This window comes from Agromyces mediolanus (assembly GCF_023715325.1).
Classification (GTDB): domain Bacteria; phylum Actinomycetota; class Actinomycetes; order Actinomycetales; family Microbacteriaceae; genus Agromyces; species Agromyces mediolanus_A.
The window spans coordinates 1-57215 of the sequence record NZ_JAMBNX010000005.1; the positions used below are offsets into that span (position 1 = coordinate 1).

Here is a 57215-nt window from a genome sequence, read left to right on the forward strand (position 1 = left end):
CGCCCCCCGCCCGCGCGCCCCCGCCCGCATCTCGAGGGGGTCACTTCCCGACACCGCGACCGTCGGAATGCGGGCCCGGTGTCGGAAAGCGACCCCCTCGGGAGGGATTCCGCGCAGAGGAGCGGCCGGGCGGCTGCGGCCGTCACAGTTGCGGGGTCTCCGGTCCGGCTGGCTATGGTGGACCCAGCCCGCACGCAACGGCGCGTCGCTCGGCGACCCGCACCGGCCCCGGCCCTTGCGCTTCCCGTCCGCCAAGTCCCGAAGGAGTTCCGCGTGCCCGCGACCCCGAATCTGATCGACGACGTCTACGACGAGATCCTGTCCCGGAACCCCGGGGAGCCGGAGTTCCACCAGGCCGTCCGCGAGGTCTTCGGCTCCCTCGACCGGGTGCTCGAGCGGAACCCGCAGTACGTGCAGGCGTCGATCCTCGAGCGGATCTGCGAGCCCGAGCGTCAGATCATCTTCCGGGTGCCGTGGGTCGACGACGCGAACCGGGTGCGCATCAATCGCGGCTTCCGGGTGCAGTTCAACTCGGCGCTCGGCCCGTACAAGGGCGGACTGCGCTTCCACCCGACCGTCGGCCTCGGCACGGTCAAGTTCCTCGGCTTCGAGCAGATCTTCAAGAATGCGCTGACCGGCATGCCGATCGGCGGCGGCAAAGGCGGCAGCGACTTCGACCCCAAGGGCAAGTCCGAGGGCGAGATCATGCGCTTCTGCCAGTCGTTCATGACGGAGCTCTCACGCCACGTCGGCGAGTACCGCGATGTGCCGGCGGGCGACATCGGCGTCGGCGGCCGTGAGATCGGCTACCTGTTCGGCCAGTACAAGCGGATGACGAACCAGTACGAGTCCGGCGTGCTCACCGGCAAGGGCCTCACCTGGGGCGGCTCGCTCGTGCGCACCGAGGCGACCGGCTACGGCGCCGTGTACTTCACGCAGCACATGCTCGCGACCCGCAGCCGCTCCTTCGACGGCGCTCGCGCGCTCGTCTCGGGATCCGGCAACGTCGCCATCTACGCGATCGAGAAGGTCGTCGAGCTCGGCGGCGTCGTGGTCGGCGCCTCCGACTCGTCCGGCGCGATCCACGATCCCGACGGCATCGACCTGGACCTCCTCCGGGACGTGAAGGAGCGCCGCCGCGAGCGCATCGCCGTCTACGCCGAGGAGCGCGGTGGGCGCGCCCGGTTCCTGCCCGGGGCATCCGTCTGGGACATCGAGAGCGACGAGCCGATCCAGGTCGCTCTGCCCTGCGCGACCCAGAACGAGCTCGACGAGTCGCAGGCGGCGAAGCTCGTCGCGAACGGCCTCGTCGCGGTCGCCGAGGGCGCGAACATGCCCGCGACGCCGGGCGCCGTGCGCGTGTTCCGCGAGGCGGGCGTGCTGTTCGGGCCCGGCAAGGCCGCGAACGCCGGCGGGGTCGCGACGAGCGCGCTCGAGATGCAGCAGAACGCTTCGCGTGACTCGTGGAGCTTCGAGCACACCGAGCAGCGGCTCGCCGAGATCATGGCGGCGATCCACGAGCGCACCGCGGCGACCGCCGAGGAGTACGGCGCGCCGGGCGACTATGTGGTCGGCGCGAACATCGCCGGCTTCACCCGCGTGGCCGACGCCATGCTCTCGCTCGGCGTCATCTAGGTCGGGCCGCCGGGCCGGCTCGGGCCTCCCGGCTCGGGCCACCCGGGCCCGGTCGTCCTGCTCCGGCGGAGGAGATTCGCGCCGCGGGAGGATGCCTCGAGCCGATTCATCCTCCCGTCGCGACAATCTCCTCCGCCGCGGACGGTGCGGCCCGTGCTGGCCGATGGTGCCCGTCGCTGCCCGCGCCGCGGCCTGCGGCGGCTACCTGAGCCGGGCTCGGCGGCTGCCGCCGAAGACACCTCGACGGGGCGGGATGGCGGTGTCCGAGGCATCCGCGATGGGGCTCGCCTCCGTCGGGACCTGCAGCGCCTCCGCGGGGATGATCGGCACGGCCTCGGTGCGCACCGCCGGGATCGCCGACGTCGGCACGACCGCGATGGCGGCCGTCGGGGGCTCCTCGAAGTGCACGGCCGCGGCCCAGCGCCGGTCGGGATGCCGCACCAGCCGCATGCCGCGCGACACCACCAACCAGCCGAGCCCGATGAGCGCGGCGATGCCGGCGGCGATCGCGGCGACGCCGAGACCCCATCGCGGGCCCCAGCTGTTCGCCACGGCGCCGACGATCGGGGCGCCGATGGGCGTTCCGCCCGAGAGGATCGCGAAGTACAGGGCGAGCACACGCCCGCGCAGCACCGGCTCGGTCGTCGTCTGCACGTAACCGTTCGCGGTCGTGAGCAGCGTCACGGCGGCGAAGCCGATCAGCACGGTCGACGCGGCGAACCAGCCGAACTCGGGCATGATCGCCGACACGAGCGCGGCGACGCCGAAGCCCGCGGACGCGATGATGATGATGCGCATGCGGGCGCGCTCGCGCCGCGCCGCGAGCAGGGCGCCGGCGAGGGAGCCGATCGCGAGGATCGAGTTCAGCAGGCCGTACTCGCCGGCGCCGCGACCGAACTCGACCGCCATCGTCGAGGAGAAGATCGGGAAGTTCATGCCGAACGCGCCGACGAGGAACACGATGATGAACACGACGACGAGGTCGGGGCGGCTCCACACGTAGCGGAAGCCCGCGATGAAGGCGCCGCGCTCGCGCGGGGCTCGAGGCATCCGCTTGAGCTTGCGCCCGCGCAGCATCGCGAGGGCCGCGAGCACCGCGACGAAGCTGGCCGCGTTGATCACGAACACCCAGCCGGAGCCCACGATGACGATGAGCAGGCCCGCGACGGCGGGGCCGATGAGGCGGGCGGTGTTGAACGAGGCCGAGTTCAGCGCGACGGCGTTCGACATGTCGGAGCTCGCGACGAGGTCGGTGACGAACGTCTGCCTGGCCGGGTTATCGACGGCGTTCACGATGCCGAGGAGGCCGGCGAAGATGTAGAGGTGCCATAGCTCGGCGTGGCCGAAGATGAGCAGCATGCCGAGCGCGAGGCCGAGCAGCATCATGGAGGTCTGCGTCACCACGAGGATCTTGCGCCGGTCGAAGCGGTCGGCGATGAGGCCGGTGACGGGCACCAGCAGGAGCTGCGGGGCGAACTGCAGCGCCATCGTGATGCCGACGGCGAGGGCGTCGTTGTCGCTGAGCTCGGTGAGGACGACCCAGTTCTGGGCGGTGGCCTGCATCCACGCGCCGATGTTCGACACGAGGGCCCCGATGAACCAGATGCGGTAGTTGACGTGGGCGAGGGAACGGAACATGGCACTCACTGGTCGATGAGCCTCCCGAGGATCGTCGTGGCGCGGGCGAGCGTCTCTCGCTCGTCGGGGCTGAGGGCGGCGTAGCGCTTCGCGATCCACGCGTCGCGCCGCTTGCGGGTCTCGAGCACCACGCGCGAGCCCGCCTCGGTCGCCGTGACGAGCACCTTGCGGCCGTCGTCGGGGGCGCTGGAGCGCACCGCGTAGCCGGCGTCGACGAGGCAGTTCACCGTGCGGTTCATCGACGGGGCGGTCACGCGCTCGAGCTCGGCGAGCCGGCCGATGGTGAGCGGCCCCTCGCTGTGGATCCAGCCGAGGGTCGAGAACTGGGAGCCGCTGATCTCGGTGTCGCTGCGCTCCTGGCGGAGCCGCCGCGACAGCCGCATGATCGCGACGCGCAGCTCGGTCGACTGCTCGGCGAGGGTACGACGGCGGGATGCCTCGGGGCGGCGTGCGTCGGTCGAGGCGGTGCTGGTCGCGGCATCCGTCATGATCGTTAGCCTAACAAATTAGTGTGGCTAAGTAAATTGGGCGAGCCGCCCGAGCCGCCCGAGCCGCCCGAGCCGCCCGAGCCGTGCGCGGCCGGAGCCCGCCTGCCATGATGAGCGCATGGCGACCTTCACCGACTCGCACGGCGTCCGGATCCACTACGAGTCGTGGCGGGTGCCCGACGCGCACGCCGTGATCCAGCTCGCGCACGGCGTCGGCGAGCACATCGGCCGCTACGGCGAGCTCGTCGCGGCCCTGAACGCGGCCGGGTACTCGGTCTGGGCCGACGACCACCGGGGCCACGGCAAGACCGGGTTCGAGCAGCACGTCGGCGACCTCACCCGGATGGGCAAGCTCGGCCCGGGCGGGCTCGTCGCGACGATCGCCGCGGTCGAGCAGTTCACCGAGGTGATCCGCGAGACCGAGGGCTACGAGCTGCCGCTCGTCTACCTCGGCCACTCCTGGGGTTCGCTCATGGGGCAGATCATCGTGAACCGACACGCCGACCGCTACGACGGGGTGGTGCTCACGGGCACCGCCTACCGCACGATCCGGCACATGAACGGCGGCGACCTGAACAAGCGGCACGCGCACCTCGGGACGACGACCGTGGAGTGGCTCTCGCGCGATCGGGCGGTCGCGGAGGCGTTCATGGCCGACCCGTACACGACCGACGTCTCGCTGCAGAAGCTCTTCGGACTGCTCGACGCCGCCCGCCTGCTCGGTCGCCCCGCGCGGAACCTGCCCAAGGAGCTGCCGCTGCTCATCATGGTCGGCGACGACGACCCGCTCGGCGGGGAGGAGAGTGCGCGCCGGCTCGCCGAGGCGTACGTGCGCCGCTCGGGGCTCGTCGACGTGGAGCTCATCGTCTACGCGGGCGCCCGGCACGAGATCTTCAACGAGACGAACCGCGAAGAGGTGCGGTCCGACCTCGTCGCCTGGCTCGACGAGCGCTTCGCCGTCGACTGATCCGGCGCGTTCCCTCTCCGCTCTCCTCGACTTGCCCGACTTTCATGAAAGTCGGGCAAGTCGGAATGGGGCGGATCAGGTGGCGGCGCGGTCCGGCGGGACGTCGAAGCCGAGCAGGCGCATCCGGGGATGGTTCGGATGCCTCGCGCTCGACTCCATGAACCACGGGTAGACGATCGTCGTGACGTTGCAGTTGCCGAGCACGGGCAGCAGGTCGCGGTAGCCGTCGGGATCCATTCCGGCGAGCTCGCAGAACAGCAGCCGGATGAGCGTCGCGTGCGCCACGATCAGCACCCGCCCGTCGGGGAACTCCTGCACGAGCTCGTCGAGCGCGGGCAGCGCCCGGGCGATGCCGTCCCGGCCGGACTCGCCGCCCGGGAACGGGTTCGATGCGGGCGCGCGACAGAACGCCGCCCATTCGGCCGGGAACCGTTCGGCGAGCTCGTCGGGCGCGAGTCCCTCGGCGACGCCGAAGTCGACCTCGACGAGCCGAGGTTCGATGCGCAGCTCGAGGCCGGTCGTCTCGACGGAGGGGGCGGCGGAACGCTGCGCCCGGCTGAGCGGCGAGGCGACGATCGCGTCGAGGCGGGCATCGACCGCCCAGGCGCCGAGCGCCGCGGCCTGGCCGAGCCCGTGCCGGGTGAGCGCGACGTCGGAGTTGCCCGCGTAGCGGTGCTCGGCGTGCCAGACGGTCTCGCCGTGGCGAGCGAGGAAGAACGTCGTCATGGTCTCAGCGTAGAGCCGAGACCGAATGAACCGGTCTCCGGATGCCGCGGCGACCGTAGGCTTGGGGCATGCACGGTGAGTACAAGGTTCCCGGGGGCAAGCTCGTCGTCGTCGACTTCGATGTCGTCGACGGACTGATCCGCAATCCGCGGGTCGCCGGAGACTTCTTCCTCGAACCCGACGAGGCGCTCGGCGACCTCGACCGGGCGCTCGACGGCCTGCCCGCGGCATCCGATGCGAAGACGATCGCGAAGGCGGTCGCCGACGGCCTCCGCCCCGACGCGGTGCTGCTCGGCTTCTCGCCCGAGGCGATCGCCGTGGTGGTGCGCCGCGCCCTCACCGAGGCGCGCAGTTGGACCGACTACGAGTGGGAGCTCGTGCACGACCCCGCCGTGCCGCCGCGCCTGCACCTCGCGCTCGACGAGGTGCTCGCGACCCGCGTCGGCGACGGCCGCCGCAAGCCGACGCTGCGCTTCTGGGAGTGGGACGAGTCCGCGGTCGTGATCGGCTCGTTCCAGTCGGTGAAGAACGAGGTCGACCCGGAAGGTGCGGCCAAGCACGGCTTCGAGGTCGTGCGGCGCATCTCCGGCGGCGGCGCGATGATGATGGAGAAGGGCAACGTCGTCACCTACTCGCTGTACGTGCCGGCCGAGCTCGTGCAGGGCATGAGCTTCGCCGACTCCTACGCGTTCCTCGACGACTGGGTGCTGCAGGGCCTGCGCTCGCTCGGCATCGAGGCCACCTACCAGCCGCTCAACGACATCGCGAGCCCCGCCGGCAAGATCGGCGGGGCCGCGCAGAAGCGGCTCGGCAACGGCGGGGTGCTGCACCACGTGACGATGTCGTACGACCTCGACAACGAGAAGATGCTCGAGGTGCTGCGCATCGGTCGCGAGAAGATCAGCGACAAGGGCATCGCCTCGGCGGCGAAGCGCGTCGACCCGCTGCGCTCGCAGACCGGACTCAGCCGCGCCGAGATCATCGAGCGGCTGAAGCAGACGTTCGTCTCGCTGTACGGCGCGCAGCCCGGCACGGTCGCGCCCGACGAGCTCGCCGAGGCCGAGGAGCTCGTCGCCGCGAAGTTCGCCACCCCGGAGTGGCTGAACCGGGTGCCGTAGGCCGGGGCTGTCCACAGGCGGGCGGATGCCGCGAGGAACGCTCAGCGGCGAACGCTACAATCGCCCGGATGGAGTGGTGGGCCTGGGCGCTGATCGCCGTCGCCGTGGTGGCGGTGGCCGCGTTCCTCGTGCGCCGCGGGTGGATCGACCTGTCCGACAAGACGAAGCGCGGCAAGCCCTCGGGGCACGCGGTGCTCATGATCGGCGACGAAGTGTTCGCGCCGCGCAAGTACGAGGCGCAGCTCGAGATGGACAAGCAGAACCGGCTGCCGACGCCCGCGCCCACCCCCGACGGTGACAAGGGCATCGCCTTCGCCGACGAACAGGGCGATCCCGGTGCCGAGCCCGACCCCTCCGACCGGTTCCGCGGCAGCATCCGCCTCGACGTGTAGCGGCCGCCGCGGCCTCGTTCGCTGAGCTCGTCGAAGCGGCCCCTCGACGGGCTCGGGGAACCATTGGTGCGCTGAGCTTGTCGAAGCGCTTCGACGAGCTCAGCGAACCAGACCGTTCAGCGGGCCAGACCGCGCAGCCCCTCCGCCCAGGCGGCGGCCCGATCGAGTTCGCCGTCGAGGAGCGGGCCCGCGGTCGGGCCGACCCGGAACGACGCCGGCTCGCCGATCGTGCGGAAGCCGAGCCCATCGAGCCGTCGGCGCACCCGGTGCGAGGGGGCGCCGACGGCGCCGGGAGCCTGCCGCACGTCGAACGTCGCCGCGAAGGGCGCGGAATCGGCGCGCACCGCCGCGAGCCCGCCGAGCCACTCGCGGACGCCCGCGCGGGCCGTGGCCGAGGCATCCGCGCCCTGCGCCCGAGCCGCTCGCCGCGAGAGCCGGCTCGGCAGGGCGAAGCCGTGCGTCGGCGAGCCGACGATGACGAGCTCCGCGTCGCCGATGGCCGGACGGTCGTCGGCGAGCTCGAGGCGCACCGCGTCGGTCGAGCCGAGCGCTCGGGCGATCGCGGCCGCCACCGCGGCGGTGTTGCCGAACATGGATTCGTAGACGACGAGCGTGCGCATCCTGGCCTCCCGCGGGCAGCGTAGCGGGTACCGGGGTCGGCCGTGCTGGCAGACTGGGGGCGTGGCCGCCGCCGAACCGAATCGCGTCATCCACGCCGACAACCTCGACGTGCTGCCGACGCTGCCCGACGGCCGCTTCACGCTGATCTACCTCGATCCGCCGTTCAACACCGGCCGGCCGCAGGAGCGCCGTGCGACGAGCCACGTGCGCATCGTCGAGCCGGACGAGGCATCCGACAGCCCCGACGCTGACCCCCGCCCCGCCCCCGCGACCGTGCGCGGCTTCGCCGGCCGGCGCTACGAACGGGTGCGCGGAGACCTGCTCCGGTACGACGACCGATTCGAGGACTACTGGGCGTTCCTCGAGCCGCGCCTCCTCGAGGCGTGGCGGCTGCTCGCCGACGACGGCACCCTCTACCTGCACCTCGACTACCGTGAGGCGCACTACGCGAAGGTGCTGCTCGACGCGCTCTTCGGCCGCGAGTGCTTCCTGAACGAGATCATCTGGGCGTACGACTACGGTGCGAAGTCGAAGCGCCGCTGGCCGACGAAGCACGACACGATCCTCGTCTACGTGAAGGACCCGGCCAAGTACTGGTTCGACTCCGCGGGCGTCGACCGCGAGCCGTACATGGCACCCGGACTCGTCACCCCCGAGAAGGTGGCCGCGGGAAAGCTGCCCACCGACGTCTGGTGGCACACGATCGTCTCGCCGACGGGGCGGGAGAAGACCGGCTACCCGACGCAGAAGCCCGAGGGGGTGCTGCGCCGCATCGTGCAGGCCTCGACCCGCGAGGGCGACTGGGTGCTCGACTTCTTCGCCGGTTCCGGCACGACGGGCGCCGTCGCCGCCGCCCTCGGCCGGCGCTTCGTGCTCATCGACGAGCATCCCGACGCCGTCGCCGTGATGCGGGCCCGCCTCGGCGAGGTGCCCGGCACGGTGTTCGAGAGCAGTGCCACCGCGCCGGCCACGGCGCTCGACGCGAAGGAGCGCGCATGAAGTTCCGGATCTTCACCGAACCGCAGATGGGGGCGAGCTACGAGCAGCAGCTCGCGATGGCGCTCGCCGCGGAGCGGCTCGGCTTCGATGCCTTCTTCCGCAGCGATCACCTGCTCACGATGGGCGGCGACGGGATGCCGGGGCCGACCGACTCCTGGGTGACGCTCGGGGCGCTCGCGCGGGAGACGTCGACGATCCGGCTCGGTACGCTCGTCACGAGTCTCACGTTCCGGCATCCGGGGCTCACCGCGATCCAGGTCGCGCAGGTCGACGCGATGAGCGGCGGCCGGGTCGAGTTCGGGCTCGGCACGGGATGGTTCGCCGCGGAGCACTCGGCCTACGGCATCCCGTTCCCGGCGCAGCGCTTCGGCCTGCTCGAGGAGCAGCTCGAGGTCATCACCGGGCTGTGGTCGACGCCCGTCGGCGGGCGCTTCTCCTTCGAGGGCGACCACTACGCGCTGCAGGACTCGCCCGCGCTGCCGAAGCCGGTGCAGGACCCGGTGCCGATCATCGTCGGCGGCACCGGCCCGAGCCGCACGCCCGCCCTCGCCGCGCGCTTCGCGCACGAGTACAACGTGCCGTTCCGCTCCAACGCCGAGATCGCCGAGGCTTTCGGCCGGGTGCGCCGGGCGGCCGAGGAGTTCGGCCGCGACCCCGCTTCGCTCGTCTACTCGGCGGCGCTCACGACGACGCTGGGCGAGACGGATGCCGCCTACCGGCGCCGTGCCGCGGCCATCGACCGCGACCCGGTGGGGCTCGCCCGGGAGGGCATCGGCGGCACCGTCGCCGAGGTCGTCGACCGTATCGGCGGACTCGCGGAGCTCGGCGTCGAGACGCTCTACCTGCAGCTGCTCGACTTCGACGACCTCGAGGTGCTGGAGCTGCTCGCGGCCGAGGTCGTCCCCGCGTTCCGCTGAGCGCCGGGCCGGACGGGGAGCACATGACGCAGACGCTGTACACGGGCCGGTTCCGCACGCTGGCGGACGAGGCATCCGCCCAGGCGACGGGGATGCTCGTCGGCGACGACGGCCGCATCGTCGCCGTCGGGGCAGCCGATGCGCTCGCCGAAGCCCACCCGTCCGTGAGGCGGACGGCGCTCGACGGCTGGGCGATGCCCGGGCTCATCGAGCCCCACGGGCATCCCGGCACCGCGGCGGTGCTCTGCTCCGAGCTCGTCGTCGACCTCCGTCCCGTCGTCGTGCCGGATGCCGAGGGTGTGCTCGCGGCGCTGCGGCGCGCGGTCGCCGCGGGCGGGCCCGTGTTCGCGAACGGCTGGGACGGCCTGCTGCAGCGGGGGCTGCCCGCTCCCGACCGCGCCTGGCTCGACGAGCTGGCCGGCGAGGTACCGATCGTCATCGTGCACAACTCGGGCCATTCCGCGTACTTCAACAGTGCGGGCGCCGCACTCGCGGGTCTCAACCGCGATACCCCCGACCCGGTGGGTGCGAGCTTCGGGCGAGACGCCCGGGGCGAGCTCGACGGCGTCGCGCTCGAGGCCGGCGCGGTCGAGCGGGTCATGGCGCCGCTGCTCGAGCGTGGCCGTGCCGGCTTTCCCCGGCTGTTCGCGGCGCACCTCGCCGAGCTCTCCGGGCTCGGCTACACGACCGTCGCCGACCTCTCGTGGGATCCGGCGCTGAACCCCGTGGTCGACGCGCTGCGCGGGTCCGGGCGGCTGCCGGTGCGGCTGCGCTGGTACGAGATGTCGCGCCCGGGCGGCGTCCCGGCGCCGGCACCGGGGCGGGATGCCGCGCTCGACCCGGTGTTCCGTCAGGTCGGCGTGAAGACGTGGAGCGACGGTTCGCCCTGGGTGGGTAACATCGCCACGAGCTTCCCCTACCTCGACACCGAGGCGACGCGCTCGATCGGCCTCGAGCCCGGGCACCGCGGCCACGCGAACTACTCGGGCGAGGAACTGCTCGCGATCGCCGAGCCCTACGCCGCGGCAGGCTGGCAGCTCGCCTGCCATGCGCACGGCGACCTCGCGATCGCCTCGACGCTCGACGTGTACGAGCAGCTCATCGCGCGGCACGGGCTGGCGGACCACCGGTTCCGCCTCGAGCACGTCGGGGCGGCGTCGCCCGAGCTGTACGCGCGGGCGGCGTCGCTCGGGGTGACGGTGAGCGTGTTCGTCGATCACGTGCGGTACTGGGGCGAGGTCCTCGTCGACGGGCTCTTCGGCCCCGAGCACGGCGGCACCTGGGCTGACGCCGGGGCCGCGTTCGCGGCGGGGCACCGGGCGACGTTCCACAACGACGGCTGGGTGACGCCGAACGAGCCGTTCCGGAACATGGCGGTGGCCGAGACACGGCTGACGCGGAACGGACGGCGGATGCCGGGAGGCGCCCCGGTGCCGCGGGCCGACGCTCTGCGGGCGCACACGGCGAACGCGGCGTGGCAGTTGTTCGGCGAGCGGGAGATCGGGGTGCTCGAGCCCGGCCGCTTCGCGGACTTCGTGGTCGTCGACCGTGACCCGCTCACGGTGCCCGCCGACGCCCTCGCCGAGACCGAGGTGCGCGGCACCTACCTCGCGGGGGTGCAGGTCTCCGGGGCGTAGTCGGCGCACGCTCCTTCGGTGTCCTCTTGCGGCCCGGCTCCGCAGCAGTATCATAGTGCCACGCGATGCGTAATCGATTGCGCAACTTTTGCTGACGCATCCGTCCTTGCATCCCCCCTGCCTCGCCAGACGAAGGAGTACCCGTGAGACAGCACCGCACCCGCACCGCCGTCGCGCTCGCCGCCATCGGCGGCCTCGCGACCGCCCTGACCGCCTGCTCCGCCCCACCGGCCGAGAGCGGCGGCGGCGACGCCGCCGCAGCGAACAGCGACTTCCTCGCCTGCATGGTCTCCGACTTCGGCGGCTTCGACGATCGCGGATTCAACCAGGCCGTCCTGGCCGCGCTCGACACGGCCGAGGAGCAGTACGGCGTCGAGACCCTGCGCCTTGAGTCGACCACCGAGAACGACTACGCCCCGAATCTCGCCCAGTCGGTCGACCAGGGGTGCGACTTCACCGTCACGGTCGGCTTCTCGCTCGCCGAGGCGACCAAGGCGGCGGCCGAACAGAATCCCGACTCGCGTTTCGCGATCATCGACGACTCCTCGATCGAGCTGCCGAACGTCAAGCCGGTCGTCTTCGACACCGCGCAGGCCTCGTTCCTCGCCGGCTATCTCGCCGCCGGCTACTCGAAGACCGGGACCGTCGCGGTGTTCGGCGGCCAGCCGTTCCCGCCCGTGCTGCTGTTCATGGACGGGTTCTCCGACGGCGTCGACCGCTACAACGCCGACGCGGGCGCCCAGGTGAAACTGCTCGGGTGGGACAAGGCCGCGCAGGACGGCACCTTCGCCGGCACCTTCACCGACATCGCCGCGGGCAAGACGCTCACCCAGACGTTCATCGACCAGGGCGCCGACGTCATCATGCCGGTCGCCGGCTCGCTCTACCTCGGCAGCGGGGAGGCCGCGCACGAGGCCCCGGGCGACGTCGTGCTCGTCGGCGTCGACAATGACGTCGTCGAGCTCTCGCCCGACCTCGCCGACGTCATGCTGACCTCGGTCATGAAGCAGATGGCCGACGCCGTCGTCGAGCTCATCGGCCAGGCGGTCGAGGACGAGTTCGACAACACCCCGTTCATCGGCGAGCTCGCGAACGACGGGGTCGCCATCGCACCGTTCCACGAGTTCAAGGACTCGGTGAGTCCCGAGCTCGCGGCCGCCGTCGAGGGCATCCGGCAGCAGATCATCTCGGGCGAGATCGTCGTCGAGTCGGTCAACGCGCCGTAGCAAGGGTGTAACCGGATCATCCGGAACGGCGGATGCCGCGGGGCTCGAGGCGCCCCGCGGCATCCGTGCGCCCGGAGAGCAGTGCGCTCAGCGCGTGGTGGATCCGCCCACGAGCAGCGTCGGCGCGACGCGGCTACTGCGCACCGGGGCCGTCGAGCCGGCGACCCGGGAGAGCAGGAAACCGATCGCGTCCGCCGCGACCGCCTCGATCGGCTGCACCACGGTGGTGAGCGTCGGCGCCAGCACCTGCGACAGCTCGGTGCCGTCGAAGCCGGTGACGAGCAGGTCGCGCGGCACCTCGACGCCGTGCTCGCGGAGTCGGCCGATGAGCCCGAGGGCGATGAGGTCGGAGGCGGCGATGACGGCGTCGGGCAGTCGGCCGCGGGCGACGAGGGCGTCGGCGGCCGCGGCCCCGGTGGCGAGGCTGAAGTCGCCCCGGAACGGCTCGCCCACCGCGACGGTCTCGCGGTCGACGGTGCGATCGAAGGCGTTCCAGCGCTCGACACCACTCGAGGTCACGTCGTCGGCGCCGACGTAGACGAGCGAGCGGGCGCCGCGCTCCTGCACGTGCTCGAGGGCGAGGCCGAGCCCGATCTCGTTGTCGACGCCGACATAGTCGGCGAGGGAGACTCCGGCGGAGCGGTCGATCTGCACGAGCGGGATCTCCGCCCCGACGGCACGCAGCGCGCCCGCGGAGCGCTGGCGATCGGAGGGGACGATGACGATGCCGTCGACCTTGCGATCGCCGAAGACGGTGAGGCGGCGCGACTCCTCGGCGAGCTCGCCATGCGAGTCGGCGAGCAGCAGCTCGAAGCCGGCGCGGTGCAGCTCGTGTTCGACCGCGTCGACGAGCTGGGCGAAGTACGGGTTGCCGATCACCGGGACGATCATGCCGACGATGCGCGTCGACCCTTCGCGGAGCGCCCGGGCGATGGGATCCACCCGGTAGCCGAGTTCGGCGGCGACGGCGCGGACCTTCGCGATCGTGGCGGCGGCGACGCGATTCTTGCCGGACAGCGCCCGCGACGCGGTCGCGACGGACACGCCGGCGGCGTCGGCGACCTCCTGCAGGGTCACGGCGTGCGGCATCGTCTGCTCCGGTCTTGCGCACCGCGGCGGGGCGCATCGCTCCCACTGTACGGGGTGCGTCCGGGGCGGCGGGGGAGGGGCTTGACAAAACCGAGCGTCAATAGTGCAATCGATTACGCAAAGCTTGTGCAGTTCGAGCGGATGCCGCGACGGCATCCCGCGCCCTGTACCCCGAGACCACCGGAGCGGCCATGACCACCCCCATCATCCTCGATTGCGACCCCGGGCACGACGACGTGTTCGCGATCTGGCTCGCCGCCGGCGATCCCGCGATCGAGCTCCGGGCGATCACCACCGTCGGCGGCAACGGCCGGCTCGAGCACACCACGTTGAACGCCCGCATCGCCTGCACCGTCGCCGGCATCGAGGGCGTGCCGATCGCCGCTGGTGCCGCCGGTCCGCTCGCGGGCGAGCTGCACCCGGCCGACTGGATCCACGGCGACAACGCCCTCGGCGGGCCCGTGCTGCCCGAGCCGACCGTGCCGCTCGACGAGCGTGACGCGATCACGCTCATGCGCGACGTCATCGAGACCTCCGCCGAGCCCGTCACGATCGTCGCGACCGGCCCGCTCACGAACGTCGCCGTGCTGCTGCGCGACTACCCCGAGCTCGCGCCGCGGATCGCCCGAATCGTCTGGATGGGCGGCTCGACGACCCGTGGCAACGTCACGCCCTACGCCGAGTTCAACGCGTGGACCGACCCCGAGGCGATCAGGATCGCGCTCGACAGCGGCGTCGACTTCACCATGGTCGGACTGAACATCTCGCACCAGGCGCTGATCACGCGCGAGGTGCGCGACCGGCTGGCGGCCATCGGCACGCCCCTCTCGGCCTTCGGCGTCGAGCTGCTCGAGTTCTTCTGCTCGACCTACGAGCGCGCCGAACGGATGCCCGACGGCCCCCTGCACGACCCGATCACGGTCGCGCTGCTCGCCGACCCCGCGGTCGCCACGACGGTGCGCACCCGCATCGACGTCGAGCTCGACGGCACCGAGACCCGCGGCGCGACGAGCACGGACCTCATCGACATCCTCGGCCGCGAGCACAACGCGACCGTCGCACTCGACCTCGACGTCGACCGCTTCTGGGGGCTCATCGAGCGGTCGCTCCGCGCGCTCGGCTAGCGCCCCGGCCCGCTCGCGGTGCCGCGCGCTCGGGCGCGGGCGGGGGCCCGGGGAGCAGGCCGGCGGAGCGAGCCGAGGGAGCAGCCCGGGCGGAGCAGCCCGGGCGGAGCAGCCCGGGGCGGGAGGGCGCGGGTTACGCGGAGTCGCGGAGCACGAGGCGGGTCGGCAGGATCGTCTGCCGCGGCACCGTCTCGTCGCCCTCGATGAGCCGGATGAGCAGCTCGGCCATCAGTCGTCCCTGCTCGGCCGAGGGCTGGGCGACTGTGGTCAGCGGCACCCCGGCGCGGAGCGCAGCCGGACTGTCGTCGACGCCGACGACTGCGATGTCGCCCGGCACGGCGAGCCCGCGCTCGGCGAGCACGGCGAGTGCCCCGGTCGCCATCAGGTCGCTCGCCACGAACAGGGCGTCGACCCCGGGCGGGCGCCCGTCGCGCCCGTCGCCGACCCGGTCGAGCAGGCGGCGGGTCGCCGCTGCGGCACCCTCGGCGGTGAAGTCTCCCGTCTCCTCGAGCTCGCCGGGCAGGCCCGCCGCCGCGACGGTGCGACGGAAGCCCTCGAGCCGGTCGATGCCCGCGGGCATGTCGAGCGGTCCCGAGATCGTACCGATCCGGCGCCGGCCGATCTCGATCAGACGCTCGGTGCCGCTCACGGCGGCGGCGACGTTGTCGACGTCCACGACGTAGGCGTCGATGCCCGTGGCGGGCCGACCGCCGTAGACGAGGGGCACCGTCGCGTGCTCGAACAGCTCATCGCCCGCGTGGTGCGAGATGACGATCGCCCCGTCGACGGCGCCGGACTCGAGGTAGCCGCGGGTCTTCCGCTGCGGGTCGGCGGACGCGACGAGCAGGTTCAGCACGTACTCGCTGTCGTCGATCCGGTCCATGATGCCCTGCACGACGGACGCGAAGTACGGGTCGCCGAAGAAGACGGTGACGTCCTCGGGCACGATGAGGGCGATCGAGCTCGAGGAGCGGCGGGCGAGCGAGCGCGCGGCACGATTCGGCACGTAGCGGAGTTCGGCGACGGCGGTGTTCACCGCGGCGACGACTTCGGGGCTCACCTTCGGGGAACCGTTCACGACCCGGCTCACCGTCGCGCGCGACACACCGGCGCGTCGCGCGACCATCTCGAGCGTGGGCGCTCCGCCCGAGGCATCCTTCGCCATGCGGCAAGTCTAGGTCGCGCGCGTCCCCCGCTTCAGACCCCGGCTTGCCCGACTTTCATGAAAGTCGGGCAAGCCGGGGCGTCAGACCGAGTTGCCCGACTTTCATGAAAGTCGGGCAAGCCGGAGCGTCAGACCGAGTTGCCCGACTTTCATGAAAGTCGGGCAAGTCGAGATGGGGGCGGTCAGAGGGCGCGGTCGCGGATGGCTCGCTGGTAGGCGCGCCCGCTCTGCTTCACGGTGCGCTGCTGGGTGTCGTAGTCGACCCGCACGATCCCGAAGCGCTTCTCGTACCCCCAGGCCCACTCGAAGTTGTCGAGCAGCGACCAGTAGAAGTAGCCGTGCACGGGCGTGCCCTCGTCGATCGCGTCGAGGATGGCGCCGAGGTGCAGTTCCAGGAACTCGGCGCGCTCGGCGTCCGGCACCGAGCCGTCGGCCGCCACGACGTCGTCGTACGCGGCGCCGTTCTCGGTGACGTAGAGGCGGATGCCGCGCTCGCCCGTGTACTCGTGGTGCACGCGGGTGAGCAACTCGGTGAGGCCGTGCGGCTGCACCTCCCACTCCATCGCCGTGAGCGGGAGCCCCTGCGGGTGCCAGAAGACGCCGTCGCCGTTGGGGAACGGCGAGCGGGTCTCGCGGGCGGTGGGTGCCTGGGCGAGGAGCGGATGCTCCGCCGGCCGGTCGCTCAGCAGCTCGCCGTGGTAGTAGTTCACCCCGAGGGTGTCGATCGGGGCGCTGATCGTCTGCAGGTCGCCGTCGTGCACTGCCCCGTCGAGCACGTGACCGAGCCGGAGGTCGTCGAGGTCGGCGAGGAAATCGACGGGGTACTCGCCGCGGAGGATCGGGTCGAGGAACACCCGGTTGAAGCCGGCGTCGATGCGGCGGGCGGCATCCACGTCCCCGGGACGCGCGGGGTCGACGGGCTTCGCCACGGTCAGGTTCAGGGTGATGCCGAGGTCGAGCGAGGCGTCCCGCTCCCGGAGCGCCTCGACCGTGAGCCCGTGTCCGAGCATGAGGTGGTGCGCTGCGCGCAGCCCGTCCTCCTTCGAGAAGCGCCCGGGCGCGTGCGCGCCGGCGGTGTAGCTCAGGAAGGAGGAGCACCAGGGCTCGTTCAGCGTCGTCCACACCTGGACCCGGTCGCCGAGGGCGTCGTGCACGCTCAGCGCGTAGTCCCGGAACCGCGAGGCGGTGTCGCGGTTCGTCCAGCCGCCCAGCTCTTCGAGCGATTGCGGCAGATCCCAGTGGTAGAGGGTGAGCCAGGGCTTGATGCCGGCGCCGAGCAGCTCGTCGACGAGCCGGGAGTAGAAGTCGATGCCCGCGGGGTTCACGGGGCCGCCGTCGGGGCGGACGCGCGACCATGAGGTCGAGAACCGATAGGTCTGCAGGCCGAGCTCGGCCATGAGTGCGACGTCCTCCGGCATGCGGTGGTAGTGGTCGCACGCCACGTCGCCGGTGTCGCCGTTGATGACCGCGCCGGGCACGCGGCAGAAGGCATCCCAGATCGAAGCGGTGCGCCCGTCCTCGAAGGCCGCCCCCTCGATCTGGAACGCCGCGGTCGCGGCGCCGAAGAGGAACGAATCCGGGAACGGGCGACGCGGCTCGCCCGGGCGGGAGGTGTTCGTCGCATCGGTCATGTGCGTTCCTCCAAGAGGTCGGTGTCGTCGGTGCTCGGGCCCGTGTTCCCCGCGCTGAAGCGCTTCGGGCGTCGGCGCTGCGACTCTAGGCGGACCGCTCCACAGTGTCAAGAGAGCGCTCTCACGCTTCGATTCCCAGGGATGCCCGTCGAGCCGGACGTACACTCGGAGGGTGTCTGAGAGCTCCACCCGCCCAACCGTCAGCGAGGCGGTGCACCGCCGCCGGATGATCGTCGCGCTCGCCGTCACAGCGGCGCTGATCGGGGTCGCCGCGTTCGTCGTGGGCGCGGCCTCCGGTGGTTCCGCCGGCGCCTCGCCCAGCGGCGCGAAGGGCGTTGCGGGCGAGACGTCCACCCCACGACCGGCCCCGGAGGCCGCCCCGCCGGCGCAGCCGGTGCCCGTTTTCGACATGAACGCCCACTCGATCGACGACCCGGACAGCATCTGGGTGGTCGTCGACAAGCTGCGCCCGCTCGACCCGCAGGACTACGAGCCCGACGACCTCGTCGAAGTCCCCGTGGCGCGCACCTGGGAGCCGCTCATGCGCCAAGAGGCCTCCGACGCCATCGTCGCGATGTTCGACGCGGCATCCAACGAGGCCGGCCTCGCCCTCGCCTCGAACAGCGCCTACCGCTCCTACTCCACGCAGGAGGAGATCTACGACGGCGACGACACGCTCACCGCTCGACCCGGTTACAGCGAGCACCAGACCGGGCTCGTGATGGACATCGGCGCCGAGTCGGGCAACTGCTCGCTCGACGCGTGCTTCGGCGACACCGACGAGGGCATCTGGCTGCGCGACAACGCCTACCGATTCGGGTTCATCCTGCGGTACCCCGCCGACAAGATGGACGTGACCGGGTACGAGTACGAGCCGTGGCACTTCCGCTACGTCGGCGTCGACCTCTCGACCGAGATGCACGCTCGCGGCATCACCACGCTCGAGGAGTTCTTCGGCCTCCCGGCCGCGCCGGAGTACCAGGAGTAGCTCGGTCGGCCCTGGCCCCTGCCACTGCGGGGTCGGCTCAGGCGGAGGGGATTCGCGCCGGGGGAGGAACGGATGCCTCGGGGCATCCTCCCCATGCGGTGATCTCCTCCCGCGAGGGCGACGGAGGCGGGATGGCCCGGTGACCGCGCTCTCACGGGCCTCCCAGCATTCGGGAAGAATCCTCACAAAAACGCGTGATGGGGTGTCCAGGTTCGCTTTCCCCCAACCCGGACTCCTGATTCTGTGCCTGACATCTCCCCCGACACCCCTGCCCGCCCCCGCTCCAACTTCATCCCGGCCCGCCCCCGCATGCCTGGCCTCGCGAGCGACCCCGACACCACGCGCGCCCCTGACACCACCCGCGACCCCGACGCCACCCGGGACGCCGGCACGTCCGCGTCCCGGCACCCCAAGCATCGTGCGACCCCGAGCGGCAACCGCCGTCCGGGCGCCCGAGGCATCCGCCGGGTCGCCGCCCTCTCCGGGCGAGCGCGATCCTCGGTGTGACGGCCTTCGGTGCGGTCTCCGCCGCGAGCGCCGACGGTGCCCCGGCGCCCGCCTCGATCGCCGCCGAGACCGCGCCGCTCGTCGCGACCGGTGACGAGCTGACCGTGACCCCCGGCGGCTCGACCGTCTCGCAGGTCGACCAGGCCCCCGTCGTCACGAGCGGACTCTCGGTCGCCGCGGCGCCCTTCACCGGAGGCACCCAGGTCACGGTGCAGGGCGACGGGCTCGACGAGGTCGCCGCCGTGCAGGTGGGCGGCACTGCCGCGACCATCGTCTCCGCGGACGAGCGCCAGCTCACCTTCGCCGTTCCAGCCGTCGCCGAGACCGCCCTCGGCTCGGTCGCCGTCACGATGACCGAGGCCGATGGCACCGCCGTCGCCGCGGAGACCCCGGCGTCTCCGGCGACGGCGTCGTTCACGGCGGCGCACCCGCTCGTCGCGGCCGCCTCGCCGGTCGCCGTGCCGAGCGAGCTCAGCCTCACGTACACGAGCGACCCCGGGATCGACGCGCAGCTCGGCTACGTCCTCGCCCACTGGAGCGACTACAACTCCGACGCGTACCCGGTGATCTCGGGCAACGACTGTGCGAACTTCACCAGCCAGTCGCTCGTCGCCCGCGGCTGGGCGATGGACGGCGGCTGGTACTACGACGCCGCGACGGGTGCGATGTCGGCGAGCTGGTCGAGCTCGACGGCGATGCGCGACTGGCTGCTCGGACGGCCCGACCTCGCGACCCCGCTCGACGACTCGCAGCGCGCGCAGGTCAAGGTGGGCGACATCGCCCAGTTCGACTGGGATGCCTCGGGCGACCGCGACCACACCGCGATCGTCACGAGGGTTGAGCACGGCGACGCCGGCACCCGCATCTGGGTCGGCGGGCACACCAAGGACGCCGACTACTGGGACGTCGACGAGGCGATCGCGGGCGGCGGCACGGTCAACTACTTCTCGGTGAAGTAGGCGCGCCCGGCCCGGCCTGGCCGCCCGGTCCGCCTGGCCGCCCGGCCCGCCCGGCAGCACCTCTTGCCACCGCGCCCCATCGCCTTCACCGCCCCCACCGCGACCCACCGCCCCCACCGCGAGCCATCGCGCGGGAGGAGACTCCACCCAGGGAGGCGTGGATGCCCCGGGTCATCCTCCGCCGCGCGAATCTCCTCCGGCGGTGCCCGGGGGTCGGCGGTGCCGGGGGTCGGCGGTGCCGGGGTCGGCGGTGCAGGGGTCAGCGATGCCGGGGTCGGGGGAGCGGGTCGGGAGAAGGGCAGGGCCCGGCTACCCGCCCAGGGCCTGGCCGACGATGCGCTGCGCCTCCGCCTGCACGAGCCGCAGGTGCTCGGGCCCGCGGAACGACTCCGCGTACACCTTGTACACGTCCTCGGTGCCGCTCGGTCGGGCCGCGAACCATGCGTCTTCGCTCACGACCTTCACGCCGCCGATCGCCGCGTCGTTGCCCGGCGCCTTCGACAGCTTCGCCGTGATCGGTTCGCCCGCGAGCTCGGTCGCCGCGATCGCGTCGCCGTCGAGCCGGCCGAGTGCGGCCTTCTGCTCGGGAGTGGCTGCGGCATCCGTGCGCTCGTAGGCGGGATCGCCGAAGCGCTCGACCAGGCCGCGGTAGAGCTCGGACGGCGACTTCCCCGTGACCGCGCGGATCTCGGCCGCGAGAAGGCAGAGCAGGATGCCGTCCTTGTCGGTCGTCCAGACCGAGCCGTCGAAGCGGAGGAAGGATGCCCCGGCGCTCTCCTCCCCGCCGAAGCCGACCGAGCCGTCGATGAGGCCCGGAACGAACCACTTGAAGCCGACCGGCACCTCCCAGAGCCGCCGCCCCAGCGACGCCGCGACGCGGTCGATCATCGAGCTGGAGACGAGGGTCTTCCCGATCGCGGCATCCGCCCGCCACTCGGGCCGGTGCGCGAACAGGTACTCGATCGCGACCGCGAGGTAGTGGTTCGGGTTCATCAGGCCGCCGTCGGGCGTGACGATGCCGTGCCGGTCGGCATCCGCGTCGTTGCCGGTCAGCAAATCGAAGTCGCCCGCCTTCGCGACCACGGACGCCATCGCGTTCGGGCTCGACGGGTCCATGCGGATCTTGCCGTCCCAGTCGAGGGTCATGAACGACCAGCTGGGGTCGACGAGCTCGTTCACGACCGTGAGGTCGAGGTCGTAGCGATCGCGGATCGCCGCCCAGTAGTTGACCGAGGCGCCGCCGAGCGGGTCGGCGCCGATGCGGATGCCGGACTCGCGGATGGCGTCGAAGTCGATGATGCTCGCGAGGTCGTCGACGTAGGCGGTACGGAAGTCGTACGTCTCCACCGCGCTCGGCTCGGCCTGGTTCACCCCGGTGAGGCCGGCCTCGATGAGCTCGTTCGCGCGGTTCGCGATCCAGCTCGTGGCGTCGCTGTCGGCGGGGCCGCCGTGCGGCGGGTTGTACTTGAAGCCGCCGTCCTGCGGCGGATTGTGCGAGGGCGTGATGACGATGCCGTCCGCCTCACCCTCGGCGCGGCGGGCCGGGTCGGCGTTCCAGGCGATGATCGCGCGGGAGAGCGCCGGGGTCGGCACGTAGTCGTCGAACTCGTCGACGAGCACGCGCACCCGGTTGCCGACGAGCACGTCGAGCGCGGTGGTCTGCGCGGGGGCGGAGAGGGCGTGCGTGTCGGAGCCGATGAACAGCGGGCCGGTGATGCCTTGCGCCGTGCGGTACTCCACGATCGCCTGCGTGATCGCGAGGATGTGCGTCTCGTTGAAGCTCGAGTTCAGGCTCGATCCTCGATGGCCGGAGGTGCCGAACGCGACGCGCTGCGCCGGCACCGACACGTCGGGCGTCAGCTCGTAGTAGGCCCGGACCAGGGCGTCGACATCGATCAGATCGGCCTCGAGGGCCGGCGTTCCCGCTCGCTCGTGCATGGGCCCAGTCTCCCACTGCGGCCCGTTCCCCCCGAGGGGGGGTTGCCCAACTTTCATGAAAGTCGGGCAAGTCGGCTCACCTTGACCTGGGCAAGTCGGCTCACCTCGACCCTGGGTTGCCCAACTTTCATGAAAGCCGGGCAAGTCGGAGCCGCGCGTGCGGTCGGAGCAGTGCGGTCAGAGGAGGGCGTGCAGGGCGGTGGCGATGCTGAAGATCGCGAGGCCCGCGAGGGCGCCGACGACCGTTCCGTTGATCCGGATGAACTGCAGGTCCCGGCCGACCTGCAGCTCGAGCTTCTCGGTCGTCTCCCGGGCGTCCCAGCGTTCGACGGTCTCGGTGATGACGCCGGCGATGTCGGACCGGTAGTTGCGCACCACATAGGCTGCGGCATCCGTCAGCCAGCGGTCCACCTTCGCCTGCAGGGCCTCGTCGGCGGCGAGGCGGGCGCCGAGCTCGATGACCGCCTGGCGGATGCCCCGGCGCAGCTCGCTCTCCGGATCGGCGAGCGCGGCCGTCAACGAGCCCTTCACCGCGGCCCACGCCTCACCCGCGAACTCGCGCACCCGAGGGCTGTCGAAGAGCTCCGTCTTCAGCCGCTCGACCCGCTCGATCGTCGCCGGGTCGCGCTGCAGGCTCTCGGCGAGGTCGCCCAGGTACCGGTCGATCGCGAGCCGCAGGGGATGCGCGTCGTCCGCGCGCACGGCCCGCACGAAGGCGAGCACCTCGCGGTAGGCGCGGTCGTCGATGAAGCGGTCGACGAGCTTCGGCACCCATCGGGGGAGGCGGTCGCTCACCATGTTGCCGAACGCCTCGGGGTGCGCGTCGAGCCATCCCTCCGCTCGGGCGAGCAGGGCGTCGATGGCCGGGCGCTGCTGGTCGGCGGCGACGAGCCGGGCACCGACCCGGCCGATCGCGGGCGCCCACTCGGGCTCCAGCAGGTGCCGCCTCGCGAGCTGTTCGAGCACCTGTTCGACGTCGTCGTCGCCGAGCAGCTCGAGCACGGCGTTCGCGGCGACGGATGCCTCGGCGGTCAGCCGTTCGGCGTGCGCGGGGTCGCGGAGCCACTCGCCGGCCCGGCGGGCGGGCTCCACCGAGCGGAGTTTGCCGAGCACGACCTCGTCCGAGAGGAACTCGTGCTCGACGAAGGCGCCGAGGCTCGCGCCGATCTCGTCCTTGCGGGTGGGGATGATCGCGGTGTGCGGGATCGGCAGGCCGAGCGGTCGCCGGAACAGCGCCGTCACCGCGAACCAGTCGGCGATCGCGCCCACCATGGCGCCCTCGGCCGCGGCGCGGACGTAGCCGAGCCAGGCGATGCGGTCCTGCAGGGCGAAGGACACGGTGAAGACGACCGCGGCGACGAGGAGCAGTGCCGTCGCGATCGTCTTCATCCGGCGGAGCGCGGCGCGGCGCTCCGCGTCGCTCGGAACGACCCGTTGCATGCCTCGCAGTATTTCAGGAACATCTGGCGGTAATGGCCGGCGTGCCGTTCGTCCTTCCGCGGAGTGGTGCGGGAGGAGGCGGGGCGGTTCCTGAGTTGTCGCAGCGGGGAGCGGGAAGCGGGAAGCGGGGAGCGGGGAGCGGGGAGCGGGGAACGGGACGCCGCCCGGCGCTCGACTAAGCTCGCGGCATGACGGACGCCCCCGACCCCGACCCCAGCTACTCCTATCTGGGCCCGGCCGGCACGTTCACCGAGGCGGCCCTGAAGCAGGTGCCGGAAGCGCAGGGCAAGCGCTGGCGCCCCGTGAACAACGTGGGCGAGGCGCTGGCCGACGTCGTCGCGGGTCACTCGGTCGCCGCGATGATCGCGATCGAGAACTCCGTCGACGGCGGGGTTAGCGCCACCCAGGACGCCCTCGCCACCGTGCCCGGCCTCCGCATCATCGGCGAGTACCTCGTGCCGGTGAACTTCGTGCTCGTCGCCCGGCGCGGCACCGCGCTCGCCGAGGTGCGCATCGTGAACGCCCACCCGGTCGCCTACGGCCAGTCGCGCGGATGGCTCGAGCAGCACCTGCCCGCGCACGGGCACATCCCGGCGACGAGCAACGTGCAGGCCGCCGCGAGCCTCTTCGAGGAGGGCGACCGCGCCGACGCGGCCGTCGCCCCGCCCGGCATCGTCGAACTCCTCGACGTCGACGTGCTCGCCCGCGACATCGGCGACAATCCGAACGCCGTCACCCGCTTCGTGCTCGTCGGCCGCTCCCGGGAGCTGCCGGCCCCGACCGGCGCCGACAAGACGAGCGTCATCGTGGAGCTGCCCGACGACGAGCCGGGCGCGCTGCTCGCGATGCTCGAGCAGTTCTCGACGCGCGGGGTGAACCTGTCCCTCATCCAGTCGCGCCCCATCGGCGACGCCCTCGGCCGCTACCGCTTCGTGATCGACCTCGAGGGGCACGTGCGCGACGAGCGCGTCGCCGACGCCCTGCTGGGTCTGCGGCGTTTTTCACCCAACGTGATCTTCCTCGGCTCCTACCCGCGGGCCGACCGGCGCGAGATCGAGTACCACTCCAAGTACGACGACGGGGTCTTCGTCGAGGCGCGCGATTGGCTGCGCGGCATCCTCTCGGGGGAGCCGGAGCACTGAGGTGACCGAGCTCGACCCGCGGTTCGACGCGCGCTTCCAGCGCGGGTACGTGCCCGGGCCGGGAGCCGACGGACGGCCGGATGCCTCGCCGGAGGCCGCACTCCCGGTCCCGATGCCGACGCGACCGCGAGCGCGGCGGAGCGACAGCCGCTGCCGTCGAGCGCGCGTCCCGCGGCGCCCCGCCCGCGTCAGCGCGGGACGCGGATGGTGAGCGCGGCGGGGTCGACCCGGAAGTGCGCTGAGACGATCTCGCCGAACTCGTCGCCGTCGATCTCGAACTCCTGCGGCTCGCCGTCGATGTCGATCTCGACCGAGCGTCCGCGGGAGTAGGCGACGGCGCGGTGGCGGTCGCCGCCGGTGAGGTCCATGAGTTGCCGGCCGAGGGCGCTCTTGCGCAGCACCCGGTTCTCCCAGGCGACGGTGCGCCAGACGAATAGCCAGCCGAAGAGGTTGCGCGGCTGCAGGCGCACGACGTCGAGCCGGCCGTCGTCGATCTCGGCGTCGGGCACGAGCTCGATGTTGCCGGGCAGGTAGCCGAGGTTCGCGACGAGGATGCTCGACACCTTGGAGCGGTGGTGGCGTCCGGCATCCATCCGGAACGTGATGCGGAACGGCTGCGACGCCGGGAGCGAGCGCAGCCCGGCGTCGACGTAGGCGAGCCAGCCGACCCGCTTCTTCAGTTCCGGGTTGGTGTTCGAGATCATCGCGGCGTCGATGCCGATGCCGGCCATGACGAGCGAGGTGTGCGACTCCTGGGCGCCGCTCGGGCGCACCACGTCGGCGACGAGGACGTCGACGGTGCGGTCGGCGCCGGAGAAGGCCAGCACCACGGCGTCGTCGGGATCGTTCACCGGCACGTCGATGTTGCGTGCGAAGAGGTTGCCGGTGCCGAGGGGCACGATGCCCATCGGCACGCCGCTGCCGCTCAGGCCCGCGGCGACCGCGCGCACGGTGCCGTCGCCGCCCGCGGCGATCACCAGGTCGACGCCCGCCTCGAGGGCCTCGAGGGCCATGCCCCTGCCCGGGTCGTCCTCGAGGGTGTCGATCCAGAGCGAGGGCGCGAAGCCCTGCCGCTCCTCCGCGCGCTCGACGGCGGCGCGGAGGGCGTCGATGCCCTGCTTGGTCGGATTGCTGATCACGGCGGCGCGGGGGCGCGCGGACGGATCGTCGGTCGCCGGGTCGCCGGCGGTCGTTTCGCTCGCCACACGCCAAAGGTACGGCATGCTCGCGGTCGGATCGGGGAGCCCGGCGCCGGGCCCGTCGGCGGGGCGGGGTCGGTGTGGGTGGTCCCGGCTAGACTTGCGGGGTGATCGATCCCGTGCTGCTCCGCGAGAACCCCGAGCTGGTCAAGCGTTCGCAGGAGCTGCGCGGGGAGTCTCCCGAGCTCGTCGACGAGGCGGTCGCGGCCGACGCCGCACGCCGCACGGCCATCACCGCGTTCGAGACGCTCCGCGCCGAGCAGAACGCCTTCGGCAAGCAGGTCGCCAAGGCGCCCAAGGAGCAGAAGGCCGAGCTCGTCGCCCAGGCCCAGCGCCTCGCGCAGGCCGTGAAAGACGCGAACCATGCCGCGAACGAGGCGGATGCCGCGTTCCAGGCCACGGTGCAGCGCCTCGGCAACGTCGTCATCGACGGCGTGCCCGCCGGCGGTGAAGACGACTACCTCGTGCTGCGCGAGGTCGGTCAGATCCCGGCGTTCGACTTCGAGCCGCGCGACCACCTCGAGCTCGGCGAGCTGCTCGACGCCATCGACATGGCCCGCGGCGCCAAGGTCTCCGGGGCGCGCTTCGACTACTTGAAGGGCGTCGGCGCCCGCCTCGAGCTCGGCCTCATGAACATGGGCCTCGACCGGGCCATCCAGGCCGGCTTCACCCCGCTCATCACGCCGACGCTCGTGAAGCCCGAGATCATGCAGGGCACCGGCTTCCTCGGCGCGCACGCCGACGAGATCTACTACCTGCCCGACGACGAGCTCTACCTGACCGGCACGAGCGAGGTCGCGCTCGCCGGCTACCACCAGGGCGAGATCCTCGACGTCTCGGCGGGCCCCATCCGCTACGCCGGCTGGTCGACCTGCTACCGCCGTGAGGCCGGCTCGCACGGCAAAGACACCCGCGGCATCATCCGGGTGCACCAGTTCAACAAGCTCGAGATGTTCAGCTACATCGACCCGGCCGACGCCGAGGCCGAGCACGAGCGCCTGCTCGGCTGGCAGGAGGGCATGCTGCAAGACCTGGGCCTCGCCTACCGGGTGATCGACACCGCGGCCGGCGACCTCGGCTCGAGCGCGGCCCGCAAGTACGACGTCGAGGCCTGGGTGCCCACGCAGGGCGCGTACCGCGAGCTCACCTCCACCTCGAACTGCACGACCTTCCAGGCGCGTCGCCTCGACATCCGTCACCGCACCGAGAGCGGCAAGACCGCGCCGGTCGCGACCCTCAACGGCACGCTCGCGACGACCCGGTGGATCGTCGCGATCCTCGAGACGCACCAGCAGGCCGACGGCTCGGTCGTGGTGCCCGAGGCGTTGCGCGGTTACCTCGGCGGCCTCGAGGTGCTGGAGCCGGTGCGGCGATGAGCGACCGTCGCGAGCCCCGGGTGCGCACCATCGTCGAGCAGACGGCGGATGCCTCGGCGGGCTCGCGCCCGTCGCTGCAGCCTCTGCCGCACGAGCACCGCTGGTTCGTCGCGCTCGATGTCGACGGCACGGTCATGCACGAAGACGAGTCGATCGACCACGCCGTGGCCGAGGCCGTCACCGCGGCCGTGACCCGTGGCCACCACGTGACGCTCGCGACGGGCCGTTCCTGGTCGACGACGGGTCCGGTGCTCCGCTCGCTCGGGCTCGAGCCGGAGTACGTGGTCTGCGCGAACGGCGCCGTGACCATGCGTCGCGACGAGGCGGCCGACGACGGGTACCGGCGCGAGTTCGTCGAGGTCTTCGACCCGACCGCCGTGCTCGAGCGCATCCGTGCGGTGCTGCCGGCCGGCGAGTTCATGATCGAGCTCGGCGACGGCTACCGCCTCTACACGGCCGGCATGACCGAGTGGAACCTCGACCGCGCCCGCGAGGTGCCGTTCGACGAACTGTTCGGCCAAGAGGCGACGCGCGTCGTCGTGCGCAGCCGCCAGCACGGCCTCGAGGAGTTCTTCGAGATCGTCGACCGCATGGGCCTGCACCATGTGAGCTACGCCATCGGCTGGACCGCCTGGCTCGACATCGCGCCCGACGGCGTCAACAAGGCCACCGCGCTCGAGCGCGTGCGCGGCTGGATCGACCACCCGATCGACCGGGTGCTCGCGGTCGGCGACGGCCGAAACGACATCGAGATGTTCCGCTGGGCGGGCTCCGCCGGCCGTGCCGTCGCGATGGGGCAGGCGCCCGAGGAAGTGCGCGAGGTCGCCGGAGAGGTCGCCGGGGCGATCGACGACGCGGGCCTCGCGGCGGTGCTGCACTCGCTGCCCTGAGCGGCGCGCCCGACTCGCGCCCCTGAACGCCGCGGCGTCGCCGGGGCGTCCCGCTATCCTGTCGCTGCGACGGCCATCGACCTGGCCGGTCCGGGGGAGCACAGCCATGGCGGCACGGCACGGGAGACAGCGGCGCCCGAGCGCGTGGCGCGCGCTCGGAAAGGGGCTCGCCGTGTGCGTCACGGTGCTGCTCGTCTCCACGTTGGGCGTCGCCGCGTATGCCACGGCCGACCTGTACGACGACCTCCAGGAGCCGCCGACGTTCACGCTCGAGAGCGAGGAGGTGCTCGCCGAGATCCCGGACATCGGGGTGATGGACGGCGGTCTGACCTTCTTCCTCGCCGGCATCGACAAGCGGCCGGCGGACGGTTCGTTCGGGGACCCCGAGGAGGACTCGGCGGTCCTGAACGATGTGAACCTGCTGGTGCACATCGCGCAGGACCACTCGCACGTCGAGGTCGTGAGCTTCCCGCGCGACCTGCTCGTCAGCGTGCCCGAGTGCGCCGACCCGAACGGGGCGGAGGGCGAGACGCTCTCGGCGATGTCGAGCGCGAAGATCAACACCGTGTTCCAGCACGGCGGCCTGGGCTGCGTGGCGCAGACGGTCGAGGAACTCGTCGGCATCCCGATTCCCCTGGCGGGCGTGGTGGAGTTCGCCGGCGTCGCCGCGATCAGCGAGGCGATCGGCGGCGTCGAGGTCTGCCTCGTCGACCCCATCGACGATCCGTGGTCGGGGCTGAACCTCCCGGCGGGCACGCACTCGATCTCCGGGCTGACCGCGCTCGCCTTCCTGCGCACCCGGCACGCGGTGGGCGACGGCTCCGACCTCGGCCGCATCTCCAGCCAGCAGGCCTTCATGGCCTCGCTCATGCGCAAGGTGCAGGCCGAGGGGGTGCTCGACGACCCGATCCGGCTGTACTCGATCGCGAAGGCCGCGCTCGCGAACATGCAGCTCTCGAGCTATCTGCAGGACCCGGCGACGCTCATCTCGATCGCCAGGACGGTGCAGGACCTCGACCTGTCGAAGATCGTCTTCGTGCAGTATCCGACGAGCTACACCGAGGACCTGTCCGCCGTCGTGCCATCCGAGTCGGCCGAGGCGATCAACACGGCCCTGCAGGCTGACGCGCCCATCGCGCTCTCGGCGAGCGCCACCGATCGCGCGAGCTTCGGTACCGCGCCGGTGACGCCGGCTCCCGAGGCGCCGGCGTCGGAGGGCTCGCTCTCCGAGGATCCGGCCGCCGATCCCGCGACCGTCACGGACGGCGCGGTGGCGACGGATGCCTCGTCCGACCCTCCAACGCTGCCCGACGACGTCACCGGGCAGTCCGGCAGCGAGGTGCGCTGCGCGACCGCGAACGAAGGCTGACCAGGGGATCCGAGCTTGCCTCAGCGCCTTCCCAGGGCGGAATGGCAGGCTGGACAGGACGTGGTTCGGTAGAATCGGGGCCTGTCCGTTGCGGGCGTGTCGGGGTTCAGGCCTCGGCGGGCGTGCCAGCGGGCATGGAGGGCTGTCCGAGCGGCCGATGGAGCTGGTCTTGAAAACCAGTGGGCAGCAATGCCTCGTGGGTTCGAATCCCACGCCCTCCGCGTCGAATCCCCAATCAGGCAGACGGAAGGAACGCGATTTGCCTCACGACGTGCAGCCCACTTCGCGGCGCTCCGCCAAGACGCCGTCGCTCGCGCGCCACGGTCGACTCCGCCGCAGCGCGGCATGGAAGACGATCATGAAAAGCGTCGCGGCGGTCGCCGCCGTCACGCTCGTCTCGGGCGGCGCGGTCGCGGCCTACGCCGCGTGGGACCTCGCGGCGACGGCGCAGCCGACGGTCACCCTCGACAGTGAGAAGGTGCTCGAGGGCGTGCCCGATGTCGGCGCCATCGAGGGCGGCGTGAACCTGCTCGTCATCGGCAGCGACAGCCGTCAGGGGCAGGGTGGTGGATTCGGCGACCCCGACGAGGAAACCGCCGTGCTGAACGACGTGACCATGCTCGTGCACATCTCCGAGGACCACTCGCACGTCGAGGTCGTGAGCTTCCCCCGCGACATGTACGTCTCCGTTCCCGGCACCTGCAACGATCCCGAGAATCCCGACGAGGAGCTCTCGGCGCTCTCGAGCGTGAAGCTGAACAGCGTGCTCGCGTACGGCGGCATGGACTGCGTCGTGAAGACAATCGAGGAGCTCACCGGCGTCACGATCCCGTTCGCGGGCATCGTGCAGTTCATGGGCGTGGCCGGGCTTTCGGAGGCCGTCGGCGGCGTCGAGGTCTGCGTGGCCGAGCCCATCGAGGACCCGTACACCGACACCTACCTCGACGCCGGCATGCACGAGCTCTCCGGGATCGCGGCACTGCAGTTCCTCCGCGTGCGACACGGCGTCGGCGACGGATCCGACCTCGGGCGCATCTCGAACCAGCAGGTGTTCCTCTCCGCGCTGGCCCGTCAGCTGCAGTCCGACGGCACGCTCGGCGACCCGGTGAAGCTCTACAGCATCGCGAAGGTCGCCCTCGCGAACATGCAGCTGTCCTCGAGCCTTACCGACCCGACGCGCATGATCTCCATTGCGAAGGCGATGAAGGACGTCGACCTCTCGAAGGTCGCGTTCGTCCAGTACCCGACCGGCTACACGGGCGACGGGGTGGTTCCCGCCGAGTCGGCCGAGCTCGTGAACCAGGCGCTGCAGAACGACATGCCGATCAGCTTCGACCCGAGCGCCGACCAGACCGACTTCGCCTCGGCGGCCGACCCGAACGCACCGGCCGCGCCGAACGCGGACGTGGCGGCCGAGGGCGACCCGGGCGAGGCTCCGGCCGGGGATGGCTCGAGCGACGCCCCCGTCGAGTCCACCCCGCCGCCCGGCACACTGCCGAGCGACGTCACCGGCCAGACCGCGGCCGAGGTGCGCTGCTCCGCGGGGCGCACCCTCGCCGACCAGTAGCCCCCGCCGCTCGAATCGTGATTCGCCCGGCCATCGGGTTATGATTGCAGTCGCGTGCGCGCAAGCGCTCGCAAGGAGACGTCGCATAGTCCGGTCGAGTGCACCACCCTGCTAAGGTGGAGTCCCCGTAAGGGGACCGCGGGTTCAAATCCCGCCGTCTCCGCCACTCGAACGCCCCCGCTGTGTGCGGGGGCGTTCGTCGTTTCGGGTGGCGCCGGTGCGTGATCTGACCGACCTCGAGGGAGCCGTACGTGGGCTCCTCGAAACGCGGGATCAGCTCCTGGAATTCGGGTCTCTGACGAGGTCGCCGATCAGCTCGGCCCGGCGGCCAGCTGCGACGGCTTCGGCACGGGTCGTCGCGCCGAGCTTCTGGTAGATCGACTTGATGTGGCTGCGAGCGGTGTTGGCCGAGATGAACAGCTCGGAGCCGATCTCCGCTGCGCTCAGCGAAGTCGGCAGGAGCTCGAGCACCTCGAGCTCACGCCGGCTCAGGTGACCGCGGACCGGCCGACGGGACCGCGCCCCGTGTAGCGAGGCGCGCAGAGCGGAGATCCGAGTGAGGAGCGCGCCGACGTCGACCGCGCCGTCGCACAGTTCCTCCGCTTGGGTGAGTGCGATAAGCGCTTCGCTGCGACGCCCGAGTGCGGCTTCGGCACGGCCAAGCTCTATGAGCAGGTACGGCACGGCGAGCACCGTGTCACTCGGCTGCTGACGCGCGACACCCAGCGCGTGCATGACGGTCGCCCGCGCGGCGTCAGGAGCGCCGGTTTCGGTGTGCTGCCGTGCGATGGCCTGCTCAGCCGACAGGTAGACCGGGTCGGCGCCGACCTCGAACGCGATACGGGCGCGCTGCATCCGGTCGATCTGCATCGTGGCTGCGGCCCGATCGCCGAGTTCGAAATCGCACAGGGCGCGGTACGCGGGCACCAGCACTCGCAGCGGTCGCGGAAGCGGCGCACCTCGGTCGAGCGCATCGAGCAGTTCGAGTGCTTCTGCGCAGCGTCCGGCGAGGTAGCGCATCGTGGCCAGCCGCAGCGCGACGAGAGGGGAGAGTGGGTTGGAGGGATCATGTCCGGCGAGGAAGCGTTCACCCGCGCGCGTCGCCGCTCCGACATCGTTGTAGCACGCCATCGAGTGGACGAAATCCTCGACGTCGTCCCAGCTGTCGAAGCCCTCGACAGCTCGCTCACCCGCTGCGCGGCGCCCACGCGCGAGAGCGCGGTCGCGTCGAGCGGGGTCGCCGCCTGTCGCCGTCGCCCAGGCCTCCCAGAACGCGAGTCGCGGGTCGCGGTTCAGTGCGGACTCCGGGATGCGATCGAGCCAGCTCAGCCCGAGTGACTGCCTCGGTACGACCGCGTTCGCTCGGACGTTGGACAGGATGTCCGCGACGGTGTCGTAGTCCTCGGCGCCGATGAGGTGGTGGATCGAGAGGGCAAGGTCGTGTTCAGGCTCGAGTGCGGCGAAGGCAAGACGGTGCAGAGCCCGGCGGCGCTCGGGGTTCCCGCGTTCGAGCTCAGCGGTCAGACGGTCACGCACCAGCTGGTGCATGCGCCACCACCTGCCCTCGCCGTCGAGACCGACGATCAGGCCGGTGCGTTCGGCGACCTCCATGGCGAGAGGCCATGCGCGTGCGTCCCCGAGGACGGCGTCGACCGTCGCTGCGTCGAAGCGCTCGAAGATCGAGAGCATCTGTAGCAGTGAGTGGTCCTCGGGCGAACTGCCGGCGAGCCCCTCGCGCACGAGTGCGTCGAGGCCGCCGCCTTCGGCCCGCCCGGCGGTCGCGCGGGGGAGAACGACGCCGCGGGAGAGGGCGGAGGCGACGAGCGAGACGGCCGCCGGCCAGCCATCGGTCAGGTCCTCCAAATGGGCGAGCTCTCTCGCATCGAGCCGCAGACCGTACGACGTGTCGAGGAGCTCCGCCGTCTGACGTGCGTCGAGCCGCAGTTCGTCGATGCCGAGCTCCATCCCCCGGCCGCGGGCCTGCAGACGCTCGAACGTGGGCAGCTCGAGAGCGGTCCTCGTGATGATCACCGTCATCACGTTGTCCGGTGCGTGCCCGAGAAACCAGTCGAGGCTCGCCAGTGTGCTTTCTCGGTCGAGCAGGTGCGCGTCGTCGAGGACGAGCGTCCACGGAGCAGGCGAGGCGGCGAACGCGTCGATCAACGGCACGATCAGGCCGGCACGTACTCCTCCTGCGGGAGCCGCGCCGCTGCGGTGGGGCTGGTGCAGCCCAGCGGCTGTTGCGCCAGCGGTGACGGCCAGCCAGAGGCCCTCCGGATCGTCGTCGTCCTGATCGAGGCTCACCCAGATGCCCCGCGGGCCGTCTCCCTGGCCGCTGTCGCTCAGCCACTGAGCGACAGCGGTTGTCTTGCCGTAGCCCGCCGGTGCACGGACGACGAGTGCTGACGGACGTTCCCGGCTCGCGCGTTCGAAGACTGCCGGTCTCGCGACCGCATGGGCGGCGGAGACCGGTGGGCGGAACTTCGTCACCGGGAACATCGTTCACATTCTGGCGCGTCGGATTCACCTAGGTGAAGTCTCGGCCGACGCGCGCGCGGTCGGGAGCGTCGACAGTATCGTCGAAGGGCTCGCGGCGCATTCGTCGGGTGCGGTACGAGCATGCCGGGGTGTCGACTGCGCCCCCGTCGGGGAGAAGGGAACGTTCAGTGGCCGATCACGAAGCAACGGTGGCCGGCGCGTCCGGCTGGCGCGCGTTTTGGAACCGCGGCGGGTGGTGGAAGGCGCTCATTGTGGTCGTCGTCTACGGCGTCATTTATCAGTTCCTCCCGTTGCTCTTCACGCCGCTCTTTGCCGGGGTCGAGGGGCAGGCGCTGCTGGAGTCGCCGGGGAGCGTGTTCGCGCAGGTTGGCTTCGCCGTGCTCCTCGGGTCCGTGGTGCTTCTCGCGTTCGCATGGACCCTGGGGTGGCTGCCGGGTCCGCTGTTCACCAGGCAGCCCGTCTACCGCCGGTGGTGGATGTGGATCGCGCCGGTGCTCGTGCTGATTCCGATCGTGCTACGGCTGATCGGTATCGACTGGGGCCTCTACAGCGCCGGCGTCGTCGCCGTCGCCATGCTCTCCGGCCTCTTGGTCGGCTTGGCTGAGGAACTGCTCTTCCGTGGCCTCGTGGTCGAGTTGATGCGCAAGGCGGGTCACAAGGAGTGGGCGGTCGCAGCGGTCTCCTCGTTGTTTTTCGCCCTGATGCACTCGACCAACATCTTCACGGGACAGCCTGTCGGCACCGTCGCGTACACGCTCGTGTACACGTTCTGCTTCGGTGTGCTCATGTACCTCGTCATGCGAGTCACGGGCAACCTCATCTGGGCCGTCATCCTGCACGGACTCACCGACCCGACCGGGTTCCTCGCGGTGGGCGGTATCGACGAGAACGCCTCAGGCACGACCAACGCCGCCCTCGCTCTCGTCGGCGCGGCGACCTGGCTGCTCATGATCGGCGCACTCGTGCTGCTGATCTTCATCCGAGGACAGGCGTCCCCGCGTCTCGCGGCCGGCGTCGCCGCAGCACCCGCAGCGCGGACGAGCTGACCAGAGGAAGTGCCGAGCGTGCGAGTTGCCTGACGCTCGGCACCGGTCGTCCGCCTTGCGGTTCGTTGTGGCGCGGAGGTTTGCGGAGACGACGAGGAAGGTGCGAGGACTGTTGTGCCGCCGGGAGCGCGCATTCGTCGTTCACCTCTGATTTCGAACGCTTCGAAGTGGGTGTAGTTACCCAGATAGGAGATGCGTGCTGCTGAGTAATGGCGTTGGCTGCAACTCCGGACTGGCCGTTGCGGACTGAAGCAAGGAGCGTAGCGTAAAGCTATGAAGCGCACTCAAGACCGTCCCTTCGATCCGACCGAAACGGACCGTCGCGAGATCGCCGGGTTCGGTGCATCACTTGTGGTCGCTGAACCCGGCGAGCCGCTGATGCTCCGGGGTTGGAGCTGGGAATCGCACAACGGCACAACAATCTTTGGGGAGGCCGGCTACCTTACCGACGCTGAGCAGGAAGTGCGAGTCCGGACGTGGAAGCACCTTCCTGGTTTCTCCGAGGCCGATGCAGCGCAAGCTCATCTCGCTGACCTGCGTGATAACTTCGCGGCGGGCGAGCCAACACCGGCAGACTCCGTCGGGGTGATCGTCGATGGCGAAGAACACCTTGCTGCTCGATTCTCCACAGGTGGCTTTGACCTCGCCATCTGCCGCCTCGACGGCGTGACGCTCACAATCGCTTGGCCTGCTGACTCGCTGCTTCCCAAGTTGGTCGATTCAGCCGGAGGTTCACCCGGCGTCATGAGGTAGCGCGGGATCTGCCGACGTCGCGAGCCTGACAGGATGAACTTCGCGACGCGGGTGGCCTGCGGTCGGCTACGGCCGCTTCAGAATGGGGGTTGCAGCGATGTGCTCCTGCATGCTTCCCGCCCGGGTGAGGGTGTTGTCGACCAGGTTGCGGAGCGGCTGGTCGCTATTGAGCCACTCAGTGGCGAATTCGGCAGGTATGAGGACGGGCGCCCGGTCGTGGATGGGCGAACAAGACATTGGCGTGCTTCTCTGGGAGGAGTTGATCGTTTGCGGTTTTGACAAACGCGAGTCTTTGCGAGGGACGGCGGCACCTCTCAAGTCCAGAGGCGGCACGTCTTGTCCCCGAAGGCGGCGGAGATTCGACGACCACTCATCCATCTGAGATGAGCCCATCCACTCGGGCTCGCGCACCGATTGAAATCGCGCTGGAGGATTTTTCCGCTCATGCGAGAGGATTACCCACTGAAGCACAGAATCAGTGCTCGGTGATGATGCGGATCTGAGAGATTTCAGATCACGCCCCACTCGAAACGCCCCCGCTGAGTGCGGGGGCGTTCGTCGTTTCGGGTGGCGGGCGTGGGCGCTTGAGAAATGACTGGGCCCTGCTCGAACACGTGAGCAGCCTCTGGTTTTCGGCTCTTTTGATCATGCCGCCGATCAGCTCAGCCCAGCGGCCGCGGCGACGGCTTCGGCGCGGGTTGTCGCGCCGAGCGCCTGGCAAATCGACGTGATGCGACTGCGCACCGCGTTGGTCGGGATGAACAGCTCGGGCCGCGGAACCGGATGGTTCCGCGGCCCGAGTTCGGTACCGCCGGCCTACTCAGCCAGGCGGCGGCGCCGGATCATGAGCATCCCGCCGATCCCGAACAGCCCGATCGCGGCGATCCCGAGGCCCCAGGCGATCGTCGTGCCGGTCGTCGCGAGCGGATCGTTGGACGCCGGCGGGACGGCGACCTCGGTGATCTTCGCTGTGGACGGCTCGGAGGTGACCGGATCGCCGCCGGGCGGCGTGACCGTGACCGTGGCGGTGTTCTCGAGCGGCTCGCCGATCAGGTCGGCCGCGACGACGACGTAGCTCGCCGTGCACACGATCGTCTGGCCGGGCAGGAGCTCAGCGGGCTCCGCCGGGCACACCGGCGCGGTGAGCTTGCCGCGACCGGTGAACCGGCCCTCGTTGATGACCGGATCGCTCAGGCTCGTGTTGCCCGTGTTCGTCACCGTGAACGAGTACGTCACGAGTTGGCCAGCCTTCGTGACCTTCTGCACGTCGGCGGTCTTCACCACGGTCGCGGCGGGGTTCGCCGGCTGCGGGACGATCACGGTCGACGGCTCCGACGGCACCTTCTCCCCGGAACCGGGCGGGTTGCCCTCCGCTGTAGCGGTGTTGGTGATCTCACCCGCGTCGATGTCGGCCTGGGTCACCGTGTACTCGGTGCTGCACACCACCTGGTCGCCCGGTGCCAGCGATGCCGCCCCAGCGGGACAGATCGGCGCCTCGAGCGTCCCCGACCCGGTGAACTCGCCCTCGACGACTGAGACGTCGGTCAGGGTCACGTTCCCGGTGTTCGTCACGACGAACGAGTAGGTGATCGTCTCGCCGGCGCGGAAGTCGACCGGAGCATTGGGCGACGCGGACTTCACGACCGTGAGGCCGGGCTCCTGCTCGACCGCGACGGTGGTCGTCGAGGGCTCCGACGGGATCGGGGTCTCCGAGCCCGGCGGCGTTCCCGTCGCACTCGCCGTGTTCTGCAGCGTGCCTGCGTCGACGTCCGCTTGGGTCACCGTGTAGGTGCTGGTGCAGGTCTGCGCGTCACCCGGTGCGAGCGAGCGCTCCGGGCAGACCGCGGGCGGCAGCACACCGGTGCCGGTGAAGTTGTCATCGGCGATCTCGATGTTGGACATCGAGACATTCCCAGTGTTCGTGACGAGGAACGAGTAGACGATGCGCTGCCCTGCCGCCGTGACGGTGGTCACGTCGGCGGACTTCACGAGCTCGAGCCCGGGCGCAGCCGCGGCGGTGACGGTCGCCGTCGACGGCTCCGACACCGGCACATCGACACCCGCGGGCGGCGTCGCGGTCGCGGTCGCGGTGTTCGTCACCTCGCCGGCATCCACGTCGTCCTGCGTGACGACGTAGCTGGCCGTGCAGGTGACCGGATCGTTCGGCGCCAGCGTCGTCCCGGCCGGGCAGCTGACTTCCAGCGGGCCGGCGCTTCCTGAGAACGCGGCCTCGTCGATGACCGGGTCGGTCAGTGTGACCGTCCCGGTGTTCGTGACGAGGAAGGAGTACTCGACGGTGTCGCCGGCCTTGGTGACCGCCTGCGGGTTCGCGGACTTCACGAGGGTGAGCTCGGGGGTCCGGTCGGTGTCGACGGTCGTCTCGGACGGCGGCGTGGTGATCTTCCCACCGCCGGGCGGCGTGCCGGTCGCGGTCGCCGAGTTCGTCACCTCACCGGCATCGATGTCGGCCTGCGTGAGCGTGTACTCCGCGGTGCAGGTCGTCGTCCCGGTCGGGGCGAGGGTCGGGTCGGGGCAGGTCACTGCACCGAGGGTTCCGGTGCCGGAGAACTCGCCCTCCTCGACGGCGATGTCCGACACGGTCACGTTGCCCGTGTTCGTCACGAGGAAGGAGTAGGTGATCACCTCACCCGCGACGCCGCTGCCGGCGACGCTTCCCGACTTGACCACGGTGAGAGCGGGTGCGGCCTCGATCGTGACCGCCGCCGACGACGGCCCCGAAACCGGGTCCAGAGTGGCGGGTCCGTCGGCGGACGCGGTCGCGGTGTTCGTCACCGTTCCCGCGTCGACGTCGGCCTGCGTGAGCTCGTACTCGGCGGTGCACGTTACGGTCTGGCCGGGGATGAACGGGTCAGCCGGGCAGCTCGCCACGGGAGCAGGACCGGTGCCCGAGAATGCGAGCTCGGTGATCGCCGCGCTCTGCACCGTCACGTTCCCGGTGTTCGTCACCGCGAACGAGTAGTTGAGCGTTTCCCCAGCCTTCGTCGGCTTCGCCGGGCTGACGCTCTTGACGAGCGAGATCGCCGGGGCCGGGGCCACCGGGATCGTGACCTCGGACGGCGGCGTGGTGATCTTCTCGCCCCCGGGCGGGGTGCCGGTCGCTGTCGCGGAGTTCGTCAGGGACAGTGCGTCGACATCGGCCTGGGTGAGGGTGTAGTCGGCCGTGCAGATGACCTGCTCGTTCGGAGCAAGAGTGTCCGTGCCGGCGGGACAAGTGATCGCACCCATCGGGTCACTCCCCGAGAACGACGCCTCGTCGATCGCGATATCGCTGATCGGCACGTTGCCCGTGTTGGTGACAACGAAGGAGTAGGTGATCGCCTGCCCGACCGTGTAGGCAGCCGCGTCCGACGGGGACGCCGACTTCACGACCGACAGGTTCGGCGCCGGCGCGGTCGTCGGCGTGTGGGTCGTCGACGGCGCCGAGGTGATCGGCGTCGAGGTGCCCTCCGGCGTCGCGGTCGCGGTGGCCGAGTTGTCGACTCCGCCGGCCGTTTCGTCGTCGGCGGTGATCGTGTACGCCGCATCCGCCGTGCACGTCACGGTCGCGCCGGGCGCGAGCGCGCCTGCCGGGCAAGTGACCGCTCCGATCTTCGGGTCGTCGACCGCGACGTCGTTGAGCGCGACGAGGCCGGTGTTCGTGACCGTGAAGGTGTACTCGATCGTGTCGCCGGCGTCGACGATGCCGTCGCTGTTGGCGTCGACGGGGGTGCCCGCGTGCTTGACGAACGACACGGAGGCCGGGTTCGCCGTCGTCGACGAGGTGTTGTTCGCGGTGTTCGGGTCCTGCTCGTTGGCCGTGACCCTCGCGGTGTTCGTTACGGCGGAGGTCACGTTCGCCGGAGCGTTCGCGGTGATCGTGATCGTGGTCGAGTCACCGGCCACGAGACGACCACCGGTGCAGACGACGTCGGCGCCCGCGACGGTGCAGCCGGGCGTGCTCGAGGCGGCACCGGTCAGCGGCGCGGGAACCGCATCACGGACGGAGTACCCGCTCGAGTTGCCCGGGCCGTTGTTCGTCACGGTCAGCGTGTATTCGACCGGGCCACCGGCCGGCAGGAGCACCGCCGGACCCGTCTTCTCGATCGCGAGGTCGGTCGGCTGACCGGGCGAGGCGGCGCCGTCGTTGTTCCCGCTCCCGGGACCGGTCGTCCTCGACACGACGGTGAAGGTCGGCGTCGCGCTGCCCGGGTTCGTGACCGCGATCTGTGTCACTGTTCCGGAGCTGTTCTGGGAGAAGCCCAGGTTTCCGTTGCCATAGGTCCAGTTCGCACCGGAGACATCGGTCGCACCATTCAGGAAGAACGGGGCCGGGTAGAACGTGACAGTGCCCGAGGCTGGATTGATGCGCGCGATCTGCGACGCTCCACCGCTGGTTGAGTGACCCCAGAAGAAGCCGTTGGCGAACGTGAAGTCGGACACCTGCGACGCTTGGCTCAGCGTCACCGTGCGGGCCACCGCGCCGGTGCTCACGTTGATCGCGGTGAGCGTGTTCGACCCGCTGGTGGTGATGTAGAAGAGCCCGTCGCCACCGAATGCGCCGACGTTGGCGTTTATTCCGTAGGTCTGGGTTCCCACGCGCGTGATGACCCCACCCTCACCGATCCGAATCAGGGATGAAGTCGGGAGGGCGGCGTTTCCGGCGGTGACGATGCCGTACAGGTAGTTGTTCGCCGTGTTGTATCCGATGGCGTTGTACGAGACCGCCGAGACTGGACCTTCAGGGCTGAAGCTCACATTGCCGGCGGCGTCGGTGACTGCCTTGTTCAAACCGGTCGGCACGCCCTGCGCGACGAACACCAGCGGGTCGGCGGCGGGGAAGGCGTCACCCGGCGCCGCCGCCGCAGGAGCAGCCGAGAGGGCGCCGAGTCCAACCAGGCTCGCGGTCGCGAGCAGACCACTCGCGAGGCCGGCGAGCAGCCTCGAATACGGACGGACGCCGGCGGTTCGCCGACGTCCAGGTTGTGTCCTCGTCCCCGTTCGAGGTCGTTTGAACGCAGGCGTCATCCTGAGGGTCCCCCCTTTTTTCGGGCGCGCCGAGCGCGCCCCATCCCGAATCTCCCGAATCGCAGACCGAGCACGAGCTCAAGGTCCACTCTCAGTCACCGTACAGAGGACCCAAGGCCAATTCAAGGAGACTCCGGCGTGCCGACCACCCCCGAACGAGGGTGAATACCGTGCTCGGGGTTGGGGGCATCTCCGCTGCGCGTGAGACCGCAGAACGGATATGCCAACCGCCTCGCGCCCCTGCGGGCGACGCCGAGCCCGACGGATGGTTGAACGGGCCGCAGGCTGGCGGGCCCGGCCGGTACCGCACAAGCTGTCGATCGTGTCCCGGCACACGTCAGAGTCCACCGCGGTCCGCGGAAGACGCGGGCCCTGGGCAAGCTAGACCCGGGCGCCGCGAGTTCAACGACTAGGTCGGCGCCGCCTGTGCCCTTCTACGCCGGAAGGACCTCACCGAATGGACCGAGAGTCCCACCGCAGACGTCGGCAGAGGATTATCGCGGTGGCGCGGAGGATTACCGTGACGCGAGACGAATCAGAGGGCACCCACGGTGCGGATCAGTGAGATCTCAGACCACGCCCCACTCGAAACGCCCCCGCTGTGTGCGGGGGCGTTCGTCGTTTCGGGTGGCGGGTGAGCGTTGGGGTGCGTCGCCGTCGCTAGCGGTCCGTCGCCGAGCGGTATCGCCGGCGCTGCAGTTCCTTGACCTCGTCGATGAGCTCGGGCGCCGGGCCGGTGACGGGGATCCCCGGTGCGACGGCGTTGATCGGCAGCGCGGCGACCGGCCCGGGCTCGAGCCCCCAGTCGGCGCGCCACTGCACCAGCTGCGCGGACGCGGTGGCGTAGACGATCCGGCCGAGGCCGACCCAGGCGTGCGCTGCCGAGCACATCGGGCAGTGCTCGCCGGAGGTGTACACGACCGCGTGCCGACGCTCGGCCTGAGTCAGGTTCTCGGCGGCCCAGCGCGCGATCTCGAATTCGGGATGCCGGGTCTCGTCGCCGTCGGCGACTCGATTGCGGTCCTCAAAGCGAACGGCTCCGGTGGAATCGACGAGCAGTGAGCCGAACGGTTCGTCGCCCGCCTCCAGCGCCTCGCGTGCGAGTTCGACGCAGCGACGCAGAAACGCGAGATCCTGCGGGTCGGTGACCGTGTGCTGTGCGTTCAAGTTCTGCCCCCTCGCTTCACGCCAGGCTACTCTCCGCGGCGACTCCTCGACGCGAGCAGAGCGACGTGCCGGAGGGGTCGAGGCCGCGGTGCTGCCGCTAGCTCAGCTGCTCCCAGCGGTCATCCGGCAGGACTCCGGACTCGAGATCGAGGAGCGCACGTCGCGTCTCGTTCCGCGCGAGGGCATACGTCGCGGGGTAGTCGACGGCTTGGCCGCCGACGGTCAGTTCGACGGTCTCGTCATCATCCGCCGGCGCGCCGTTGATCGCGTTGGCGACCCGGTTGCCGTCGTCGGTGGTTGCGGTGACGATGAAGCGGTCGGGTCCGCCGCCGACCATGACTTCCCAGCCCTGGATCCGGTGGGCGATCAACGTGTGGGTGAGCCCGTCGAGCTCGTCGATGCCCCAGCGGTCCGCGTCGTCGCTCATCGCACCAGTCTGGCACCCAACGGCGGGATGGCTGGGCATTGCGGGCCGCGCGGTGCGTCCGGCCCGGGAGCGGACTCCCAGTCCCGGTGTCGCATGGGCGGGTGCGGCCAGCGCCCGTCGGGCGGTAACGTCGGGAGCGGCCCACTGCCCCCTGATTCGTCCCCGTCGAACGAAGGATCCGGATGACCGTCGCCCCCGCCGCCCCCGAGCCGTCCGTGAAGCGCGTCCCGCTCGGCAGCACCGGCCTGGAAGTGCCGAACCTCCTCCTCGGCGCCATGCGCATCGAGGATCTCGACGACGCCGCCATCCGCGAGCTCGTCGACACCGCGCGCGCCGCGGGCGTCACGTACATCGACCACGCGGACATCTACGGCCGCGAGCTGCACGGCTGCGAGCGCCGGTTCGCCGATGCGCTCCGGCTCAGCCCCGCCGAGCGCGACGAGCTCACGCTTCAGACGAAGTGCGGCATCGTGAAGGGCGAGAGCGCGTTCGACTTCTCGTACGAGCACATCGTCGACTCCGTGGAGGGCTCGCTCGCGGCCCTCGACACGGACCGCATCGACGTGCTGCTGCTGCATCGGCCCGATGCCCTGGTCGAGCCCGACGAGGTCGCCCGGGCCTTCGATGAGCTGCATGCATCGGGCAAGGTGCGCGCCTTCGGGGTGTCGAACCACACGCCCGGCCAGATCGAGCTGCTCCGGCGATCGCTCGATCAGCCGATCGTGGTCAACCAGATCCAGCTCTCACTCGTGCACGCCTCGGCGATCGCCCAGGGCATCGCGGCGAACATGAGCGACGAGCAGTCCGTCGTGCGCGACGGCGGCGGCATCGTCGACTACGCGCGCCTGCACGGCATCACCCTGCAGGCGTGGGCGCCATTCCAGGGCGCGGCCGGGGTGTTTCTCGGCTCCGAGCAGTACACCGAGCTGAACGCGGTGATCGACCGGATCGCGGCCCGGTACGGCGTGGAGCCCATCGCGGTCGCGACGGCGTGGCTGACCCGGCATCCCGCCGATATCCAGGTCGTCCTCGGCACCACCAAACCGGCCCGGCTGGCCGCCGCCGCGCACGGCTCCGAGCTGCGGCTCAGCCGGAGCGAATGGTACGAGCTGTTCCGCGCGGCCGGCCACATCGTGCCCTGACCGTCCGTCGGACGCCTCGAGCATCGAGGAGGGCCGCCGGCGTCAGCGGCGCGGTCTCACCGTCGCGTTCGCGGACTCAGCTCGTCGAGCGGAGGACGTACGTGAAGTAGACCCGATCGAACCCGTCCTCAGTGCGGCGATCCACCTCGCGGTACCCTCGACGCGGGTAGTAGCTCAGGTTCTCGGTCATCTTCGCGTTCGTGTACAGGCGCACCTCTCCGAGCCCGAGCGTCACCGCCTCCGCCTCGGCGGCGTCCAGCAGCCGCCCGCCGATTCCCATCCCCTGTGCTTCGGGAGCGACGGCGAGGTTCTCGACCAGGAGATGGTCCGGGTGAGCCTCCGTCACCATGACTCCGAGCAGTTCGCTCCCGCGCCATGCCAGGAGCACCCGTCCGGCTTGCACCGGTTCGAGGTAGTCCGCGTTCATCGGAGCGGGTTCCCGGCCGATGCGCTCGATGTAGCCCGAGTAGGCAGCCCGTATCAGCGTCTCGATCTCGGGCACATCGGCGACGGTGGCCTGAACGAAGCTGATGGACCCGACCATGTGAGCGAGCGTACCAAGGCGGCCTCGGCCCGGCTGATTCCTGGCGCGACGGTCTCGCCGACCCCTGCACCGTCGTGCTTCCGCTGAAATTAGGTAGACTGGTCTACCTAAGTCGAGGAGGGCAGGATGCCGGCAGAAGCGACACGCCGCCAGGGCGGCGCGCGACAGCGCATCCTCGAGGCGGCCGCCCGGCGGTTCTACGCCGACGGGGTGAGCGCGACGGGGATCGACGCGATCACGGCCGAGGCAGGGGTAGCGAAGATGAGCCTCTACAACAACTTCGACTCGAAGGCTGCGTTGGTGGAGGCCTATCTCGAAGCCCGGCACGAGGAGTGGCTCGGGCTGTTCCGGGCACGCGCGGCCAGCGCCGCGGGGCCCGCCGAGCGCGTCCTGGCCGTCTTCGACGCGTACCTCGACCACGCCGGCGCCGCCTACGAGCACGGGTTCCGCGGCTGCGGCCTGCTGAACGCCGCGGCCGAGCTGCCCAGCGATGCGCCGGGCCGGCGCGCCGTCCGCGCGCACAAGGAAGAGGTCGAGCGGCTGCTCCTCGACGGGGTGCGGGAACTCGTCGATCCGGCGCGGGCCGAGCATGTCGCCGAGCACCTCGCCTTCCTCCTCGAGGGTGCGATGGCCCGCGCGGGTCTCGAGGGGAGCGACCAGCGGCTGCGCGACGCCCGACGGATCGCCGCCGAGCTGATCGTCGAGCGGTGAACCGCTCGACGGCCGGCACGCTCGCGGTACTCACCGCAGCTCTGCTCTGGGGGACCACGGGCACGGCGGCGAGTCTCGCGCCGTCGGTGCCGCCGATCGCCGTCGGCGCCTTCGCCATGGGGGTCGGTGGGCTCCTGCAAGCGCTGATCGCCGTGCCCGCGCTCCGTGCGTCGCGCGCCGGACTCGGCCGGATGCGGGGTCTCGTCCTGCTCGGGGCGGCGGCCGTCGTCGTCTACCCGTTGGCCTTCTACGCCTCCATGCGGCTCGCCGGTGTCGCGGTCGGCACGGTCGTGTCCATCGCCTCGACCCCGCTCTTCTCGGCCGTGCTCGAACGGGTCGTCGACCGGGTGCGCTTCTCGCCGCGCTGGGCGGTCGCGGCCCTTCTCGCCGTCGGCGGCAGCACGGTCCTCTGCCTCGCCGGGGCGGAGGAAATCGGATCCGACGCGGCGGCGACGGTCGGGGGCGTAGCGCTCGGCCTGGCGGCGGGCGCCGCCTATGCCGTGTACAGCTGGGCGGTCCACCGGGTGATGCGCGGCGGTGTGCCTCGGGCGGCCGCGATGGGGGCGGTGTTCGGGGTGGGCGGGCTCGCGCTGCTGCCGGTGGTGCTCGTGACCGGCGGGCCGATCCTCGCCAGCCCGATGACCGTGTCGGTCGCGGTCTACCTGGCCCTGGTGCCGATGTTCCTCGGCTACGTCTGCTTCGGCGTCGGACTCGACCGCATCCGCGCGAGCACGGCTACCACCCTCACCCTGGGCGAACCGGCCGTGGCCGCCGTCCTCGCCGTCACGGTGGTCGGGGAGTCGCTGCCGCCCGTCGGTTGGCTGGGGCTCGCGGTCATCGGCGTCGGCCTCGCCGTCCTGGTGGTGCCCCGCCGACGACGGAGCGGGCGGTCGCCGTGCCCTCAGAACTGGGGGCAGCCGACTCCGCACTGTGCGCGTCCAACTGAGGCGGAGATCACCTTCCGCATGGTTGGATCCAAGAAGGGGTTCCAGCATCTCGGCGCTGCACGACTCGACGCTGATCCGTCCCGCCGCTGACCCCGCACGTCGTACCGAAGCCCGTGGTGCATTGCGCCGCGCGGGCACCACGGAAGGAACCTGCTCACCCCATGCGTACCTCTACGAAGCGACGTCGCACGTTCGGTGCTGCGCTGATCGCGGTGGCCCTCGCCGCGGCCTCGGTGTTCGCCGCCGCGCCGGCCGTGGCGGCCGAGCCGCCGCAGGGCCCCGAGTGGGTCACCACCACGCTCGGTGACCTCACCGTCGGGGAGGATGTCGGCGCCATCCAGCTGGAGGCCGCTCCCGTCGACTACTTCGCGGTCACCGCGGGAGCCCTTCCGGCCGGGCTGCGCATGGGCCCGGCCGGGACGGTCACGGGCACCCCGGTGACACCCGGGCCGTACTCGGTGCAGATCGCCGCGGTGAGCAACGACGCCGGCGCCATGGCGTACCAGGTCTTCTCCGGGACGGTGAACGCGGCCGCGGCGGCGGTCACCTGGGTGACCGCTTCGCTGCCTGGCGCGGTGGTCGGCACCGCCTACTCGCAGACCCTGCTCGCGCAGAATGCCACCTGGTACAACGTGTCGTCCGGCGCGCTGCCGGCCGGCCTGACCTTGATCGGCGACACGATCTCCGGCACCCCGACCGTTGCGGGGTCCTTCCCCATCACGGTCGAGGCGTGGGGGAACGGGAGGTTCGACCTCGCGGACTTCACCGTGGAGGTGACGGCGCCCGCCCCGGTCGACCCGTGGGTGACGAAGGCGCTGCCGCCGCTCGAGCAGCACGTGGCGGCCGACGCCGTGCTGCTCGCTGAGGGAGCCACCTCGTTCGGAGTCGTCGGAGGCCGTCTCCCCGACGGGGTGACGCTCGCGTACATCGGTGCCGGACAGCTCCGACTGTCCGGCACCCCGACGGTCGCGGGCGCCTACGACTTCACGCTTCGTGCCTTCGTGAACGGCCAGTTCTTCACTCAGCAGTTCACCGGCTCGGTGAAATGGGCGATGCCGTCATTCGGTCAGCCGTTGTTCGCGAGGGCGAAGGCCGATCAGCAGTACTCCGCTCAGGTGGTCGGCGCCAATTGGTCCGAGATCGGCGTCATCGCGGGCAAGCTGCCGACGGGCCTGTCGATGAGCGGCTCCGGCGTGATCTCCGGCGTCCCGACGGTGGCCGGTGCGTTCCAGTTCATGGTGACCCTGTCCAACCCCGACTACCCGGCGGGTCAGGTCGTGAGGTCGTTCATCATCTTCGTCGATCCGCCCGCACCGCAGTTCACCGACCCGTTCAGCCCCCTCGACTTCCAGGTGGGCCGACCGTTCAGCTACCTCTTCACCTCAGACCAGTCGGCGACGTTCTCCATCGTCAGCGGCACCACTCCGGCGGGCACGTCGTTGTCCGAGCACGGCATCCTGTCCGGCACCCCGACGCAGTCGGGCCCGTTCTGGTTCACCGTCCTGCTGTCGAACCAGTACGGAACCGCACTCCGCATGTACGGCGGCGCGGTGAGTCCCGCCCCGGTGATCCCGGACCCGATCCAGATCACCAGCCCGGCCACCCTGCCGGAGATCAAGGTCGGCGCGCCGTTCGAGTTCACGTTCACCGCGAGCCGCCCCGCCGCCTTCAGCGTCGAAGGCGATCTGCCCGCCGGGCTCACCCTGACCGAGGCCGGGCTGCTCTCCGGCATCCCGACCGTCGCCGGCGAGTACTCGTTCACGGTCCGTGCCGTCGACGGCCTGGCGTCCGCCAGTGCGGAGTACGACGGCGTCGTGCTGGGCGCGGACACCGTCCCCGCCACGCCGGTGAACACGACCCCGGCAACCGCGGCGAAGGCGGGCGCAGAGCTCGAGGTGACCGGCGCCGGCTTCACGGCCGGCGAGATCGTCGAGGTCTGGGTGCGCTCCACCCCGGTGAGGCTCGGCGAGCTGACCGCGGACGCAGCCGGGAACCTGCGCGGCACCTTCACACTCCCGGCGAACCTCGAACCAGGCGTGCACCACATCGTGCTCGTGGACGAGGACGGCGTCGAGTACGTCTCCGGCGACCTCACGGTCATCGCTGCGGACGGCACCGTCACGGCCCCGGCGCCGGTCGCCCCAGCGAAGCCGGCCGCTGCGAAGAACGACCCCCAGCGGATCCCCGAGCTCGGGGTCGACAGCGGGAACACCTCGCTGCTCGTCGGTGTGCTGCTGCTCGTCGGTGCCGCGCTGACGTACGTCGGCCGCCGACGGAGGGCCGCCGCTTGAACGCCGGGTGATTCGGCCCGGCGTCAGCCCGTCGGATCGAAGGTGTAGGTCGAGAGCCGGCCGCACATCCCGAATCGCGGGGTGCCGTCCTGCGCCGAGACCCGGCCCTCGGCGAGATGGCTGGGCGCCCCCGCTTCGAGCGCGTCCAGCTGGCGTGCGGTGGCCGCGACGGAGGCCGCCGGGCCCGCGTGCCAGGTGTCGCGCCAGCGCGGCACCTTCGGCGAGACGAGGTCCGCGGCGGCGGCGTAGAACGCTTCCAGTGCTGCTGGCCCCTCGCGTTCCACGTCGGACCGGAGCCGGGTGAACCCCTCCACCGCGAGCGCCTGGCGGCGTCGCGCCGAGGCCGCTTCGTCGCCGGGCGTGAGCGCGGCGACTCGGGCGTAGTCCTCAGCGCTCGCGAGGTGCACGTCGGGAAAGGTCAGCACGGCGTCGCCGGCCTCGGGCAGTCCGTTGTTCTGCATCACGACGACGATCCGCAGTCCGCCCTCGTTCACGAGCCGGTGGATGACCCCCGGACCGAACCACACGACGCTCCCGTCGCGCAGCGGCGTCTCGCGGAACCCGCTCGCGTCGAGCGTCTGCACCCGGCCCGCGCCGCCGACCACGACGTAGCCCTCGCTGCACGCGGTGTGCAGATGCGGGCTGCCGCCGGGCAGGCCGTCGGGCGCCTCCCAGGAGTACACGTCGAGGATGGAGACGCTCGTCGCGCCCGGGAACGGGGTGGTCACGGCCGGCTCCAATCGATGGCGATGCCGAGGTGCTCGGCGGGGCGGTCGGCGAGGTCGTCGAACGCGGCCGATGCCTGGTGCGGGCCGACGGTGTCGGTGACGAGGCTCGCCACGTCGAGCCGTCCCTCGGCGATCAGCTCGAGGAGCACGCGCCGGTTCTCGGCTTCGGTCCACTTGTCCCTGGCGGTCGCCTGCCGCGGTGACGTGGACACGTGCGCACCCACCACGGTCAGCCCCTTCAGGTGGATGTCGTCGTAGGGGCTGAAGTCGGGCACCGCCCCGCGGGTGCTGCCGAGCAGGACGACCCGTCCGCCGCGAGCGGCGAGCCGCAGCGCCGGCACGAACGCCATGGGCGATCCGGTCGCCTCGATGACGACGTCGAAGCCGTCCGGTGCGAGCGAGTGCAGCGCCGCCTCATCGGCGGGATCGGACGTGTCGAAGCTCGCGAAGCCGAGCTGCACGGCCCTCGCGCGCCGCTCGGGCATGAGATCGAGGGTCACCACGGGATGCGCGCCGTTCAGCCGCGCGAGCTGCGCCGCGAGCAGGCCCACGAGTCCTGCGCCCACCACGACGACCCGCTGACCGAGCTGCAGCTCCCCTGCGCGCACGGCGTTGAGGGCGATGGCCGCGAGCTGGGTGAATGCGGCCTCGGTGTCGCTGACGCCGTCGGGGATGCGCGTCATCCTCGCCAGCCGTTCGGGCCTGGCCTCGTCGGCCGCGGACGCGTGGGGCAGCGGCCCGGCGATGCGTTCGCCGACCCGGAACGGGGCGTCGGGATGCGCGGCCGTGACCACCCCCGCGAACGAGTAGCCGGGCACGTAGGGCTCCGTCGTCTCGGGGGTGCGCTGCGTCGTCCGGCCGAGATAGTTCGCCACCTCCGTGCCCGGGCTGATCAAAGTGACCCCGGCGGTCGCGATGATCCCGCCAGGGGCGGGCTCCTCCGGGAGGTCGACGGGTTCGAGGTCCATCTGCCGGACGGCGCGGGAGACGAGTTGACGGGCGAGCATGCAGTCGGGCCTTTCCGGTGCGATCAGGTGGTGGGGAGGCCGGCGGCGCGGCCGGCGAGACGCAGGGTCCGGATGCTGCCGCGGACGACGGTCATCGGGTCGGGCCGATAGTCGAACGCCTCCACGGAGACATCCCCGTCGTACCCGATCTCGTGCAGGGTCGCGAGGATCGGTACGAAGTCGGTGTCGCCGAAGCCCGGTCCACCGCGGTTGGCGTCGTTCGCCTGCACGTGCGCGACGTGCGGTGCCGCGAGGCGGATCAGCTCGGGCATGGGCGTCGGCTCGTCGGCCATGCTCTTCACATCGAGGACGAGGCGCACGGCGGGGGAGTCCAGCTCACGCACGACGTCGATCACCTCGCGCGTCGTGGTCATGAAGTCCGTCTCGTCGCGCGGGAGCGCTTCGAGGCAGATCGTCACGCCGGCTTCCTCGGCGGTCTCGGCCCACGCCGCGAAGAGCTCGAGGGCATGGGCCCGTGCGTCGACGGGTCGCATCCCGGGCGGCGTACTGCGTTGCGCGGGCGAGCCGAACACCATGATCGTGCCGCCCATCGCGGCGCACGACCGGGTCAGCGAGCGCAGGTGCTCGAGCGTGCGGTGTCGCAGGGCCGGCTCGGCGACGTGCAGCCCCTCGGTCCGGGCGAGCAGCCAGTGCATGCCGAGGATCGCGAGCCCGCGCTCGTCGGCGAGGCGGCGGACCGCGAGGGCGTCGGCCTCGCTCGGGGACGCGTCGGCGGCGAGCGTGAAGGGCGCGAGCTCGAGCGCGCGGTAGCCGGCGTCGGCGAACGCGTCGAAGGCGTCCGCGAGCGGCAGGTGTTCGAGGATCTCGTTGCAGATCGCCCAGCGCATCAGGATGCCCCGTACCGTTCGGCGTGCTCGTCGATCACGGCGGAGTCGAGCGGCCCGCTGAACGTCAGGAGCCGATGCCGGAACGTGACCCGCTCGCCGGGTTCGAGGATCATCGTGCCGTCGGCGCTCTCGCCCCCGGGGAAGTCCGACAGCCCGAACGGGTTGGCCGCGAGCAGCCCGTAGTCGCGCACGTGCCAGTGCACCGGATGGCCCGGGTTCGACGGATGGTCGAGCACCGCCAGGCCGACCTCGGCGGCGCCCACGCGGCCCGCGTAGGCGCACCACCGTGCCGGGCGGCCCCAGGCACGAGCTTCACCCACGGCGCCCTCGGACGTCTGGATGCGTCCGCCTCGCCGTTCCTCCAGCTCGGGGGTGACGCGCACGGCGACGAGTCCCGCCTCTTTGGTGTCCGCGAGCGTCACCGCACCGGCGGTCGCCCCTGGTTCGCTGAGCCCGTCGAAGCGCGCCAGGGTTGGTTCGAGAGTGCCCTCGAGGTCGAGGGCCTGGGTGCCGTCGGCGCCCGGCCGGTGGGCCCGGACGACACGGTGCTCGGTGAGCAGCGGCGCACCGGACGAGTCGAGCCAGACGGCGTCGTGCGCGACCGTGACCGTCGTCGGCGAGTCGTGGCGCGTCACCGGGCCGAGGCTCACGATCGAGCCGTGCCCCGCGAACTCGGTCCAGAGGTCGGCACCGTTCACCGCGCGGTGACCCCACCAGACCCCCCGGTGGTGCGGGTGATCGTCGGAGCCGTCGGGAAGCGGCGCCCCGCCGAGCTCGCGCAACAGCGGGACGCCGTCGACGGTGCTCAGGCGGTCGAGATACGGGCGGGGTGTGCCATCGGGCACGTACCGGGCGAAGACCCGGCCGTCGAAGCCGAGCTCCATTCAGCCCACCAGCTCGAGGCGCGAGTCGACGGCATCCGCGGAGAAGACCTGGTCGATGACGAGATGGCGCGCCCCTTGGATGGCGGCGTCGCCGCCGAGCGAGCTCGATGCGATGAACAGCTCGCGGGTCGCGAGCGGGACCGTGCGCTCGTAGATCCGCTCGCGAACCGCATCGAGCAGGGTGGCGCCGTGCGAGGACATCGCGCCGCCGAGTACCACCACCGACGGGTTCAGGAGCGCGACCGACGTGGCGAGCACGTCGCCGAGGAGGCGGCCGGCACGCTCGGTGAGCTCGACCGCGCGCGGGTCCCCGTCGCCGACGAGGCGACTCACCTCGGACGCGGAGTGCACGTCACGGCCACCCTCGCGGAGCATCCGCGCGATGGCGCCGCCGCTGGCCTCGGTGGCGAGGCATCCGTAGGCCCCGCAGGTGCATCGGTGCGTGGCGCCCGGCAGTCGGATGTGGCCGATATCGCCGGCGCCCCCGGCGATGCCGCGCTCAGGCTCGCCATGGAGGATGACGCCCGCGCCGATGCCCGTGCCGACCTTGACGAACAGCAGGCTCGGTGCATCGGGGTAGCGGGCGCGGCTCTCACCGAGGCCCATGAGATTGGCGTCGTTGTCGACGAAGACCGGCACGCCGAGCAGCGTCCGGAGCGTCTCGGCGATCGGGAAGTCGTGCCAGCCGGGCATCATCGGCGGGTAGTTCGGCCGCTGCGTGGAGAAGCGCACCGGCGCCGGGATGCCGACGCCGACGCCGACGACCTCGTCGATCGATCGGCGGGCGCGCGTCAGCAGCTCGGCGAGTCGCTTCGCGAGGTTGCGGAGGGTCTCGTCGGGGGCGAGGTCGATGCGCAGCTCGGCGTGCGCCTGTGCGACGATCTGCCCGCCCGCATCGACGATGGCGAGGTTCGCGTGCGTTGCGCCGAGGTCGACCGCGAGCACGAGTTGGCGCGCTTCGTCGAACGAGAGGATCTTCGCCGGGCGACCCGTCGACCCCGCGGCCTGCCCGACCTCCCGGACGTAGCCCGCGTTGATCAGCTGCGCCATCCGCAGTGCCAACGTCGATCGCGACAGCCCGGTGATCTCCTGCACGTCGCGCCGCGTGCGCGCCCGGCCCGACCGCACCAGAGCGAGGATGTCGCCCGCCGACGCGCTGACTGAAGTGCCCGCCATGCTCGCCTACCCCTTCTCGGCTCCGGCGGTGAGTCCGCCGGTGAGCAGCCGCTCGGTCAGGAAGAACAGAATGATGATCGGCAGTGTGAGCACCACCGAACCGGCCATCAAGACGGTGGTCGGTACCTCAATGCTGCCGGACAACTGCGACAATCCCAGCGACACGGTCCAGAGCGGGCGCTTGTCGACGAGGAACAGTAGCGCGAAGAGGAACTCGTTCCACGCGATCATGAACACGAACAGCCCGGTGGCCATGAGCGAGGGCAGCGAGAGCGGCAGGGTGATGCGCCGCAGTACGCCGAGCCGCGAGAGCCCGTCCATGAGCCCGGCCTCCTCCACCGACTCGGGCACGGTCTGGAAGTAGTTGCGGATCATGTAGATCGCGACGGGCACGGTCTGCGCCAGGTAGACGATCACGAGCCCCGCGAGCGAGCCGCGCAGTCCGATCCGGGTGAACATGACGAACAGCGGGATCGCGATGATGATCGCGGGGAAGAGGTAGGTCGCGAGGAACAGTGCGCTCACCTGCCGGCGCCCGATGAACGGCAGTCGCGAGATGGCGTACGCGCCCGGGATCGCGATGAGCAGGGCGAGCACGACCGAGCTGATCGCGACGATCGCGCTGTTGCCGAGAAAGGTCAGGAATCCCTGCCCGCCGTCGGCGACCGGGGCGAGCACGTCGCGGTAGGTCTCGAGGGTGAGCTCGTCGAGCGAGGGCAGGATCTGCGAAGGGTTGCGCAGCAGGCTCTCGATCGGACGCACCGACAGCAGCAGCATGTACAGGAACGGCAGCAGCGTCGCGACCAGGAAGAGCGCGATGGTGACCCATCTCAGGATGCCGAGGGCGGCGCGCTGCCGTCGGGCGGCGGGCGGCCGGCGGCGCGGCTTGAGTGCCCGGGCCCCCGCCGCCTCGGCGACGGCCGCGCTCGCGGTTGCGGTGGTCACAGGCTCTCTCCTCTCCGGCGCATGATGAGCACGTAGACGCCGAGCATGACGATGAGCAGCACCGCGAGCACGACCGACATGGCCGAGGCCGCGCCGACGTTGCGCTGCACGGTGAGCAGCTCGTAGACGAGGACGCTCGCCACCTGCGTGCCGGCGGCGCCACCGGTCAGCAGGAAGATGTCGTCGAACTCGTTGAAGGTCCAGATGGTGCGGAGCACCGCGAGCACGCCGATGATCGGCACGAGCTGCGGCCACACGATGTAGCGGAAGGTCTGCCAGGGGCCGGCGCCGTCGACCAGGGCCGCCTCCTCGGGCTCCCGGGACATGCCCTCGAGCCTCGCCATGATGAAGAGGAACGCGAACGGGAAGTACCGCCACCCCTCGAAGGCGATGACCGTGAGCAGCGCGGTCGGCACCGGAATCGACAGCCCCAGGAATTTCCAGTGGGCGACGGCCTGCGTGAGGAACGGGATCGGCTCATCCCAGCCGAGCACGTTCTGCCCGAACTCGTTGACGATGCCGAACTCGGGGTTCAGCATGATCCGCCAGACGAAGGTGACGGCGACGACGGGAGCGACGTAGGGGAGCAGGAAGGCGGCCCGCACGAGCGTCCGGCCGCGGAACGGCCGGCGGACGACGAGGGCGGCGACCGTGCCGAGGAAGACGACCAGCACGACCGAACCGATCGTGTAGCCGATGGTCGTCGCGAGGCTCGCCCACAGCGCGCCCGAACGCAACACGCGCTCGTAGTTCTCGAGGGTGAATCCGCTGAACGGATCGGCGGTGCCGATCTGGATGAGGGTCAGCTCCTGGAAGGAGATGACGACGGCCCAGATCAGCGGGAGCACGACGACCGTCAGCACGATGATCAGGGTCGGACTCATCAGTGCGAGGCCCGTGCGGGCATCCTTCTGCGTGAGCGTCCGCCGACGTCTCGCACGCGGCCGGTCGGCCGACGGCGGCTGGGCCGCCCGCCCGCGGTCTGGCTCGGTAGCCGTCATGATGCTGCTCCTCCGGTCGGGTGCCCGGTCCGCGTCGCGCGCAGACCGGGCGCCCCTCTCGTTCGGTCGGCTAGAGGCCGAGGTCTGCCTTGATCACGTTGGCCTCTTCTGCGGCCTGCCGGGCCGCGTCTTCGGCGCTCAGCCCCGAGTTGATCGTTTCGGACAGGATGCCCGGCAGCACGAACTGCCCGCTCACTGCGCCGGCGAGCGCGCCCTGGCCCTGCGGCAGGCCCCAGCGGCTGAAGGACTCGGGTGCTTCGAGGACCGACTGGAGCACCTCGGCGGGCAGCACCGAGGACAGCAGCGCCTTGGTGTCCACGCCCGCCTCGAGCTCCTGCCAACCGTCGCTGAAGGCGCTGGCGTCGTCGGCGGTGCCGAGCCGGGTCGGGACCTTTCCTTCCGGAGCGACGGCGAGCCAGTCGAGGTAGCCGTCGCCCATCAAGTACTCGACGAGCTCCTGCGTGCCGTCGGAGGCGTCGTCGAGCACCGCCCACGAGACGATCTCGCCGAACGAAGCCGGCTCGGCGCTGTTCGGCCCCTCGATGGCGCTGACGATGCCGGTGTTGGCGGCGAGGAAGCTCGAGTCGGCCTGGCACTCGGCGCACGTGGGCAGCGCGTCGTTGCGAAGACCCGCGAGCTCGTCCAGGAGGAACGACGACCAGACGATCATCGCGGCGCCGCCCGAGAAGTACTCGGCCCGCGTGGTGTCGGCGTCTTGATTGCCCGCGACCGAGCCGTCGGTGATGAGCGAGGTGTAGAAGTCGATCGCCTCGACGCACTCGGGGCTGTCGAGGGTGATCTCGGCGGCGTCGTCCACGAGCTCGCAGCCGTTGGCGAGCGCGAAGTGCTCGAACGTCTGCTGCGTGAACGAGTCGGCCGGCGCGGTCGCGGCGACGATGCCTGCGAGCTCGGGGGAATCCAGCGCGGTCGCGGCCGCCATGATCGAGTCGTAGTCGGTCGGGGGCTCGAGGCCCGCCTGCTCGAACAGGTCGGTGCGGTAGAAGAGCAGCTGCGCCCAGCTGTCGCTCGGCACGCCGAGCTGCTCCCCGTCGTTCTGCGTCAGCTCGAGCGATCGATCGGAGAAGGTGTCCGCTCCGAGCGACTCGACGATCGAGGCGGCGGCGGCCTCGTCGAGGACCCCGTCGGTCTGCAGCTGGTAGAGGGAGTTGAGGGGCACCGCACCGATCACATCGGGCAGTTCGCCGGATGCCGCCGAGGAGGCGAGCACGGTGGCGAGCTGGTCGGTCGCGAGCGCGGTGAGCTCGATCTCGACGCCCGCCTCCTCGGCGTACGCGTCGAGCATCGCCTGCTGCGCCTCGACGCGCTCGGCCACATCTTCGAGCGTCCAGACGGTGATCGTCGTGTCGCCGGCGTCGTCGCCGGTGTCGGGCGAACAGCCGGTGAGGACCAGGGCGGATGCCGCTGCTGCGGCGATGATGCCTGCGCGGACGTTGCGCATGAGTTCTCATTTCGGTCACGTGGGCGGGGGCCGCCCGAAGGCGGGGCACTCGCTTGGTCGACGTCGACACATCCCACGCGGCCGTGCGGTGCTGCGCTCATTGAACACCGGAGTTATGTCCAACCACAAGCCCTAACTAGAAATTGAGACGCAATGTGCCTTGATCTAGCAAGAAATGTTTAGTCCGATCCATGGATGAATTGCTTGCAGCTTCAGAACCGCCCGCGTAGGGTTGCTCCGTCGCCACGACGTCGAGGGGCGGCGAGGAAGGGTGTGGAGGCATGGGTTCGCGCGTGACGTTTCCCGAGGCTCGGGTCGTCGAACTCGTCGAGGAGGCGGAGGCTCCGCTCGACGCCGGACAGGTGCGCGTGCGCACCCTGTTCTCCGGCATCTCGGCCGGCACCGAGCTGACCGCCTATCGGGGCACCAGCCCGCACGTCACGAAGACGTGGGACGCGGAATCCCGGCTCTTCGCCGACGGTGCCGCCGCACCGGCGTTCCCCGTCATGGTGCTCGGGTACGAAGAGGTGGGCGAGGTGGTCGAGGTCGCCCAACCCAGCACCGTCGCGGTCGGCGACCTGGTGTGGGGCACCTGGGGTCATCGCACGTCCGCCGTGATCGACGCCGCCTTCGCGGCGCCCCGACGGCTCCGGCCAGGGGTCGACCCTCGCATCGGCATCTTCTCGCACATCGGCGCGGTCGCACTGAACGCGGTCATCGACGCCGACGTCCACGTCGGCGAGACCGTGGCGGTGTTCGGACTCGGTGTCCCCGGCCAGCTCGTCGCCCAGCTCGCGCGCCTGAACGGCGGCCGCGTCATCGCCGTCGACGGCATCGCCGCGCGCCGTGACCTGGCCCTGAGCCTCGGCGCCGAGCACGCCCTCGACCCGGCGGACGCCGTGGCCGAGCGCATCCGCGAGCTCACCGACGGCCGGGGGGCGGACGTCGCCATCGAGATCTCCGGCAACGCGCGAGCCCTCCACGAGGCGGTCCGCTCGGTCGCCTACAACTCCCGGGTCGTCGCGTCGGGCTTCCTCCAGGGCGACGCGGTCGGGCTCAGGCTGGGCGAGGAGTTCCACCACAATCGCGTCCAGATCGTCAGCTCGCAGATCTCGGGCTCGGGGCCGTCCGTCGCCCATCGCTGGGATCGACTCCGGCTGAACCGCACGGTGCTCGGGCTCGCCGAGGACGGCCGGCTCGACGTGCTCGCGCTGATCTCCCACACCGTGCCCCTCGGCGAGGTCGCTGACGTCTATCGGATGCTCGACGAGCACGCCGGCCAGGCTCTGCAGGTCGTCATCGACCTGCGGGAGGGGGCTCGATGAACGCGGTCAACGCGATCTGCGTGCAGGAACAGGTGCTGGAGGGCGACTCGCTCGAGCAGAAGTGGGAGCTCGCGCAGTCGTGGGGCTTCGACGGCATCGAGCTGCGGGGCCGCGGCGACGGCAGCTTCGCCGCGCGCCTGCCCGAGCTCCGGCGGGCCGCGGCGAACGGGGTGCCGATGCCGACCGTGTGCGTCGAGATGAGCCACTTCATCGGCGCCTTCGACGCCGAGCTCCGCCGTGACGCCATCGCCCAGATGGCCGACCAGCTCCGGATCATCGCCGAGCTCGGCGGCCGGGGCGCGATGACTCCCGCCTCGTGGGGCATGTTCTCACGACGGCTGCCGCCGTTCGAGCCGCCGCGAACGCCCCAGGAGGACACCGCCGTCCTGGTCGACGCGTTGGGAACGCTCGGCGAACTCGCGGCCTCGCTCGGTGTCGCCATTCTCCTCGAACCCCTCAACCGGTACGAGGACCACATGGTCAACCGGCTCAGCGACGCCGTCGAGCTCATCCGGCTCATCGGCCTCGATTCGGTCCGCATC

General features: G+C 71.1%; 48 protein-coding genes and 2 tRNA genes (1 of these 50 running past the window's edge). 27 read left to right on the plus strand and 23 right to left on the minus strand.

What is annotated here, in order from left to right:
- The first annotated feature begins 273 nt into the window (after window positions 1-273).
- Window positions 274-1635 carry an NADP-specific glutamate dehydrogenase gene (gene gdhA / locus M3147_RS09960; protein ID WP_251203321.1) on the plus strand — a complete coding sequence of 454 codons (1362 nt, stop codon included), beginning with the start codon at window positions 274-276 and terminating at the stop codon, window positions 1633-1635.
- 201 nt (window positions 1636-1836) lie between these two features.
- Here gdhA and M3147_RS09965 read toward each other — a convergent pair whose 3' ends face one another.
- Window positions 1837-3273 carry an MFS transporter gene (locus tag M3147_RS09965; protein ID WP_251203322.1) on the minus strand — a complete coding sequence of 479 codons (1437 nt, stop codon included), beginning with the start codon at window positions 3271-3273 and terminating at the stop codon, window positions 1837-1839.
- Between the two features lie 5 nt (window positions 3274-3278).
- On the minus strand, window positions 3279-3761 hold the full coding sequence (locus M3147_RS09970; protein WP_251203323.1) for a MarR family winged helix-turn-helix transcriptional regulator: 483 nt from the start codon (window positions 3759-3761) through the stop codon (window positions 3279-3281).
- A gap of 118 nt (window positions 3762-3879) precedes the next feature.
- On the opposite strand from M3147_RS09970, the gene M3147_RS09975 reads away from it, so the two are divergent.
- Window positions 3880-4728: an alpha/beta fold hydrolase gene (locus M3147_RS09975; protein WP_251203324.1), complete on the plus strand. Its 849-nt coding sequence runs from the start codon at window positions 3880-3882 to the stop codon at window positions 4726-4728.
- A 75-nt stretch (window positions 4729-4803) separates the two neighbouring features.
- Here the strand turns inward: M3147_RS09975 and M3147_RS09980 are convergent, their stop codons facing one another.
- Window positions 4804-5454, minus strand: a complete 651-nt coding sequence (locus M3147_RS09980; protein WP_251203325.1) for a histidine phosphatase family protein — start codon at window positions 5452-5454, stop codon at window positions 4804-4806.
- A gap of 68 nt (window positions 5455-5522) precedes the next feature.
- Here M3147_RS09980 and M3147_RS09985 point away from each other — a divergent pair, with 68 nt between their 5' ends.
- Window positions 5523-6572, plus strand: coding sequence for a lipoate--protein ligase family protein (locus tag M3147_RS09985; protein WP_251203326.1), 1050 nt, complete (start codon window positions 5523-5525; stop codon window positions 6570-6572).
- A 68-nt stretch (window positions 6573-6640) separates the two neighbouring features.
- A complete protein-coding gene (locus M3147_RS09990) occupies window positions 6641-6964 on the plus strand; it encodes a hypothetical protein (RefSeq protein ID WP_251203327.1) in 324 nt (107 codons plus the stop codon).
- Between the two features lie 116 nt (window positions 6965-7080).
- On the opposite strand, the gene M3147_RS09995 is transcribed toward M3147_RS09990, so the two are convergent.
- A complete protein-coding gene (locus M3147_RS09995; protein ID WP_251203328.1) occupies window positions 7081-7584 on the minus strand; it encodes a flavodoxin family protein in 504 nt (167 codons plus the stop codon).
- A gap of 61 nt (window positions 7585-7645) precedes the next feature.
- Between M3147_RS09995 and M3147_RS10000 the strand changes: the two genes are divergently transcribed.
- The 4 genes from M3147_RS10000 (at window position 7646) to M3147_RS10015 (ending at window position 12364) form a co-directional block, all read left to right on the plus strand.
- The gene (locus tag M3147_RS10000; protein WP_251203329.1) at window positions 7646-8584 is read left to right on the plus strand and encodes a DNA-methyltransferase; all 939 of its coding nucleotides are present in this window, start codon (window positions 7646-7648) and stop codon (window positions 8582-8584) included.
- The gene (locus tag M3147_RS10005; RefSeq protein WP_251203330.1) at window positions 8581-9501 is read left to right on the plus strand and encodes an LLM class F420-dependent oxidoreductase; all 921 of its coding nucleotides are present in this window, start codon (window positions 8581-8583) and stop codon (window positions 9499-9501) included. Before M3147_RS10000 ends, M3147_RS10005 begins: the two co-directional genes overlap by 4 nt.
- Window positions 9502-9524: 23 nt before the next feature.
- The gene (locus M3147_RS10010; protein ID WP_251203331.1) at window positions 9525-11138 is read left to right on the plus strand and encodes an amidohydrolase; all 1614 of its coding nucleotides are present in this window, start codon (window positions 9525-9527) and stop codon (window positions 11136-11138) included.
- 143 nt (window positions 11139-11281) lie between these two features.
- Complete coding sequence (locus M3147_RS10015) at window positions 11282-12364, plus strand: BMP family lipoprotein (RefSeq protein WP_251203332.1); 1083 nt, start codon at window positions 11282-11284, stop codon at window positions 12362-12364.
- Between the two features lie 87 nt (window positions 12365-12451).
- On the opposite strand, the gene M3147_RS10020 is transcribed toward M3147_RS10015, so the two are convergent.
- Window positions 12452-13453 (minus strand): LacI family DNA-binding transcriptional regulator, encoded by a 1002-nt coding sequence (locus M3147_RS10020; RefSeq protein ID WP_251203333.1) that lies wholly within the window; start codon window positions 13451-13453, stop codon window positions 12452-12454.
- Window positions 13454-13644: 191 nt separating this feature from the next.
- Here M3147_RS10020 and M3147_RS10025 point away from each other — a divergent pair, with 191 nt between their 5' ends.
- Window positions 13645-14577, plus strand: coding sequence for a nucleoside hydrolase (locus tag M3147_RS10025; protein ID WP_251203334.1), 933 nt, complete (start codon window positions 13645-13647; stop codon window positions 14575-14577).
- A gap of 133 nt (window positions 14578-14710) precedes the next feature.
- On the opposite strand, the gene M3147_RS10030 is transcribed toward M3147_RS10025, so the two are convergent.
- Together M3147_RS10030 and M3147_RS10035 are read right to left on the minus strand one after the other, a co-directional pair.
- Window positions 14711-15742, minus strand: coding sequence for a LacI family DNA-binding transcriptional regulator (locus M3147_RS10030; RefSeq protein WP_251203335.1), 1032 nt, complete (start codon window positions 15740-15742; stop codon window positions 14711-14713).
- Window positions 15743-15924: 182 nt separating this feature from the next.
- Window positions 15925-17373: a GH1 family beta-glucosidase gene (locus M3147_RS10035; protein WP_251203336.1), complete on the minus strand. Its 1449-nt coding sequence runs from the start codon at window positions 17371-17373 to the stop codon at window positions 15925-15927.
- A 172-nt stretch (window positions 17374-17545) separates the two neighbouring features.
- On the opposite strand from M3147_RS10035, the gene M3147_RS10040 reads away from it, so the two are divergent.
- The 3 genes from M3147_RS10040 to M3147_RS10050 all read left to right on the plus strand — a co-directional run bounded on the left by M3147_RS10040 (window position 17546) and on the right by M3147_RS10050 (window position 19827).
- Window positions 17546-18361 carry a M15 family metallopeptidase gene (locus M3147_RS10040; RefSeq protein ID WP_251203337.1) on the plus strand — a complete coding sequence of 272 codons (816 nt, stop codon included), beginning with the start codon at window positions 17546-17548 and terminating at the stop codon, window positions 18359-18361.
- Between the two features lie 243 nt (window positions 18362-18604).
- The gene (locus M3147_RS10045) at window positions 18605-18868 is read left to right on the plus strand and encodes a hypothetical protein (RefSeq protein WP_251203338.1); all 264 of its coding nucleotides are present in this window, start codon (window positions 18605-18607) and stop codon (window positions 18866-18868) included.
- Entirely contained in the window at window positions 18865-19827 is a 963-nt protein-coding gene (locus M3147_RS10050; protein ID WP_251203339.1) for an amidase domain-containing protein, read from the plus strand. The genes M3147_RS10045 and M3147_RS10050 overlap by 4 nt, the downstream gene beginning before the upstream one ends.
- Before the next feature lie 309 nt (window positions 19828-20136).
- Here the strand turns inward: M3147_RS10050 and pgm are convergent, their stop codons facing one another.
- Both pgm and M3147_RS10060 read right to left on the minus strand, forming a co-directional pair.
- On the minus strand, window positions 20137-21765 hold the full coding sequence (gene pgm / locus M3147_RS10055; RefSeq protein WP_251203340.1) for a phosphoglucomutase (alpha-D-glucose-1,6-bisphosphate-dependent): 1629 nt from the start codon (window positions 21763-21765) through the stop codon (window positions 20137-20139).
- A gap of 177 nt (window positions 21766-21942) precedes the next feature.
- A complete protein-coding gene (locus M3147_RS10060) occupies window positions 21943-23205 on the minus strand; it encodes a DUF445 domain-containing protein (protein ID WP_251203341.1) in 1263 nt (420 codons plus the stop codon).
- A gap of 188 nt (window positions 23206-23393) precedes the next feature.
- On the opposite strand from M3147_RS10060, the gene pheA reads away from it, so the two are divergent.
- Window positions 23394-24347, plus strand: a complete 954-nt coding sequence (pheA, locus tag M3147_RS10065) for a prephenate dehydratase (protein WP_251203342.1) — start codon at window positions 23394-23396, stop codon at window positions 24345-24347.
- 188 nt (window positions 24348-24535) lie between these two features.
- Here pheA and M3147_RS10070 read toward each other — a convergent pair whose 3' ends face one another.
- Entirely contained in the window at window positions 24536-25552 is a 1017-nt protein-coding gene (locus M3147_RS10070) for a diacylglycerol/lipid kinase family protein (RefSeq protein WP_251203343.1), read from the minus strand.
- A gap of 101 nt (window positions 25553-25653) precedes the next feature.
- On the opposite strand from M3147_RS10070, the gene serS reads away from it, so the two are divergent.
- The 6 genes from serS (at window position 25654) to M3147_RS10100 (ending at window position 30914) form a co-directional block, all read left to right on the plus strand.
- Window positions 25654-26922, plus strand: coding sequence for a serine--tRNA ligase (gene serS / locus M3147_RS10075; RefSeq protein ID WP_251203344.1), 1269 nt, complete (start codon window positions 25654-25656; stop codon window positions 26920-26922).
- Window positions 26919-27812 (plus strand): HAD family hydrolase, encoded by an 894-nt coding sequence (locus M3147_RS10080; RefSeq protein WP_251203345.1) that lies wholly within the window; start codon window positions 26919-26921, stop codon window positions 27810-27812. Before serS ends, M3147_RS10080 begins: the two co-directional genes overlap by 4 nt.
- Before the next feature lie 106 nt (window positions 27813-27918).
- Window positions 27919-29181 carry an LCP family protein gene (locus M3147_RS10085; protein ID WP_251203346.1) on the plus strand — a complete coding sequence of 421 codons (1263 nt, stop codon included), beginning with the start codon at window positions 27919-27921 and terminating at the stop codon, window positions 29179-29181.
- Between the two features lie 136 nt (window positions 29182-29317).
- Window positions 29318-29402: transfer RNA gene (locus M3147_RS10090), tRNA-Ser, on the plus strand.
- A gap of 137 nt (window positions 29403-29539) precedes the next feature.
- Complete coding sequence (locus M3147_RS10095) at window positions 29540-30748, plus strand: LCP family protein (RefSeq protein WP_251203347.1); 1209 nt, start codon at window positions 29540-29542, stop codon at window positions 30746-30748.
- Between the two features lie 74 nt (window positions 30749-30822).
- A tRNA-Ser gene (locus M3147_RS10100) sits at window positions 30823-30914 on the plus strand.
- A gap of 107 nt (window positions 30915-31021) precedes the next feature.
- Here the strand turns inward: M3147_RS10100 and M3147_RS19525 are convergent.
- Complete coding sequence (locus M3147_RS19525; protein ID WP_251203348.1) at window positions 31022-33052, minus strand: LuxR C-terminal-related transcriptional regulator; 2031 nt, start codon at window positions 33050-33052, stop codon at window positions 31022-31024.
- A gap of 362 nt (window positions 33053-33414) precedes the next feature.
- Here M3147_RS19525 and M3147_RS19530 point away from each other — a divergent pair, with 362 nt between their 5' ends.
- On the plus strand, window positions 33415-34293 hold the full coding sequence (locus tag M3147_RS19530; protein ID WP_251203349.1) for a CPBP family intramembrane glutamic endopeptidase: 879 nt from the start codon (window positions 33415-33417) through the stop codon (window positions 34291-34293).
- Window positions 34294-34566: 273 nt separating this feature from the next.
- Window positions 34567-35046, plus strand: coding sequence for a hypothetical protein (locus tag M3147_RS10115; protein WP_251203350.1), 480 nt, complete (start codon window positions 34567-34569; stop codon window positions 35044-35046).
- Window positions 35047-35862: 816 nt separating this feature from the next.
- On the opposite strand, the gene M3147_RS10120 is transcribed toward M3147_RS10115, so the two are convergent.
- The 3 genes from M3147_RS10120 to M3147_RS10130 all read right to left on the minus strand — a co-directional run bounded on the left by M3147_RS10120 (window position 35863) and on the right by M3147_RS10130 (window position 41665).
- Window positions 35863-40071 (minus strand): DUF11 domain-containing protein, encoded by a 4209-nt coding sequence (locus M3147_RS10120; RefSeq protein WP_251203351.1) that lies wholly within the window; start codon window positions 40069-40071, stop codon window positions 35863-35865.
- 660 nt (window positions 40072-40731) lie between these two features.
- A complete protein-coding gene (locus M3147_RS10125) occupies window positions 40732-41238 on the minus strand; it encodes a nucleoside deaminase (RefSeq protein ID WP_251203352.1) in 507 nt (168 codons plus the stop codon).
- Between the two features lie 97 nt (window positions 41239-41335).
- Window positions 41336-41665: a hypothetical protein gene (locus M3147_RS10130; RefSeq protein WP_251203353.1), complete on the minus strand. Its 330-nt coding sequence runs from the start codon at window positions 41663-41665 to the stop codon at window positions 41336-41338.
- Between the two features lie 182 nt (window positions 41666-41847).
- On the opposite strand from M3147_RS10130, the gene M3147_RS10135 reads away from it, so the two are divergent.
- Complete coding sequence (locus tag M3147_RS10135) at window positions 41848-42807, plus strand: aldo/keto reductase (RefSeq protein ID WP_251203354.1); 960 nt, start codon at window positions 41848-41850, stop codon at window positions 42805-42807.
- Window positions 42808-42883: 76 nt separating this feature from the next.
- On the opposite strand, the gene M3147_RS10140 is transcribed toward M3147_RS10135, so the two are convergent.
- A complete protein-coding gene (locus M3147_RS10140) occupies window positions 42884-43351 on the minus strand; it encodes a GNAT family N-acetyltransferase (protein WP_251203355.1) in 468 nt (155 codons plus the stop codon).
- Between the two features lie 126 nt (window positions 43352-43477).
- On the opposite strand from M3147_RS10140, the gene M3147_RS10145 reads away from it, so the two are divergent.
- The 3 genes from M3147_RS10145 to M3147_RS10155 all read left to right on the plus strand — a co-directional run bounded on the left by M3147_RS10145 (window position 43478) and on the right by M3147_RS10155 (window position 47300).
- The gene (locus M3147_RS10145) at window positions 43478-44062 is read left to right on the plus strand and encodes a TetR/AcrR family transcriptional regulator (RefSeq protein ID WP_251203356.1); all 585 of its coding nucleotides are present in this window, start codon (window positions 43478-43480) and stop codon (window positions 44060-44062) included.
- Window positions 44059-45099, plus strand: coding sequence for a DMT family transporter (locus M3147_RS10150; RefSeq protein ID WP_251203357.1), 1041 nt, complete (start codon window positions 44059-44061; stop codon window positions 45097-45099). The genes M3147_RS10145 and M3147_RS10150 overlap by 4 nt, the downstream gene beginning before the upstream one ends.
- A 71-nt stretch (window positions 45100-45170) precedes the next feature.
- A complete protein-coding gene (locus M3147_RS10155) occupies window positions 45171-47300 on the plus strand; it encodes a putative Ig domain-containing protein (protein ID WP_251203358.1) in 2130 nt (709 codons plus the stop codon).
- A gap of 23 nt (window positions 47301-47323) precedes the next feature.
- Here the strand turns inward: M3147_RS10155 and M3147_RS10160 are convergent, their stop codons facing one another.
- The 8 genes from M3147_RS10160 to M3147_RS10195 all read right to left on the minus strand — a co-directional run bounded on the left by M3147_RS10160 (window position 47324) and on the right by M3147_RS10195 (window position 55348).
- Window positions 47324-48028, minus strand: a complete 705-nt coding sequence (locus M3147_RS10160; protein WP_251203359.1) for a cupin domain-containing protein — start codon at window positions 48026-48028, stop codon at window positions 47324-47326.
- Window positions 48025-49035: a zinc-dependent alcohol dehydrogenase gene (locus M3147_RS10165; RefSeq protein ID WP_251203360.1), complete on the minus strand. Its 1011-nt coding sequence runs from the start codon at window positions 49033-49035 to the stop codon at window positions 48025-48027. Before M3147_RS10165 ends, M3147_RS10160 begins: the two co-directional genes overlap by 4 nt.
- A 23-nt stretch (window positions 49036-49058) precedes the next feature.
- Window positions 49059-49883: a sugar phosphate isomerase/epimerase family protein gene (locus M3147_RS10170; RefSeq protein ID WP_251203361.1), complete on the minus strand. Its 825-nt coding sequence runs from the start codon at window positions 49881-49883 to the stop codon at window positions 49059-49061.
- Window positions 49883-50767 carry a PmoA family protein gene (locus tag M3147_RS10175; protein ID WP_251203362.1) on the minus strand — a complete coding sequence of 295 codons (885 nt, stop codon included), beginning with the start codon at window positions 50765-50767 and terminating at the stop codon, window positions 49883-49885. Before M3147_RS10175 ends, M3147_RS10170 begins: the two co-directional genes overlap by 1 nt.
- A complete protein-coding gene (locus tag M3147_RS10180; RefSeq protein ID WP_251203363.1) occupies window positions 50768-51943 on the minus strand; it encodes an ROK family transcriptional regulator in 1176 nt (391 codons plus the stop codon).
- Window positions 51944-51949: 6 nt separating this feature from the next.
- A complete protein-coding gene (locus tag M3147_RS10185) occupies window positions 51950-52888 on the minus strand; it encodes a carbohydrate ABC transporter permease (protein ID WP_251203364.1) in 939 nt (312 codons plus the stop codon).
- Window positions 52885-53889 (minus strand): carbohydrate ABC transporter permease, encoded by a 1005-nt coding sequence (locus M3147_RS10190; protein WP_251203365.1) that lies wholly within the window; start codon window positions 53887-53889, stop codon window positions 52885-52887. The genes M3147_RS10185 and M3147_RS10190 overlap by 4 nt, the downstream gene beginning before the upstream one ends.
- A gap of 70 nt (window positions 53890-53959) precedes the next feature.
- Window positions 53960-55348, minus strand: coding sequence for an ABC transporter substrate-binding protein (locus tag M3147_RS10195; protein ID WP_251203366.1), 1389 nt, complete (start codon window positions 55346-55348; stop codon window positions 53960-53962).
- A 293-nt stretch (window positions 55349-55641) separates the two neighbouring features.
- Between M3147_RS10195 and M3147_RS10200 the strand changes: the two genes are divergently transcribed.
- Both M3147_RS10200 and M3147_RS10205 read left to right on the plus strand, forming a co-directional pair.
- Complete coding sequence (locus M3147_RS10200) at window positions 55642-56673, plus strand: zinc-dependent alcohol dehydrogenase (RefSeq protein WP_251203367.1); 1032 nt, start codon at window positions 55642-55644, stop codon at window positions 56671-56673.
- Window positions 56670-57215: the 5' portion of a sugar phosphate isomerase/epimerase family protein gene (locus M3147_RS10205; protein WP_251203368.1), read on the plus strand. It continues 261 nt past the right edge of the window; the window shows 546 of its 807 coding nt (coding positions 1-546); the start codon lies at window positions 56670-56672; its stop codon lies off the right edge, out of view. The genes M3147_RS10200 and M3147_RS10205 overlap by 4 nt, the downstream gene beginning before the upstream one ends.

Coding starts and splice junctions, on each gene's coding strand:
- M3147_RS09965 (WP_251203322.1), bottom strand. CDS start 3,273: ATGTTCCGTTCCCTCGCCCACGTCAACTACCGCATCTGGTTCATCGGG.
- M3147_RS09970 (WP_251203323.1), bottom strand. CDS start 3,761: ATGACGGATGCCGCGACCAGCACCGCCTCGACCGACGCACGCCGCCCC.
- M3147_RS09975 (WP_251203324.1), top strand. CDS start 3,880: ATGGCGACCTTCACCGACTCGCACGGCGTCCGGATCCACTACGAGTCG.
- M3147_RS09980 (WP_251203325.1), bottom strand. CDS start 5,454: ATGACGACGTTCTTCCTCGCTCGCCACGGCGAGACCGTCTGGCACGCC.
- M3147_RS09985 (WP_251203326.1), top strand. CDS start 5,523: ATGCACGGTGAGTACAAGGTTCCCGGGGGCAAGCTCGTCGTCGTCGAC.
- M3147_RS09990 (WP_251203327.1), top strand. CDS start 6,641: ATGGAGTGGTGGGCCTGGGCGCTGATCGCCGTCGCCGTGGTGGCGGTG.
- M3147_RS09995 (WP_251203328.1), bottom strand. CDS start 7,584: ATGCGCACGCTCGTCGTCTACGAATCCATGTTCGGCAACACCGCCGCG.
- M3147_RS10005 (WP_251203330.1), top strand. CDS start 8,581: ATGAAGTTCCGGATCTTCACCGAACCGCAGATGGGGGCGAGCTACGAG.
- M3147_RS10010 (WP_251203331.1), top strand. CDS start 9,525: ATGACGCAGACGCTGTACACGGGCCGGTTCCGCACGCTGGCGGACGAG.
- M3147_RS10020 (WP_251203333.1), bottom strand. CDS start 13,453: ATGCCGCACGCCGTGACCCTGCAGGAGGTCGCCGACGCCGCCGGCGTG.
- M3147_RS10025 (WP_251203334.1), top strand. CDS start 13,645: ATGACCACCCCCATCATCCTCGATTGCGACCCCGGGCACGACGACGTG.
- M3147_RS10030 (WP_251203335.1), bottom strand. CDS start 15,742: ATGGCGAAGGATGCCTCGGGCGGAGCGCCCACGCTCGAGATGGTCGCG.
- M3147_RS10035 (WP_251203336.1), bottom strand. CDS start 17,373: ATGACCGATGCGACGAACACCTCCCGCCCGGGCGAGCCGCGTCGCCCG.
- pgm (WP_251203340.1), bottom strand. CDS start 21,765: ATGCACGAGCGAGCGGGAACGCCGGCCCTCGAGGCCGATCTGATCGAT.
- M3147_RS10060 (WP_251203341.1), bottom strand. CDS start 23,205: ATGCAACGGGTCGTTCCGAGCGACGCGGAGCGCCGCGCCGCGCTCCGC.
- pheA (WP_251203342.1), top strand. CDS start 23,394: ATGACGGACGCCCCCGACCCCGACCCCAGCTACTCCTATCTGGGCCCG.
- M3147_RS10080 (WP_251203345.1), top strand. CDS start 26,919: ATGAGCGACCGTCGCGAGCCCCGGGTGCGCACCATCGTCGAGCAGACG.
- M3147_RS10085 (WP_251203346.1), top strand. CDS start 27,919: ATGGCGGCACGGCACGGGAGACAGCGGCGCCCGAGCGCGTGGCGCGCG.
- M3147_RS10095 (WP_251203347.1), top strand. CDS start 29,540: ATGAAAAGCGTCGCGGCGGTCGCCGCCGTCACGCTCGTCTCGGGCGGC.
- M3147_RS10115 (WP_251203350.1), top strand. CDS start 34,567: ATGAAGCGCACTCAAGACCGTCCCTTCGATCCGACCGAAACGGACCGT.
- M3147_RS10120 (WP_251203351.1), bottom strand. CDS start 40,071: ATGACGCCTGCGTTCAAACGACCTCGAACGGGGACGAGGACACAACCT.
- M3147_RS10130 (WP_251203353.1), bottom strand. CDS start 41,665: ATGAGCGACGACGCGGACCGCTGGGGCATCGACGAGCTCGACGGGCTC.
- M3147_RS10135 (WP_251203354.1), top strand. CDS start 41,848: ATGACCGTCGCCCCCGCCGCCCCCGAGCCGTCCGTGAAGCGCGTCCCG.
- M3147_RS10140 (WP_251203355.1), bottom strand. CDS start 43,351: ATGGTCGGGTCCATCAGCTTCGTTCAGGCCACCGTCGCCGATGTGCCC.
- M3147_RS10145 (WP_251203356.1), top strand. CDS start 43,478: ATGCCGGCAGAAGCGACACGCCGCCAGGGCGGCGCGCGACAGCGCATC.
- M3147_RS10155 (WP_251203358.1), top strand. CDS start 45,171: ATGCGTACCTCTACGAAGCGACGTCGCACGTTCGGTGCTGCGCTGATC.
- M3147_RS10165 (WP_251203360.1), bottom strand. CDS start 49,035: ATGCTCGCCCGTCAACTCGTCTCCCGCGCCGTCCGGCAGATGGACCTC.
- M3147_RS10170 (WP_251203361.1), bottom strand. CDS start 49,883: ATGCGCTGGGCGATCTGCAACGAGATCCTCGAACACCTGCCGCTCGCG.
- M3147_RS10175 (WP_251203362.1), bottom strand. CDS start 50,767: ATGGAGCTCGGCTTCGACGGCCGGGTCTTCGCCCGGTACGTGCCCGAT.
- M3147_RS10180 (WP_251203363.1), bottom strand. CDS start 51,943: ATGGCGGGCACTTCAGTCAGCGCGTCGGCGGGCGACATCCTCGCTCTG.
- M3147_RS10190 (WP_251203365.1), bottom strand. CDS start 53,889: ATGACGGCTACCGAGCCAGACCGCGGGCGGGCGGCCCAGCCGCCGTCG.
- M3147_RS10195 (WP_251203366.1), bottom strand. CDS start 55,348: ATGCGCAACGTCCGCGCAGGCATCATCGCCGCAGCAGCGGCATCCGCC.